Here is a 55,036-nt window from a genome sequence, read left to right as displayed (position 1 = left end):
ACCAACGGCGCGATCACGAACAGCCGCTTCGGCATCTACGGCACGGAAGACCTCGGCGGCGGCCTGAAGGCCGTGTTCAACCTCGAGAGCGGCGTGAACCTGCAGAACGGCGCGTTCGCCGACAGCGGCCGCCTGTTCAACCGCGCAGCGTACGTCGGCCTGCAGAGCCCGTACGGCACGGTGACCCTCGGCCGCCAGAAGACGCCGCTGTTCGACCTGCTGTCGGATACCTACGATCCGCTGACGGTCGGCAACTACCTCGAAAACGCATGGCTGCCGGTCGCACTCGGCGGCGGCCTGTATGCGGACAACCAGATCAAGTACACGGGCAAGTTCGACGGCCTGACCGCGAAGGCGATGTACTCGACCGGCACCAACTACGAATCGACCGGCGCGGGCGGCTTCTCGGGCCAGATCCCGGGTTCGCTCGGCAAGGGCAATGCGTGGGGCGTGTCGCTGTCGTACGTGATGGGCCCGCTCAGCATCGCGGCCGGCGCGCAGCAGAACAGCGACAACTCGGCGCGCAAGCAGACGATCTACCACGCGAACGTCGTGTATGCGTTCAGCAAGGCGAAGATCTACGCGGGCTACCTGCGCTCGAAGGACGACACGGGCTTCGTCGACAGCCTGCTCGCACAGCAGACGATTCCGGTCGCGAAGGGCACCGGCCGGATCGACGACGGCCCGTTCGCGGGCGTGAGCTGGCAGGTCAGCGCGCCGCTGACGCTGACGGGCGCGTTCTACTACGACCACATGCGCAACGCGATGACCACCAATGGCACGCTCGCGAGCGGCAACCGCTACGCGATCGTCGGCATCGCCGAGTACGCGCTCAGCAAGCGCACGGAAGTCTACGGCACCGTCGACTTCAACAAGACGAACGGCGCGGCGAACGTCGAGCTGCCGGGTCGCAGCAACCAGACCGGCATCGCGATCGGCCTGCGCAATATCTTCTGACGAACGTCGGAACGCATCGGCCGGCAGTGGTCCGGCCTGCATCGAAGGGGCGCCGCGAGGCGCCTCTTTTTTTCGTCATGCGAGCTTCATACGCGCGCACGACTATTCGGCGAATGCTTCATCACGAGACCCCCGCGCCGTAAGGGTTTCGTCGGCAATCCAGAACATACTTTTACAGTGCGCGCGCAGGCTTTCCGCTACGCTGCGTGCATCGCCCGTTGCGTGCCGCCTGGCGCGCGCGTGCGTCGTTCCGGTTGCGCTCGGCGAGTGCGGCCGGCCTGGTGCGTAACTTGTGTATCCGGTGATGACAATCGCGGTCCGCCGGTTTTTTTCGTGGGACGATGCGCTCACGATTTTCTTGAAAGGGGATGACGATGGGTATCCTGAACACCGTGGGTGAAATCGCTGGCGCGGTCGCGGCTGTCGAAGGCGCGGAAAAGCTGGATCCGGATGCGGGCCTGCTGACCAAGGCGGCCGCCGCCGTCGCCGGCTTCAAGGGTGCGGAAGCGATCGAAGGCATGCTCGAGAAGAAAAAGGAAGACCAGCCCGAACAGGCTGCAGACGACACGCAGGCGACGGACGGCAGCGACACGTCGCAGGCATGAGCATGGCGGCTGGTCCGTCCGTGGGCGCGCCCTTCGCGCGCCCGGGCGGACCGGTGCCGCGCAGCCGGCAGGTCGGGCATGCGGTCGATCGGTGACGCATGACACACCCGGCAGCTGGTTTGACCGGCGAGAGGCAACGTCTCTCGCCGTTTTTTATGGGGCGCGCGCCGGACTGCACCGTGCGCCGCAAGCATCCCGGATTCTTGCTATCGTGCCGTCATCCGAACTGCGATGAGGGAATGCGATGGATTTCGACTACGACCTGTTCGTCATCGGCGCCGGCTCGGGCGGCGTGCGGCTCGCACGCATGTCCGCGTCATACGGCGCGCGTGTCGGCATAGCGGAAGAAGAGCAGATCGGCGGCACCTGCGTGCTGCGCGGCTGCATTCCGAAGAAGCTGCTCGTCTACGCATCGCACTACCCGCATGAAGTCGAGGACGCGAAGGGCTTCGGCTGGCGCTTCGGCGCCGGCACGCTCGACTGGCCGGCGCTGATCGCCGCGAAGGATCGCGAGATCAACCGGCTCAGCGACATCTACATCAACCTGCTGCGGCAATCGGGCGTCGAGATGCACGTGGGGCGCGCGACGCTCGTCGATGCGCATACGGTCGCGATCGGCGAACGCACGATCCGCGCGCGCCACATCGCGATCGCGACCGGCTCGCGCCCGTCGATGCCGGCGCGGCCCGGCATCGAGCATGCGATCACGTCGCGCGAGGCGCTGTCGCTTGCCGCGTGCCCCAGGCGCATCGCGGTGGTCGGCGGCGGCTATATCGCGGTCGAGTTCGCGGGCATCTTCAACGGCTTCGGCAGCCACGTCGACCTGTTCTATCGCGGCGAGAAGATCCTGCGCGGCTTCGACGACGACGTGCGCCAGTTCCTGACCGACGAGATGACGAAACAGGGCGTCACGATCCATGCACGCTCGGTGATCGAGTCGATCGAGCGCGCGGACGACGGCACGTTGAGCGTGCGCGTCGGCGCTGCGCGGCACGGGCCGTACGACCAGGTGTTGTATGCGACCGGCCGCGTGCCGAACGTCGACGGCCTCGGGCTCGAGGAAGCGGGCGTAATGCTCGACGCGCGTGGCGCGATCGCCGTCGATGCGTATTCGGCGACGTCGGTGCCGTCGATCCACGCGATCGGCGACGTCACGTCGCGGCCGCAGCTCACGCCGGTCGCGACGCGCGACGGCGGGTTGCTCGCCCGCACGCTGTTCGGCGGGGCGCGCGTCGCGGCCGATCACGAATGGGTGCCGTCGGCGGTGTTCAGCCAGCCCGAGGTCGCGACGGTCGGGCTCACCGAGTCGACCGCGCGCGACCTGTACGACGGCGACGTCGATATCTACCGCACGTCGTTCAAGGCGCTGCGCCATACGCTGTCGGGCCGCGACGAGCGCACGCTGATGAAGCTGGTCGTCGCGCGCGACAGCCAGCGCGTGGTCGGCGCGCACATGGTCGGCCGCGATGCGGGCGAGATCATCCAGGGCATCGCGATCGCGATTCGCGCGGGTGCGACGAAGGCGCAGTTCGACGACACGATCGGCATTCACCCGACCGCGGCCGAGGAGTTCGTGACGATGCGGCAGAAGGTGGCGGATTAGCGGGGGCGCGTCGGCGCACGGCGACAACGGAACGGCTGCGCTTCGACGCGGCCGTTTCTCGTTGATGTGATTCGGTCAATGCACGCCGAACGCGTCGAGCAGCCGGTACCAGCTCATCGCGAGCACCAGCGCCGGCGTGCGCAATGCCTCGCCGCCGGGGAAGTCGCGATGGCGGATCTTGTCGAACAGGTCGAAGCGGCTCGCCTGTCCGTTGATCGCCTCGGCGATCAGCTTGCCCGCGAGCGCGGTCGTGTTCACGCCGTGCCCCGAGAACCCCTGCGCGAAATACATCGTCGGCGCGATGCGGCCGAAGTGCGGCGCGCGGTTCATCGTGATGTCGACGAAGCCGCCCCACGCGTAGTCGACCTTCACGTCCGCCAACTGCGGGAACGTCTTCAGCATGTCCGCCCGCATCGCCGCCGCGAGATCGCGCGGCTCCCGCGTCGAATAGCTGACCTTGCCGCCCCACACGAGCCGCGTGTCGGGCGCCGGCCGGAAATAGTCGAGCACGAAGCGGCTGTCGCAGATCGCCGCGCGCGCGGGCATCAGCGCGGCGGCGCGCGCGTCGCCGAGCGGCTCGGTCGCGATCACGTAGGTGCCGACCGGCATGATCTTCTTCGACAGCGCGGGCGCGAGCGTGCCGACGAAGGTATTGCACGCGAGCACGACGAAGCGCGCGCGCACGTTGCCGCCGCTCGTCTCGACGACATGCCTGCCCGCGACGTCGCGCACGCGCGTCACGCAGCTGTCCTCGTGGATCCGCACGCCCGCGTCGGTCGCCGCGCGGGCGAGGCCGAGCGTGTAGTTCAGCGGATGGAGGTGGCCGCTGTCCGGGTCGTACAGGCCGCCGCAATAGCGCTCGGACTGCACGTAGTCGCCGAGTTCGTCGGCTTCGACGAAGTGGAAGCGGTCGTAGCCGAAGCGCTTCGCGGCTTCGTCGCGCCAGCGCTTCAGGCCGTCGGCGTCGCGCTCGGTGTTCGCGGCGGTGAGATAGCCGGGCACCAGCGCGCAGTCGATGTCGTGCTGCGCGATGCGCGACTTTACGAGCGACAGCGTTTCGAGCCCCATGTCCCAGATGCGCTTCACGTCGCCTTCCGGCATGAATTGCCCGAACGTGTCGATGTCGCACGCGAACCCGCCGATCAGCTGGCCGCCGTTGCGGCCGCTCGCCGCCCATCCGACCCGCGACGCTTCGAGCACGGCTACCGAATGGCCGTGCTCGGCGAGGTTGAGCGCGGCGGACAGGCCCGTGAGGCCCGCGCCGATCACGCACACGTCGGCATCGATCGTGCCGGCGAGCGGCGCGTGGCGGGTCGTATCGTTGGCGGTCGCCGCGTAGTAGGACGCGACGTGCGGCTGGTTGGCGAATGTCTGCATGGTCAGGATAACGGAGGAGTTTGACTCAGAATAGCTCGCGCACGCGGTGGTACAGCATCCCGAGCTCGAGTGCGGGTTGCCGCCACGCGTCGCCGCCGGGGAAGCGCCGGTGACGCATGCGCGCGAACAGGTCGAACGCACGCGTGTCGCCGGCGATCGCGCCGGCGACCGCGCGCCCGGCGATGCCGGTGAGCGCGACGCCGTGGCCGCTGAAGCCCTGGACGTAGAAGAAGTTCGGATCGAGCGCGCCGAAATCCGGCGCGCGGTTGCGCGTGACGTCGACGAAGCCGCCCCACGCATGGTCGACGCGCACGTCGCCGAGCTGCGGGAACACGCCGACCATGCGGCGCCGGATCGTTTCGGCGAGCGTGGCGGGCGACGCGCCGGCCGAATTCGCGCGGCCGCCGAACAGCATCCGGTGGTCGGCCGACAGCCGGAAATAGTCGAGGAAGAAGTTGTTGTCGCACACGGCTTCGCGCTGCGCGATCAGTGCGTCGGCGCGCGCGTGGCCGAGCGGCTCGGTCGCGATGATGTACGACGCGATCGGTGCGATGCGCGCGGCCGTCGCGGCCGGCAGCACGCCGCCGGGGCCGGCGTTGCAGCACGACACGACGAAGCGGCAGCGCACGTCGCCCGACGGCGTGCGCACGACGGGCCGCTCGCCGCGCACGACGTCGAGCGCGGGCGTATGCGCGTACAGCGCGACGCCTTCGCGGCGCGCGGCATCGGCCAGGCCGAGGCAGTACTTGAGCGGATGCAGGTGGCCCGACAGCGGATCGTAGACGCCCGCGAGATAGCGCGTCGACGCGATGCGCGCACGAATCTCGCCGGTGTCGAGCCACGACAGCGACGGATGGCCCCAGCGCTGTGTTGCGGCGTCCATCCATGCGTGCAGGTCGTCGATGCGGCGCGGTTTCGTCGCGACCGTCAGGTAGCCGCGCGTGAAGTCGCAGTCGATCCCGTAGCGCGCGATCCGCTCGGCGATCAGCGCGACACCGTCGAGCGACAGCGACCACGCGGCGCGCGCGCCGTCGGCGCCGAGCTGCCGCTCGATCTCCTCGTCCTTCGCGAAGCCGGTGATCGCCTGGCCGCCGTTGCGGCCCGATGCACCCCAGCCGGGCCGGTGCGCGTCGATCACCGCGACGGACAGCCCGCGCGCGCGGCAGTCGAGCGCCGTCGACAGGCCCGCGAAGCCGGCGCCGATCACGCAGACGTCGACGTCGATCGTCCCGTCGAGCACGGGGTCGTCCACGGCGGGGCGCACGGCCGTCGCTTCGTAGTACGAGTCGCGCGCGAGCGCATCGGCGCGGCGGGTGAAAGACTGCGTCATGAATCCGGCTCCTTCGTTGCAGCCGGCGGCGGCGCGTCGCGCACCGTCATCCGGCCGGTAAAAACGGCGCGGGACGCCGTGCGTGCGGCACGGCGTCCCGCGCGGGCTGCGTCAGAACGAATAGATGAACTGCGTCGCGAGCAGGTCGTTGGACTTGCCGTACGACCCGTCGTTGCGCAGGAACACCTTGTTGTTCGCCCAGTCGTGGCGGTATTCGACCTTCACGGTGATCTGCTGGGTCGGATAGAACAGCAGGTCGAGCGCGACATCCTGGCGCACCGCGCCCTTGCACTCGAAGCCCAGGCCGCCGCCGGCCTTCGACTGCGCGAGGCAGTCCGCATCGACGCCGAATCCGTTGCTCGGGTCCATCCCGTTGCCGTTCAGCGCGATACCGCCGCCACCGCCGCCGTTCTTCGAGTTCGCGAGCAGGTCGTAGCGCAGCGTCACGCCCATGCGGCCGACCACCGGCGCGTTGAACTTGCGGTGCGCGAGCAGCGACAGGCCGTACCACTGCGCGAGGCCGCCGTTGAACGCCGCATGCTGCTGACGGCCGTAGTCGACTTCCGCGTTGTACTGAATATCGGCGAGCGTGTAGGTTGCGTCGAGTTCACCGAAGAAGAACGAACCGTAGCCGCTCGGTGCCGCTCCGCCCGGGCCGTAGTGGACGACACCGTTCGAATCGATCGCGCTCGCGAGCGTCTGGCGGCCGATGTTGAACGAACCGCCGAGATCGAGCGCGCTCGACCACGTGTAGTCCGCGCGTGCGGTGAAGGTCGGCACCTTGTTGCTGGTGGTGATCGGATCGCCGAGCGCGTTGGTGCCCGTCGTCGTGACCGAACCGTACGTGCGGTACTGCTCGTTGCCGAGGAAGAACTTCCACGCCCAGTTGCCCTTCGTGTAGTTCGCGCCGATCCCGACGTAGCTGCCCGGATCCGAGAAATCGTACAGCAGGTTGTGCGTGAGCGTGAGCATCTGGTTCGACTGCTGCACCTCGTAGCCGCCGAAGCTCGGGATCAGGCCGGCGACCAGCGTCGTTTCGGCGGTGATCGGCACGTTGATGACCGCGGTGTTCAGCAGGTTGTCGGTGATCGAGCCACGCGAATTCTGCAGCAGCGTGATGCCGTTGCCGCGGTTCGGCATCAGCGTGATTTCCGCCGACGGCGCCATCGGGCCGACGCCGAACGTCTTCTTGATGTCGAGGTAGAGATCGCCGAACGTGCTGTTGAAGTAGTTGTACGCGTTCTCGTGGTTCGCGAACAGGAACGACGACGTGCCGGCCGCGCGGTTGTAGATGTAGGTCGGATCGATGTAGCCGGTGACCGACAGGCCTGCGAGCGGGCCCGTGTTGGCCGCGTCCGTCAGCGAGTCGACCTTCAGCTGCTGGTTCGCGATCTGCTGCTTCATTTCGCCGACCTCGTCGTTGGTCAGCGTCGCCTGCGCCTTGCCGTAGTCCGGCGAGCCCGGGTCGATGGCCACGGCGGCCGGCGCGGCGCCGGCCCCTGCCTTCGTGCCGGCCTGCGCGGTCGCGGGGCCGCCCTTCGCCGACAGTTGCGCCTGCATCGCCTTCATCTGTTTCTGCAGCGCCGCGACCTGCGCCTGCAGCGCCTTGATCTCGGCGGATGTCGAGTCGGCCAGCGCGATGCCCGGTAACGCGCCGGCCACCAGCAGGCAGATCAGTTTCTTCTTCATTGCGGATTCTCCTTGTCGTGCGCCTGTCAAATCGGAATCGAATCGCGCGCCCCCCCTGGGGCAGCGCGGGTTGCTTGTCTGCAGTGCTTGTTATCTTTGAAGCCGGAAGCGGGGCGTCACGCCACCGCGAACGCCGCCTTCATGTCGGCGATACGGCGCCGTTCGCGCGCGATCATCATCCGGTTCACGACGATCACGCCGATCGTCACCGCCGTGATGAACAGCGTCGCCAGCGCGTTCATCTCCGGGTTCAGCCCCAGCCGCACGCGCGAGAACACCACCAGCGGCAGCGTCGTCGAGCCCGGCCCGGACAGGAACGCCGACAGCACCAGGTCGTCGATCGACAGCGTGAACGACAGCAGCCAACCCGACAGCAGCGCCTGCGAGATCAGCGGCAGCGTCACCACGAAGAACACCTTCAGCGGCGTCGCGCCGAGATCCAGCGCGGCCTCTTCCAGCGACTTGTTCATCTCCTTCACGCGCGACTGCACGATGATCGCCACGTACGACACGCACAGCATCACGTGACCGATCCAGATCGTCACCATCCCGCGCCCCTTCGGCCAGCCGAACATCTGCTCCAGCGCAACGAACAGCAACAGCAGCGAGATGCCCTGGATCACTTCCGGGATCACCAGCGGCGCGTTGATCATCCCCGTATAGAGCGTGAAGCCCTTGAAGCGGCCGAAGCGCGCGAGCACGAAGCCCGCCCACGTGCCGATCACGACCGATGCGGTGGCCGTCAGCAAGCCGATCTTCAGCGACAGCCACGCGGCGCTCAGCAGCTCGTCGTCGTCCAGCAGCGCCGAGTACCACTTCAGCGAGAAGCCCGACCACACCGTCACCAGCTTCGACTCGTTGAACGAGTACACGACCAGGCTGATGATCGGGATGTACAGGAACAGGAAGCCGAAGGCGAGGACGCCCGTCGACAGCGGTTTGCTCGGCTTGATCATTTCGCGTCCTCCAGTTCCTTGACCTGGTAGTACTGGAACAGCGCCATCGGCACCAGCAGCAGCAACACCATCGCGACCGTCACCGCGGACGCCATCGGCCAGTCCATGTTGTTGAAGAATTCATCCCACATCACGCGGCCGATCATCAGCGTGTCGGCGCCGCCGAGCAGCTCCGGAATCACGTACTCGCCCACCGCCGGGATGAACACCAGCAGGCTGCCGGCGATGATCCCGTTCTTCGACAGCGGCAGCGTGATGCGCGTGAACGCGACCCACGGCTTGGCGCCGAGGTCGTACGCGGCTTCGAGCAACGTGAGGTCCATCTTCACGAGGTGCGCGTACAGCGGCATCACCATGAACGGCAGGTACGAATAGACCATCCCGATGTAGACGCCCGCGTCGCTGTGATAGAGCCGCAGCGGCGTGTGGATGATGCCGAGCGCGATCAGCGTGTGGTTCAGGAGGCCGTCGTCCTTCAGGATGCCGATCCATGCGTACACGCGGATCAGGAACGACGTCCAGAACGGCAGCATCACGGCCATCATCAGCACGTTGCGGCGGTTCGGTTCCGAGCGCGCGATGTAGTACGCCATCGGGTAACCGATCAGCAGGCACAGCACCGTCGAGACAGCGGCCATCTTCAGCGAGCTGAGGTAGGTCGCGATATACAGGTCGTCCTGCAGCAGGAACGCGTAGTGCGACAGCTGCAGCGCGAAGTGCACGATGCCGTCCTTGATCTCGACGAGCGACGTGTACGGCGGAATGCCCATCACCTGGTCGGCGAAGCTGATCTTCAGCACCAGCACGAACGGCAGCGCGAAGAACACGGCCAGCCACACGAACGGCACGCCGATCGCGACGCTGCGGCCCGACGGCAGGAAGCGCGACAGCGCGGCAAGGCGGCCCGGGCGGGCGCGGGCGGCACCAGTGCTCGCGGCGCCGGTCGGCACCGGCGCGGACGGATTGGAGGCGGAGGTTCTCATCGTGGCGTCCTCACTGCGTCAGCACGACGCCGCTGGCCGGCGACCACGACACGAACACGTCGTCGTTCCACGCCGGTGCGTTGTCGTTCATCAGGTGCGAGCTCGACAGGTTCGACACCACCGTCTTGCCGCTCGGCAGGCGCACGTGGTACAGCGAGTAGCTGCCCATGTACGCGATGTCGGTCACGACGCCGCGCGCCCAGTTGTGTTTCGAGCCCGGCTTCTCGCGCGACACGTGAATGCGTTCCGGGCGCACCGAGATGCCGACCGGCATCCCGAGCGGGCCGGTGATGCCGTGGCTCACGTACATGCGGGCTTCGAGGTCGTCGCTTTCAACGAAGATGTGATCGGGCTCGTCCTCGACCACGCGCCCTTCGAACAGGTTGGTCGAGCCGATGAATTCGGCCGAGAAGCGGCTGTTCGGAAACTCGTACACTTCGCCCGGCGCGCCGATCTGCACGATCTTGCCTTCGCTCATCACCGCGAGGCGGCTGGCCATCGTCATCGCCTCTTCCTGGTCGTGCGTGACCATCACGCAGGTCACGTCGACCTTCTCGATGATGTTCACGAGTTCGAGCTGGGTCTTCTGGCGGATCTTCTTGTCGAGCGCGGACATCGGCTCGTCGAGCAGCAACAGCTTCGGGCGCTTGACCAGCGAGCGGGCCAGCGCGACGCGTTGCTGCTGGCCGCCGGAGAGCTGGTGCGGCTTGCGCTGCGCGTACTTGCTCATCTGCACGAGCGCGAGCGCATCGGCCACGCGCTCCTTGATCTCGTGCTTCGGCGTGCCTTCCTGCTTCAGGCCGAACGCGACGTTCGATTCGACCGTCATGTGCGGGAACAGCGCGTACGACTGGAACATCATGTTCACCGGGCGACGGTACGGCGGCAGCGACGCGAGGTCCTCGCCGTCGACGAAGATCTTGCCGGAGGTGGCCGTCTCGAGCCCGGCGAGCATGCGCAGCAACGTCGACTTGCCGCAGCCCGAGCTGCCGAGCAGCGCGAACAGCTCGTTCTTCGCGATCGTCAGGTTCACGTTGTCGACGGCGGTGCTGTCGCCGAATTTCTTCACGACGTTTTCGATGCGCACGAAGGCGTCGTTTTGCGTACGGGCCGCGGGGGCCGGTTGGGTCTGTCGTGCGGCAGCGGAAGAGGGTATCGATTGCATGGGATTCACCATTCGTTCTTCACGGATTGCAGGCGTGAGCGCCCCCGCGCGAGGCGCAAAACGCGACTCACGGGCGACGGCTCGTGCCGGATGGAACAGTGCGCGCGGCGCGCGCGGGCGGACGGAGGTCCGCGGATCTCAGGCGGGCAGGCTTGAAGCGCCGCCTGCGCCGCCGGAATTCAGGTCGATCAGTGGCCGGTCTTCAATTGGGCCCACAGGCGGTTCTCGAGGCGCAGGATGTCGGCCGGCATCGGCTTCATCAGCACCATCTTCTTCAGTACGTCTTCAGGCGGGTAGACGGTCGGGTCCTGTGCGACGGCCGGCGTGACGAACTGGTGCGCGGCCTTGTTCGCGGTCGGGTAGAACACCGTGTTGGTGATCGCCGCGTTGACCTTCGGATCGGACACGTAGTTGATCCACTTCAGCGCGCTCTCGGGGTGCGGCGCATCCTTCGGGATCACCATCACGTCGAACCACAGCAGGCCGCCTTCCTTCGGGTTCGAGAACTTGATGTCGTACGAACGCTTCGCTTCGGCCGAGCGGCGATGCGCGATGCCGACGTCGCCCGACCAGCCGAGCACGACGCACACGTCGTTGTTCGCGAGGTCGTTGATGTAGCCGGACGAGTTGAACTGGGTGATGTACGGGCGGACTTTCTTCAGGACTTCGAACGCAGCCTGGTAGTCGCCGGGATTCTTGCTGTTCGGGTCCTTGCCCATGTATTGCAGCGTGGCGGCGAACACGTCGACGGCCTGGTCGAGGAACGACACGCCGCAGCTCTTCAGCTTTTCCATGTTGGCCGGGTCGAACACCAGCGCCCAGCTGTCGACCGGCGCCTTGTCGCCGAGCGCCTTCTTCACCGCCTGCGCGTTGTAACCGATGCCGTCCGTGCCGTAGGCCCAGGGCACGCCGTACTGGTTGCCCGGATCGGCATCCGAGATCATCTTCATCAGCAGCGGGTCGAGGTTCGCGAGGTTCGGCAGCTTCGACTTGTCGAGCTTCTGGTACACGCCGGCCTGGATCTGCTTGGCCATGTAGTTCGACGTCGGCACGACGATGTCGTAGCCCGAACTGCCGGCCAGCAGCTTCGCCTGAAGCGTGTCGTCGCTGTCGTAGTTGTCGTACTTGACGTGGATGCCCGTCTGCTTCTGGAAGTTCGGGATCGTGTCGGGTGCGATGTAGTCGGACCAGTTGTAGACGTTCAGCTCGTCGGCCGCGTGTGCCGTCGGGCTGGCGACCGACGTGAACGCGGCCGCGGCGGCAAGGGCGGCAACGGAACAGGCTTGGCGAAGAAAGCAGGCACGCATGGTGGAATTCCCTTGGGTTATGGCGGCGTGCGGCGCCCGCCGCACGCCTGTAGGCAAAAACCGTTACGAAATACCCAGTTGCTGGGCGGTTGCATCGACTGCTTTTTTCGCCTTCGATACGAGTTCATCGATTTCCGGACGCGAGATCACGAGCGGCGGCGACAGCAGCATCCGGTCGCCGGTCGCGCGCATGATCAGGTTGCCGTTGAAGCAGAAGTCGCGGCAGATCGTGCCGACGTCGCCGCCGTTCGCGAAGCGGCGGCGTTCGGCCGGCGCCTCGGCGAGCTGCAGGCTCGCGACGAGGCCGTGGCCATGCACTTCGCCGACGATCGGGTGACGCGCGAATGTTTCGCGCATCAGCGCCTGGAAGTACGGGCCCGTGTCGTTCTTCACGCGCTCGACGATCCCTTCGTCGCGCAGCAGCTTCAGGTTCGCGACCGCGACGGCCGCCGCGACCGGATGGCCCGAGTACGTGAGGCCGTGGTTGAATTCGCCGTTGTCGATGATCGGCCGCGCCACGCGTTCGTGAATGCCGACGGCCCCCATCGGCACGTAGCCCGACGTGAGGCCCTTGGCCATCGTGATGAGATCGGGTTCGAAACCGAAGTGTTGGTGTGCGAACCATTCGCCGGTGCGGCCGAAGCCGCCGATCACTTCGTCGGCCACCAGCAGGATGTCGTACTTGCGGCAGATCCGCTGGATTTCCGGCCAGTACGTCGACGGCGGGAAGATCACGCCGCCCGCGCCCTGGAACGGCTCGCCGATGAACGCCGCGACGTTCTCCGCGCCGAGTTCGAGGATCTTCGCTTCGAGCTGCTGCGCGCGCGCCAGGCCGAATGCTTCCGGCGTTTCGCCGGCCGCTGCTTCGCCGAAGAAATACGGCTGGTCGATGTGCACGATGTGCTCGACCTTCGACGGCATCTGCTCGTGCATGTAGCCCATCCCGCCGAGCGTGCCGCCGGCGATCGTCGAGCCGTGATAGCCGTTCTTACGCGAGATCACATACTTCTTCTGCGGCTGACCCTGCACGCGCCAGTACTGGTGCACGAGGCGCAGCACGGTGTCGTTGCCTTCCGAACCGCTGTTGCAATAGAAGAAGTGGTTGAAGCCGGCCGGCGTGACTTCCGCGAGCATCGCGGAGAGCTCGATCACCGGCGGATGCGTGGTCTTGAAGAACGTGTTGTAGAACGGCAGTTCCTGGATCTGGCGATACGCGGCGTCGGCGAGTTCCTTGCGGCCGTAGCCGACGTTCACGCACCAGAGGCCGGCCATCCCGTCGATCACCTTGTTGCCGTCCGAGTCCCACAGGTAGACGCCGTCGGCCTTCACGATCACGCGGCTGCCGGCGCGGTTCAGCGCGCCCATGTCGGAGAACGGGTGGATGTGGTGCGCGGCGTCGAGCGCACGGTATTCGGCGGTGGTGCGCGCCTGCGTCGCGCGCGGTGCGGCGGCCGTGGCGCTCGGTGCGGCCGGCTGGACCCAGGCTGATTCGTTGCGATACGTCATGTTTCCTCCGTGATTCCGTATTCGGTCGGGTGCACGCTCAGACGTGCAGCAGCAGATGGCGGCGTTCCCACGAGCTGATCACGCGGAAGAACGCTTCGTATTCGGTTTCCTTCAGCGCGAAATACGCCTTCAGGAACTTGTGGCCGAGGATCTCGCCGAGCGGCTCGCAGGCCGCCATCAGCGTCAACCCTTCCTCGAGGTTGCGCGGCAGCTGGTACGGCAGCTCGTAGCCGTCGCTGACGAGCGGCTCGGTCGGCTCCAGGCGCTGCGTCATGCCGAGATAGCCGGCCGCGAGCGTCGCGGCGAGCGCGAGGTACGGATTGCAGTCGACGCCCGGGATGCGGTTCTCGATACGGCGTGCCGACGGGCCCGAGTGCGGAATGCGGAAGCCGACCGTGCGGTTGTCGTAGCCCCACTGCACGTTGATCGGCGCGGCCATGAAGCGCGACAGGCGGCGGTACGAGTTGATGTACGGCGCGAAGATCGGCATCAGCGCCGGCGTGTACTTCTGCAGCCCGGCGAGGTAGTTGTAGAACATCGACGTCGCGCCGCCGGTTTCCGGCGACGTGAACAGGTTCTGGCCGGTTTCCTCGTCGACGATGCTCTGATGCACGTGCATCGCCGAGCCCGGTTCGTCTTCCATCGGCTTGGCCATGAACGTCGCGTACATGTTGTGACGCAGCGCGGCCTCGCGCACCGTGCGCTTGAACAGGAACACCTGGTCGGCCAGCGACAGCGCGTCGCCGTGCATGAAGTTGATCTCCATCTGCGCGGCGCCGACTTCGTGGATCAGCGTGTCGATGTCGAGGTTCTGCGCTTCGCAGTACTCGTAGATGTCCTCGAACAGCGGGTCGAACTCGTTCACGGCCTCGATCGAATACGACTGGCGACCCGTTTCGGGGCGGCCCGTGCGGCCGACCGGCGGGCGCAGCGGCAGGTCGGGGTCCTTGTTCATGTCGACCAGGTAGAACTCGAGTTCCGGCGCGACGACGGGCTTCCAGCCCTTCGCCTTGTACAGGTCGAGCACGCGGCGCAGCACGTAGCGCGGCGAGATCTCGACCGGCGAGCCGTCGAAGTGCACGCAGTCGTGGATCACCTGCGCGGTCGGGTCGACGGCCCACGGAATCAGGCGGATCGTCGACGTGTCGGGCACGCACACCATGTCGGGGTCGGTCACGCCGGTCAGCGAGCCGTCTTCCGGATATTCGCCGGTGACGGTCTGCACCATCACGGCTTGCGGCAGGCGCATCGATTCGCCGGACGTGAACTTGTTGCGCGGCGTGATCTTGCCGCGCGCGATGCCGGCCATGTCGGGGATGATCGCTTCGACTTCAGTGATCCGGTGCTGCTTCAGAAAGTCTTCGATGTCTTGCATGTCTGTTCTCGTTGGTTGGGTCGGCGCGCTCAGGCGAGCGCGGCGGCGGCCATGGCGCGCGTGCGGGCAGCGCGGCGGGCGCGGCAGGCATCGCCGAAGGCGCGGAAGATCGCGCTCGACAGCGGGTCCTGCGCATGGCGCCATTCCGGATGCCACTGCACGGCGAGGGCGAAAGCCGGCGCATCGACGACGCTCACGGCTTCGATCAGCCCGTCCGGCGCGACGGCTTCGACGGCGAGGCCGGAGCCGAGCTGGGCGATGCCCTGCTTGTGCAGCGAATTCACGTGTACCTCGTCGCGGCCGCCGGCGAGCGCGTGCAGCGTGCCGCCGGGCGTCAGGCGCACGACGTGCGCGGGGCCGTACTGCGTCTCCATCGGCGCGTCGTCGTCCTCGCGGTGATCGGCGAGGCCCGGCACTTCGTGCACGCGCTGGTGCAGCGTGCCGCCGCAGACGACGTTCAGCTCCTGGAAGCCGCGGCAGACGGCCAGCACGGGCACGCCCGCGGCGATCGCCGCGCGCAGCAGCGGCAGCGTGGTCGCGTCGCGGGCCGGGTCGTGCTTCGTGCCCGGCGCGCTCGGTTCGCCGCCGTACCGATGCGGCTCGACGTTCGAGTAGCTGCCGGTAAACAGCAGGCCGTCGACCGTGTCGAGTACGTCGTCGACCGACTGGCGCTCGCCGAGCGCGGGCAGCACCATCGCGAACGCTTGCGCGCCGTCGACGATCGCGGCGACGTATTTGTCGCCGACCGTATGCGACGCATGCGCGCCGATTTGCGTGTGGTCGGCGGTGATGCCGACGAGAGGTTTCCTTCTATCCATGACGTCAATCAGTTATCCGGAGGGTTGTTGCGTCTTGCTTGCCGGATGTGGCGAAACGCCGGCGTGCAACAGCCCCGCAGCCTTGCGTGAGACGCAAGGCCGCTGGTGAATGGGCGCAACGGGATGGCGTGGCGATCCGCGCTGCGCGCGACGATCAGGCCGTCGTTCGTTTCATTGCGACACGCGACGCGGCAATGCATGCGCGAACGCGTTCCGTCACCGCACGGACGATGCGGTTGGCGAATCGGCAGATGAAACGAACGACGTAAAGAAAGGAGAGGCGCTACGGCAGCAGCGACGCCACTTCGTCGGTATCGACGGCGACGAATGCGCGTGCGGAAACGGCGTTGTGACGCCGAACGGAACGACGGGACAGGATGGTGTAGATCGACAGGTGAAGCAGGCGAGGACTATGCCAGCCGCAACTGCCGTCGTCGGAAGCGGACGCCGCGCTGCGCAAACTTCGCACATCGCCTCGATCCCACCTCACCAGAGGGCCACGGACTCTCACGATTACACTCGACTGGGTTGTTGAAAGTATTGAACACCTGACCGTTTCGACGCGCGGGGCGTTTAAAATAATCAAGGCGCCGGTTACGCGTTATTTACATTGATGGGCATCAATTTTTGCGTTGCAATAACGTTTTTTGCTGCCGATGAATGCTTGATGACGCTAACGTGAGAGCCAGCATATACGAGCCAAAAACGGCGTCAAATGTTTTTTAACGGTGTTGCATCAGGGCTTTCCCGAGCAGTGCGAACAAAAGATTCGTAAAAGGAATAATCGGCACGGCGTTCATTATTTCGAACGCCTTTCAGGGTTTTCCCCGCTGATGCGCGGCATAAAGTGATTAGAATATTCAACGGCTGTCCACCGCGTCGTTTCACTTTGTCATCGCACTTATCGTGTCCGAAACCGAATCGATGTCCACCGAAGTCGCCGAGCGCCTGCGTTTCGTGCGCAACAAGCAGGGCCTGTCGCAGCGCGAACTCGCGAAGCGAGCCGGCGTGACCAACGGCACGATCTCGCTGATCGAACAGGGCCGTGTGAGCCCGTCGGTCGGCTCGTTGAAGAAGCTGCTCGAATGCATCCCGATGAGTCTCGCGGAGTTCTTCACGTTCGAGCTCGTCGAATCGCGCTCGGTCGTGTCGCGTCGCGACGAGATGCCGAACCTCGGCAACGACACGCTCGCGTTTCATCTGGTCGGCGCGAGCATGAAGGATCGCAACATGTGCATCCTGCGCGAGATCTACCAGCCGCAGGCCGATACGGGGCCCGAGATGCTCGTGCACGCGGGGCACGAGGGCGGTGTCGTCGTGTCGGGCCGGCTCGAGCTGACCGTCGACGGCGCGACGTGGCTGCTCGACCCCGGAGACGGCTACTACTTCGAAAGCCGTTTGCCGCACCGTTTTCGCAATCCCAGCGCGGACCTGATCTGCGAGGTCGTCTCGGCCAATTCGCCGGCGACCTTCTGACCTTCCCCCGCGCGTCACTGCATTCGCTGCCGGCCGGCTGCGCGTCACGCGCAGCGGCGTGTCGCATCGCGAATGCCAAAAAACTGAGGCATCCTGATGAACAAGTTGACTTTGGCTGACTGGCAGGACAAGGCGGCGTCGCTCGAGATCGAAGGGCGCGCATTCATCGACGGCGCGTCGCGCGACGCGCACGGCGGCAAGACGTTCGACTGCGTGAGCCCGATCGACGGCCGCGTGCTGGCGAAGGTAGCCGATTGCGGCGAAGCCGACGTGAACGCGGCTGTGGCCGCCGCGCGCCGCGCGTTCGACGCGGGCGTGTGGGCCGGGCTGAACCCGCGTGCGCGCAAGGCCGTGCTGCTGCGCTGGGCCGCGCTGATGCGCGAGCATCTCGACGAGCTGTCGCTGCTCGAAACGCTCGACGCCGGCAAGCCGATCGGCGACACGACGACGGTCGACGTGCCGGGCGCCGCATACTGCGTCGAATGGTTTGCGGAGGCGATCGACAAGGTGGGCGGCGAAGTCGCGCCGGCCGATCATCATCTCGTCGGTCTCGTCACGCGCGAGCCGGTCGGCGTGGTGGCCGCCGTCGTGCCGTGGAACTTCCCGATCCTGATGGCCGCGTGGAAATTCGGCCCGGCGCTCGCGGCCGGCAACAGCGTCGTGCTGAAACCGTCGGAGAAATCGCCGCTGACCGCGATCCGTGTCGCGCAGCTCGCGTATGAGGCCGGCATTCCGGCCGGCGTGTTCAACGTCGTGCCGGGCGCGGGCGAGCCGGGCAAGCTGCTCGCGCTGCATCGCGACGTCGACTGCATCGCGTTCACGGGCTCGACGGCGGTCGGCAAACTGATCATGCAGTACGCCGCGCAGTCGAACCTGAAGCGCGCGTGGCTCGAACTCGGCGGCAAGTCGCCGAACATCGTGCTGCCCGATTGTCCCGATCTCGACCGCGCGGCACAGGCGGCTGCCGGTGCGATCTTCTACAACATGGGCGAGATGTGCACGGCAGGCTCGCGCCTCCTCGTGCATCGCGACATCAAGGACACATTCATCGAGAAGCTCGTCGCGGCGGCGCGCGCGTACGTGCCCGGCAATCCGCTCGATCCGGCGGTGTCGATGGGCGCGATCGTCGACGGCATCCAGCTCGAGCGCGTGCTCGGCTATATCGAGGCCGGGCGCAGCGAAGGCCGGCTCGTCACGGGTGGTGCGCGCGTGAAGGCGGAAACGGGCGGCTTCTACGTGGAGCCGACGGTGTTCGAGGTGAAGCCCGACGCGAAGATCGCGCGCGAGGAGATCTTCGGGCCCGTGCTGTCGGTGATCGTGTTCGACGACGTCGACGAAGCGGTGCGAATCGCGAACGACACCGAATACGGGCTGGCGGCGGCCGTGTGGACGTCGAACCTGACGACCGCGCACGACGTGTCGCGCCGGCTGCGTGCGGGCACCGTCTGGGTGAACTGCTACGACGAGGGCGGCGACATGAACTTCCCGTTCGGCGGCTACAAGCAGTCGGGCAACGGCCGCGACAAGTCGCTGCATGCGCTCGAGAAATACACCGAGCTGAAGTCGACGCTGATCCGGCTGCGCTGACGCGCAATCGGGCGCGGGCGCAGCGCCGCTCGGCGATGTGCCCGCGGGTCGCGGCGCGCGGGCGTTATGCGGCGCGCAGCGCGGGGTGGAAGCCGGCGGCTTCGATGATCGACTGCACGCGCTCGGCGCCTTGCGCCGATTCGACCTTGACGATCTTCGCCGCGACGTCGATGTCGAGCTTCGCGGCGGGATCGGCGGCCGTCACCGCGCGCGTGATGGCGTTGGCGCAGCCGCCGCAGGTCATGTCCTGGACTTCGAATTCCATCGTGTTCTCCTGAGTTGACGATTGACAAGCATCGACAGCATGAAGCTTGCCACGGTGGGAAGGTCAAGCGTACGCGGGTTGCCGGAAATCCGTGTCGCAGCCTTGCTGCAGCGACAGGCTGTTGTAAACGTGAAGTCTGATGAATTGCGATTGCGCCGTCGACGTCATTCGGAATTTATCCCGATTGACGGCGGCGCGTTCCGGGTGCCGCGGGGCGGATGCCTTGTCGGGCCTTGCGCGACGGCGATCCGTGAAGCGTGATCACCATGACGCCAGTAAGGGTACGCGAGTTGAAAATGCGAATCGATCTTAGTATCGGTTCCCTTCGATATTTCAATTCGTTACCGTCATGAACCGTTTTGCTTTCGGCTTCGCGCTGGCCCTGCTGGGCGCATCGGCCACGTCCGCATTCGCGGCCGACGATGTCGTCAACCTGACCCTGAAGGACCACAAGTTTTCGCCCGATGGCGTGACGATCCCGGCCGGCAAGAAGGTGAAGTTCGTCGTGAAGAACCTCGACGCGACGCCCGCCGAATTCGAGAGCGACGACTTCAAGGCGGAGAAGGTCGTGCCTGCAGGCAAGTCGGTGGAAATCATGGTCGGGCCGCTGAAGGCCGGCACGTACGAATTCCACGACGAGTATCACGAAGCGCAGTCGAAGACGCACCTGACCGTCAAATAAGCCCCTATCGCCATGTTGTCTACTGCCCTGATCGTCTTTCGTGAAGTGCTCGAGGCCGCGCTGGTGGTGTCGATCGTGATGGCCGCCACCAAGGGCGTGCCGCGGCGCGGCTGGTGGGTCGGCGGCGGGCTGGTGGGCGGCGTGATCGGCGCGGGCCTGATCGCCGCGTTCGCCGACGTGATTTCGCAGTGGGCGTCCGGCATGGGGCAGGAGGTCTTCAACGCGGGCGTGATGTTCGTCGCGACGCTGATGCTCGCGTGGCACAGTATCTGGATGAGCCGGCACGGCCGCGAGATGGCGATGCAGATGACCGAGGTCGGGCGCGCCGTCGCGGACGGCAGCAAGCCGCTGACGGGGCTGGCGATCGTGGTCGGCGTCGCGGTGCTGCGCGAAGGCTCCGAGGCCGTGCTGTTCCTGTACGGCATCGCGGCGGGCGACCCGGGGCAGACGCCGCAGATGATCGTCGGCGGGCTGCTCGGCGTGCTGGGCGGCGCCGGGCTCGGCTACGGGATGTATGCGGGCCTGCTGCAGATTCCGCTGAAGCGCCTGTTCTCCGTCACCAACTGGCTGATCGTGCTGCTCGCGGCGGGGATGGCCAGCCAGTGCGTCGGCTTCCTGCTCTCGGCGGGCCTCGTGCCGTCGTGGGGCGACGTGATCTGGGATACGTCGTGGCTGCTCAAGGATTCGAGCCTCGTCGGCAAAGCGCTGCATACGCTGATCGGCTATACCGCGCGCCCGGCGGGCATCCAGATCGTCGCGTACCTCGCGACACTGGCCACGATCGTCGGGCTGGCACGGCTCGTCGGCCGGCCGCAGACGGCCATGCGGCCGCCACGGCCTGCAGCCTGAATTGTTCGGGTTCGAATAGGAAAGGGGCGTCCATGACGCCCCTTTTTCATGTACGGTGTGCGGCCGGCCGATGCGCGGCGTCGGCGGCAGCGTGCCGGTTGCGCACGCCGCGCCGGCTCAGCGGTGGCTGTCGATCCAGGCGCGAGCCCATTCGAGCCCCGCGTCGCGCGCGTCGTCCTCGGTGTCGAACACGCCGAGCACGCCGGACGCCTCGACCAGCTTGTTGTTCTGCGTGATCGTGCCGCTCGCCGCGAAGCGCTCGGGTTGCAGGATCTCGTCCTGCTGCAGGATCGCGTGGCCCCAGATCTGGTAGCCGTGGTAGGTTTGCGCTTCCATTATCGAGTCACCTCCGCGGAGCGGCCGTGCGTGCCGACCTGCAGCACGTTGCCGTCCGGCGTGTATTGACGCGGGATGTTGGAGTAATTCAGTGCGTGCGGCGCATCGGGCGCAGCCGGCTGCATCACCGTCAGCCGTCCCGGTGCGGGCTGCGCAACGGGGCGCGGAGCGGCCGGCGCCCCGGCCGCGGGCGGACGATGCGAATCGGCTTTCACGGCCTGCGCGACGCGGCGCTTGTGCGGCTTCGCCGCGGCTTTCGGAGTGACGTTCGCGTGCTTCTCCGCGCTCTTGCCGGCGCGCGCGTCGGCGCCCGTGTGCGTGGCCGGGTTACGGGAATCCGGCGTACGGGCTTCCGGCGTACGGGCTTCCGGCGTACGGGCTTCCGGCGCATGGGCTGCCGGCTTCCGCGCCTCGGGCGGGTTCCAGACCTCGACGTAATGCTCGGCGGCCCAGCCCGTCGACGCGAACGTCAGCGCCAGCACACCGCATCCAATCAGTCTTACCATTGTCTCTCCGTCTGTCTCGGCGGCGCACACGTCGCTGGTGCGCCGACCGGTGCCCTGCCTTACTCCACCGTCACCGACTTCGCGAGGTTCCGCGGCTTGTCGACGTCGGTGCCGCGTGCGCACGCGGTGTGATACGCGAGCAATTGCAGCGGCACGACGTGCAGGATCGGCGACAGTTGCCCGTAGTGCTCCGGCATCCGGATCACGTGCAGGCCGTCGTCGTTGACGATCTGCGTGTCGGCATCGGCGAACACGTACAGCTCGCCGCCGCGCGCACGCACTTCCTGCATGTTCGACTTCAGCTTCTCGAGCAGCGTGTCGTTCGGCGCGACCGTGACGACCGGCATCGCTTCCGTGACGAGCGCGAGCGGCCCGTGCTTCAGTTCGCCGGCCGGATAGGCTTCGGCGTGGATGTACGAGATTTCCTTCAGCTTCAGCGCGCCTTCGAGCGCGATCGGGTAGTGCAGCCCGCGGCCGAGGAACAGCGCGTTTTCCTTGCGCGCGAATTCCTCCGACCACGCGATGATCTGCGGCTCCAGCGCGAGCACGCTGTTCAGCGCGGCCGGCAGGTGGCGCAGCTGCTTCAGGAATTCGGCTTCCTGCGCGGCATCGACGTGCCCGCGCAGCTTGCCGAGCGTGGCCGCCAGCACGAACAGCGCGACGAGCTGCGTCGTGAACGCCTTCGTCGACGCGACGCCGATCTCGGTGCCCGCGTGCGTCAGGAACTGCATTTCGGTGAGGCGCACCATCGCGCTCGTCGCGACATTGCAGACGGCGAGCGTATGCGTGTGGCCGAGCGACTGCGCATGCTTGAGCGCGGCGAGCGTGTCGGCCGTCTCGCCCGACTGCGAGATCACCAGCACGAGCTGGCGCGGGTTCGGCACCGATTCGCGGTAGCGGTATTCGCTCGCGATCTCGACCTGGGTCGGGATCTTCGCGATCGATTCGAGCCAGTACTTCGCGGTCAGGCCCGAGTAGTAGCTCGTGCCGCACGCGAGGATCAGCAGGCTGTCGATGTCCGCGAACGCGGCGGGCGCGGCGTCGCCGAACAGCGTCGCGTCGAACGCGTCCGTCTGCGGCACGGTATCGCTGATCGCGCGCGGCTGCTCGAAGATTTCCTTCTGCATGAAGTGGCGATACGGTCCGAGTTCGACCGCGCCGCCGTAGGCGCTGACCACGCGGATCTCGCGCTGCGCGGTGGCGCCGTTGCGGTCGACGATCTTCACGCCGTCGAGCGACAGCTCGCACACGTCGCCTTCCTCGAGGAACGTGAAGTGGTCGGTGCTGCCCGCGAGGGCGAGCGCGTCGGACGCGAGGAAGTTCTCGCCGTCGCCGTGGCCGACCACGAGCGGCGAACCCTGGCGTGCGCCGACGACGGTGTGCGGCTGGTCCTTGTGGATCACGGCGATCGCATACGCGCCGTGCAGCTGGCCCACCGCCTCGCGCACCGCGTCGAACAGGTTGCCGCGATACAGGCTGTGCACGAGGTGGGCGATCACTTCGGTGTCGGTCTGCGACACGAATTCGTAGCCCTTCGCGCGCAGCGCTTCACGCAGCGATTCGAAGTTCTCGATGATGCCGTTGTGGACGAGCGCGAGCGCGTTCGACGAGAAGATCGGGTGCGCGTTGTGCGTGACGGGCGCGCCATGCGTCGCCCAGCGGGTGTGCGCGACGCCGGTGGTGCCTTCGAGGTTTGACTCGCGCACCTGCGCGTCGAGATCGGCGACGCGTGCGACGCTGCGCGCGCGCTTCGGTGCGTCCGGCTCGAGCACGGCGACGCCGCACGAGTCGTAGCCACGGTATTCGAGGCGCCGCAAACCTTCGATCAGCACCGGAACGATATTACGCTGCGCAACTGCGCCGACAATGCCGCACATGAAATCTACCTTCCATAGGGAAGCGGGCGCCGTCCGGCACCCGCGTGATGTTAACTTTTCTTCTTGACCGGGCGGACGTAGCCGCTCTTCGCGGTCTGGGTCTTCTCGTTCAACGCGAGCAGGCCGTCGGCCACGTCCTTCCAGATCGTCGTGCCGGCGGCGATCGTCACGCCGCGGCCGACGCGCACGGGCGCGACGAGCTGCGTATCGGAGCCGACGAACACGTCGTCCTCGATCACGGTGCGGAACTTGTTCGCGCCGTCGTAGTTGCAGGTGATCGTGCCCGCGCCGATGTTCACGCGCGCGCCGATGTCGGCGTCGCCGATGTACGTGAGGTGGTTCGCTTTCGAGCCGTGGCCGATCACCGCATTCTTCACCTCGACGAAGTTGCCGACGTGCGCTTCGTCCGCGAGTTGCGCGCCGGGGCGCAGCCGCGCGTACGGGCCGATCACGGTGTGCGCGCCGAGCTCGGCGCCGTCGATGTGCGTGAATGCGTCGATGCGCGTGCCCGCGCCGACCGATGCGTTGCGGATCACGCAGTTCGCGCCGATCGTCACGTTGTCGGCGAGCGTCACGTTGCCTTCGAACACGCAGTTCACGTCGATCGACACGTCGCGGCCGCAGCGCAGCGTGCCGCGCACGTCGACGCGCGCCGGATCGGCGAGCGTGACGCCCGCGACGAGCAGCGCGTCGGCGATGGTGCGCTGGTGGATCCGCTCGAGTTCGGCGAGCTGCGCCTTGCTGTTCACGCCGAGCGTTTCCCATTCCTCGTCGGGCTGCGCGGTGACGACCTCGAAACCGGCCTCGATCGCGAGTTCGACGACGTCGGTCAGGTAGTACTCGCCCTGCGCGTTCTCGTTCTTCAGCGCGCCGAGCCACATCGACAGCTGGGCCGTGGGCGTGACGATGATGCCGGTGTTGATCTCGGCGATCTTCAGCTGTTCGGGCGATGCGTCCTTCTGTTCGACGATGCGCGTGACGAAGCCGGCCGCGTCGCGCACGATGCGGCCGTAGCCGGTCGGATCGTCGAGCGTGACCGTCAGAATCCCGTAGCGACCCTCGCGCGCGGCATCGACGAGGCGCTGCAAGGTCGACGCGCGCGTGAGCGGCACGTCGCCGTACAGCACGAGCGTCGGTTGCGCGGGATCGAGGAGCGGCAGCGCCTGGCGCACCGCGTGGCCGGTGCCGAGCTGTTCGGCCTGCACCGCGAACTGGACGTCGGGTGCGGCGACGGCCGCCTGCACCTGCTCGGCGCCATGACCGACGACGACGACGAGCCGGGACGGCTGCAGCGTGCGCGCGGTGTCGATGACGTGGGAGAGGAGCGGCCTGCCGGCCAGGGGATGAAGCACTTTCGGCAGCGCGGAACGCATGCGCTTGCCGGTGCCTGCCGCCAAAATCACGATATTCATGGCGTCAGCTTGTCAGAGGAGTTCGAAGCCGACCATTTTAGCATGCGGCCTCCGCCGTCCCGGGGCTGTCGCGGCGGGGCGACAGCCCCGGAAAGCGGCCTTGCGGCCCCGTTCCGGCGGGTGTTCCGGCCCTGCTTACAGGTCGTCGAACTGGACGATCGAGATCGGTTGGGCGCCGCCCGGTGCCGCGCTGTCGTCGCCCGACGCGCACGGTTCCTCGTCGAACGCGATGTCGCCCTGCGGATCGGCCTCGCCCGTCGCGCGCAGCGACTGGAACGGGTACAGCGTCGTGTCCATCAGGTGCGACGGCACGACCTTCGCGAGCGCGTTGAACATGTTCTCGACGCGACCCGGGAAGCGCTTGTCCCATTCGCGGATCAGCGCCTTCATTTCCGCGCGCTTCAGGTTCGGCTGGCTGCCGCACAGGTTGCACGGGATGATCGGGAATTCGCGCAGCTCCGCATATTTCTCCAGATCGGTTTCCTTCACGTACGCGAGCGGGCGGATCACGATGTTCTTGCCGTCGTCCGACTGAAGCTTCGGCGGCATCCCCTTCAGCTTGCCGCCGTAGAACATGTTGAGCAGCAGCGTCTGCACGATGTCGTCGCGGTGGTGGCCGAGCGCGATCTTGGTTGCGCCGAGTTCGCCGGCCACGCGGTACAGGATCCCGCGGCGCAGCCGCGAGCACAGCGAGCAGGTCGTCTTGCCTTCGGGCACGAGCCGCTTGACGATGCTGTAGGTGTCCTGGTTCTCGATGTGGAACGGCACGCCGACCTGCTTCAGGTATTCCGGCAGCACGTGCTCCGGGAAGCCCGGCTGCTTCTGGTCGAGGTTCACCGCGACGATGTCGAAATCGATCGGCGCGCGTTCGCGCAGGCGCAGCAGCACGTCGAGCATCGCATAGCTGTCCTTGCCGCCCGACAGGCACACCATCACCTTGTCGCCTTGCTCGATCATGTTGAAGTCGCCGATCGCCTGGCCGACCTGGCGCACGATCCGCTTGAACAGCTTGTTGTTCTCGTACGCGTCCTTCTGCTCGCGGCGCGTCAGCGCCGGGCGGCCGGCCGGGGCGGCGGGCGTGTCGAGGGTGGCGGCATCGGCCGCCGTGTCATTCATGTGGGGGGCGTTCATGCTCGCTTCTCGTCCTTGATGCGGAAGACTTCGACGCCGACGGCGTCGCAGTCCGGATAAGCGTCCGGTTTCTCGGTACGGACGCGTACCGCGCGCACGGCATCGTGCGCCAGCAGGCGCGCGGCGATCGCGTCGCACAGCGTTTCCTGCAGGTGGATGTGGCCGCGCGCCAGGCATTGCGTGACGCTCTGCTTCATCAGATCGTAGTCGACGATTTCATGCAGCCGGTCGTCGACGGGGGTGGACAGCGCGAGCGGCACGAACAGGTCGATATTGATGACGACGCGCTGCTCGCCGCGCTTCTCGTGTTCGAAGGCACCGATGTTGATGTGCACTTCGTAGTCGCGCAGGTAGAGCCTGCGGCAGTCCGCGAGGCGGGGGTGCAGGAGAGCGGAAAACATGGTCGTCCCAGTCAAATTGGCGTGCGCGCACGCAAAGCGGCGCGGGCGGCGGCGCTCAGGCCGCGCGTTTCCGCGCAGTTCATTCATTCGGGCCGGCGGCGGGCGGCACGAGGTGCTCGCCGCCGTCGACGGTCAGCGTCGCGCCGGTGACGCCCGGCGCGCTCGCGAGATAGCAGGCGGCCGCCGCGATGTCGTCCGCGTGCGGCGCGTGGCCGCGCACGAGCGCCGCGACCCGCACCTTCGGCGCGAGCGCCAGTGCGAGCGCCGACGTCGCGCGATTCAGCGCGGCCTGCATCAGCGCGTGCGACATCTGCGCCGGTGCCGGGTGAAACAGGGCCTGATCCAGCACGTGGATCGCGCAGGCGCGCAGCGCCTCGTGCTCGCGCGCGGCGTCGGGCGTCGCCTCGGCGAGCGCGCGGGCCAGCGCGAGCGGCGCCGTCACGTTGCGGGCGAGGGCGCCGGCGAGCGACGCGCCGTCCACCGTGTGCGCGTCGTCGGCGCCGGCGCTGGCACTCACGAACACCGCGCACGCGGGCCGGCCGAGCGCCGCGCCGCACGCGGCGACGAGTCCGGCGGCGTCGGCTTCCAGGGCCAGATCGGCGTCGAGCACGACCGCGCGGCGGCCGAGCGCCGCGACTTCGGCGACGAGTGCGTCGGCTGCCGCATGCGGCGCGCCGTGGCTGCGCTGCAGCGCGACGTCCCAGCCGCGCCGGGCGAATCCGGTCGCGAGCGCACGACCGATCGACGCGGCGTCGGCTGCGCTGCCCAGGGCACCCGTGATGAGCGCCACGCGCTGGGTCGACGTATCGGCTGAAACGGTCATTTACAATGCCGGGATGAACCCGAAAGCTCACGAACCCGCTAGTTTACCTGCTCCCGGCCCTGACGCGCTCGCGCAGTCCGAAACCCTCGCCGCGCAACTGCGCGACGAGATCGCGGCGGCCGGCGGCTGGCTGCCGTTCGACCGCTTCATGGAGCGGGCGCTGTATGCGCCCGGCCTCGGTTATTACAGCGGCGGCGCGCGCAAGTTCGGGCGCCGCGCCGACGACGGCAGCGACTTCGTCACCGCGCCCGAGCTGTCGCCGCTGTTCGCGCAGACGCTCGCGCAGCCGGTCGCGGAAGCGCTCGCGGCGAGCGGCACGCGCAGCGTGATGGAATTCGGCGCCGGCACGGGCAAGCTCGCGGCCGGGCTGCTCGCGGCGCTCGACGCGCTGGGCGTCGAACTCGACGCCTACCTGATCGTCGATCTCTCGGGCGAGCTGCGCGAGCGGCAGCGCGACACGATCACGGCCGCCGCCCCGGCGCTCGCCGCCAAGGTGCGCTGGCTCGACGCGCTGCCCGAGCGGTTCGACGGCGTCATGGTCGGCAACGAGGTGCTCGATGCGATGCCGGTGCGCCTGTTCGCGAAGGCGGGCGGCGCATGGCACGAGCGCGGTGTTGCGCTCGACGCGCGGCAGGCGTTCGTGTTCGAGGACCGTCCGGCCGCACCGGCCGGCCTGCCGCCGGTGCTCGCGGGCCTTGACGATGCGGCGGACGGTTACGTGACCGAGACGCACGAGGCCGCGCTGGCGTTCACGCGCACCGTCTGCACGATGCTCGGGCGCGGCGCGGTGCTGCTGGTCGACTACGGCTTTCCCGCGCACGAGTACTACCACCCGCAGCGCGACCGCGGCACGCTGATGTGCCACTACCGTCACCATGCGCACGACGATCCGTTCCTGTACCCGGGGCTGCAGGACATCACCGCGCACGTCGAATTCACCGGCATCTACGACGCGGCCGTCGCGACCGGCGCCGATTTGCTCGGCTACACGTCGCAGGCGCGCTTCCTGCTGAACGCGGGCATCACCGACGCGTTGTCGGCGATCGATCCGTCGGACATCCACGCGTTCCTGCCGGCCGCGAACGCGGTGCAGAAGCTGATTTCCGAAGCCGAGATGGGCGAGCTGTTCAAGGTGATCGCGTTCTCGCGCGGCATCGACGGCACGCTCGACGCGTTCGCGCGCGGCGACCGCTCGCACGCACTCTGACGGGAGCCGCCATGCTGCGCTGGCTGATGACGTCGTTCGTCGCGGTGATGATCCTGACGCGCTGCTGGCCGTGGCTCGGCAAGCTCGGCATCGGGCGGATGCCGGGCGACGTCACGCTGACGCTCGGCGGGCGGCGCTACCCGTTCCCGTTCATGTCGACGCTGGTGCTGACGATGCTGCTGTCGATGGCGGCGCGGCTGCTCTGAGCCGCGCCGAAAAGAGCGGCGGCGCGCTACAGCTCGATTTCGCCGAGGATCCGGTGCGCGAGCGCCTTCGCCTCGTCGAATGCTTCCTCCTCGCTGGGGCTCGTCGAGTGGACGTCGTAGCGCGTGTTCTCGGTGTCGTCCCCGTCGTCCCGCGCGAGGATCACGTAACCCTGGAACTGCCCGTTGCCCGCATGCTGGGTATGCGCCTTGGCCGTGTAGATGCCCTTCGTGAACGTGTTGGTGTCCATGGTGCTCTCCCGCAAAAGGACACTTCATCGTAGCACTGCGGCGCAGCATGTACAGCGCGGCTTATCGGTGACCGAACGGGATCCGGCCGCCATCCTCCCGTCATCGTTCGATCAGTGCGACGACCTCGTCGAGCGTCGGCGCGTGCGCGCCCGTATGCCGGCAGGCCGCGGCGCCCGCCGCCAGCGCGAACACGAGGTGCTCGCGCCAGGTTCGCTGCGGCGCGGCCATCAGGCTGAACAGCATGCCGCCGATCGACGCGTCGCCCGCGCCGACGGTGTCGGCCACCTCGACGCGCGGCGGGCTCGCTTCATGCACGTCGCCGTCCGCGTAGAGCGTCGCCGCCTGCGCGCCGCGCGTGACGAGCACCGCCGCGCGCGGGTTCAGCGCGCGCACCGCGCCAACCGCGTCGGGGCCGTCGCCGCCGAACAGGTGCCGCAGATCCTCGTCGGACACCTTGATCAGGTCGGCGAGCGCGGCCATCTTCTCGAGCGTCGGCCGGAATGCGGCCGTCATCAGGTTGCGGACGTTCGGGTCGAAGCTGATCTTCACGCCGCGCGCGTGCAGGTCGGCCGCGAGCGCGGCCAGCGTGCCGGCGAGCGGTTCGCGCACGAGGCTGATGCAGCCGAAGTGCGCCCATTTCACGTGATCGGTCCAGCCGGCCGGCAGCCGCGCCGGATCGAACGCGAGGTCGGCGCTCGCTTCGCCGATGAAGAAGTACGCGGGCGGGCGCGTCTCGTGGACGATCGCGAGCAGCGGCGGCCGCGCGACGCGCTGCAGGAAGCGCAGGTCGAGCCCGGCCGCTTCGCTCGTGCGCCACAGCACGTCGGAGAAGCAGTCTTCTCCGATCGAGCCCGCGAGCGCGCTCGGCACGCCGAGCCGCGCAACCGCGCGCGCGACGTTCCAGCCGGCGCCGCCCGGCACCGAGGTCCATTGCGCGTCGCCCGCGCGCACCATGTCGGTCAGGATGTCGCCCGCCGACACGAAAGCCGGAAACGTGCCGCCGCTCATTGCGTCGGCTCGCTGCGCTGCGCACGCGCGAGGGTCGCGAGCACGTCGTAGCACGCGCCCATCGTGTGATAGTCGGTCTTGCCGGCCGGGCTCTTCTCGTCGCTGTACTTGCGGTTGTCGCAGGTGAGGATGCGGTACCACGCGCCGTAGCGGTGATCGACGAAGTGGGCCCAGCTGTAGCGCCAGATCTCGTCGTACCAGTCCCAGAAGCGCTCGCTGCCGGTGCGCGCGCCGAGCATCGCGGCGGCCGCGAAGGTTTCCGCCTGCACCCAGAAATACTTGTTGTGGTCGCAGATCGTGAAGTCGGGGCCGAAGCCGTAGCACAGGCCGCCGTGATCGGCGTCCCACGCGTGCGTGAGCGCCGCGTCGAACAGCTCGGCCGCGCGCGGCACGAGCCAGTCGAGCGGGCGGTGCCGCTCGAGGATCAGCAGCAGCTTCGCCCATTCGGTCTGGTGCCCGGGCTGGAAGCCCCACGGGCGGAAGATGTTCGAGCTGTCTTCCTTGTTGTAATCCCAGTCGACCGACCAGTCCGCATGGTAGTGCTCCCACACGAGCCCGCCCGACAGCGCGGCCTGGCGCTGCGTGATGTGGGACGCGAGCTTTTCCGCGCGATCGAGGTACGTGAGGTGGCCGGTCGCCTCGTACGCCGCGAGCAGCGCCTCCGTCATGTGCATGTTCGCATTCTGGCCGCGGTACGACGACACGATCCAGTTCGGCGTCGCGTCGTCCGCATAGAGGCCCGCGGCCGCGTCCCAGAAACGGTGCTCGGCGAGCTCGAAGGTGGCCGCGATCAGCGGGCGGGCCTCGTCGAGGCCGGCCATCGTCGCGTGCGCGGCCGCGAGCAGCACGAACGCGAGCCCGTAGCAGTGGCGCGTGCCGTCGAGCGTCGCGCGCTTCGCGCCGTCGCGCCAGTCGAGTTCCCAGTCGTAGCCCTGCAGTGCGTCGTCCCAGTGCGCGTCGCGTAGGAACCGCAGCCCATGGCGCGCATATTCCAGGTGGCGCGGATCGCCGAAATGCCGGTACGCCATCGCGTAGTTGAAGACGAACCGGCAACTGCTGACGAGGTGGCGCGACGTGCGGTTGTAGATGCTGCCGTCGTCGCGGAAGTAGTGGTAGAAGCCGCCCGTCGGGTCGAACGCGTTCGTCGCGTAGAAACGCAGCGTGTCCTCGACGTGCGACAGCAGGAACGACGGATCGCGGAAACTCGCGACGAACGGCGCGGCTTGCGTGTGGGCGGCCGGCGCGGCCGTGCAGGGTTGGACCGGGGGCATGTTCATGATGATTCGGTGGCCGTGGCGGTATCGAGTGCCGGGGAGCCGGCGGGCTGGCTGCTGGCCCGTACGATCAGCTCGACGGGCAGGGAAATCTCGGTGCGCTCGGGCGCTTCCGCGAGCAGCAGCTCGACGCCGCGGCGGCCGAGCGCCTCCTTGTCGACCGCGAGCGTCGTGAGCGGCGGGCTTGCGTGCGCGGCGGCCGGGATGTTGTCGAAGCCGACGATCGCGATGTCGTCGGGGATGCGCAGCCCGCGCGCGGTGCAGACGCGCTGCGCGGCGAGCGCGGCCGCGTCGTTGTACGCGAACACGGCTTCCGGGCGCGGGCCCGGCGCGTCGAGCAGCTGCTCCATCGCCCGCGCGGCGCCGGTGTCGGGATCGAGCCCCGCATCGATCGTCACTTCGTACGCGGGATCGAACAGCCGCCCGGCCTCGAAGAACGCGCGCCGGTAGCCGATCGCGCGCTGCGCGATGCTGTAGTGCGCGGGCGAGCCGCCGATGAATGCGATCCGCGTGCGGCCGGTGGCGAGCAGGTGGCGCATCGCGAGCGCCGCGCCCGTTGCGTTGTCGATGTTCACCGAGCGCAGCCCGGGCGCCCACAGGTCGATCAGCACGAGCGGGCGGCCGGTCGCGGCGAGCGCCTCGATCGTCTCCGGCTCGATGAAGCCGGCCACCGCGATCGCGTCGGGCGCGTGCGGGCGCATCTGGCGCAGCACGTCATCGTTCGGCCCGACCGTGAGCAGCGTCGGCACGATGCCGCGCTCGCGGCACGCATCCTCGACGCCGTGCAGCACGTGCGAGAAGAACGGGCTGGCCGGAAAGCGGTTGTGCTGGCGATGCAGCAGGAAGGTGAGCCGGCGGATGCGCGGCCGCAGTTGCGCGGGATCGTAGCCGAGCCGCTGCGCGATCTCGACGATGCGCGCACGCGTCGCTTCGGACAAGCCCGGCTGGTTTTTCAGCGCGCGGGAGACGGTGCCGATCGAGACCTCTGCCGCCCGTGCCACATCGCGAATGGTCGTACCCATCGTTCGGGGTCCGGTTTGTTTAGGGTGAAAGGGATTGTATAGTAAAACGTATTGCGGAATTCGGGCCGGATAGCCGGGGAATACCCGCAAATTCCCGTGTTTTAGGCGCTAATCTGCGAAAACGCCGTTACTAAAAATACTAAACAAAACGCGAAAAAGGCAAGGTGAACGTGCGGGTGCATGGCGAGCGGGAAACGGGCGGCAAGCGGGCTGGCTTCACGCATTCGCGCGAGTCGTGCGCGGTTGCCTCCGCGGGCCGCTGGACAGGCGCAGTGCAACTAACGGTCTGGCTGCATGGCGGGTGGACGTGCGCCATCACCGCACCGGGCGCCGCCGTGTCTGCAAGCGGCGGTCACCCGCCGTTCAGCGGATTGCCACGGCCGGCGGTTCGCCACGATGGCGCAGCGCGGCGCGCCCCGCATCGAGGTCGACGACCGCGAGCCCATCCGGCTGCTGTTTCGCGCGCCGCTTCGCGAGTGCGGCGACCGACGCGATCTCGTCGCTGCCGTAGCGTTTCGCGCCGTGCGCGCCGGCCGCCACGCCGACTGCGCCGATCGCCATCGTCACGAAGCCGAAGAACGCCGGGTTGCCGTGGCGGTCCTCGCCGTGCAGCCCGCCCGCCTGCCGGTCGGCCTGCGTGTAGAAGAGCTGCGCGCCTGCGTTGAAGCGGGCGATCGCGTCGGCGGCGCGTTCGCGCCAGTCGGCGCGCTGAAACAGCACGAGGAAATCGTCGCCGCCGACATGCCCGAGAAAGTCGCGCTGCGGGTCGCACACGCCGGCCAGCACCGTCGCCGCGAACTTCAGCACCTCGTCGCCCTGCCAGTAGCCGTACTGGTCGTTGAACGGCTTGAACTGGTTCAGGTCGACGTAGCACGCATGAAAGCCGGCGTCGCGCTGGAGCAGGCGGTCGATGTGCGCGCTGATCGGGATGTTGCCGGGCAGGAACGTCAGCGGATTCGCGTAGCGCGCGGCCTCGATGCGCATCTCGGTCACCGCGCGCACCAGGCTCTCGCCGGTGCCGAGCCCGACGTAGCGGCCGTGTTCGGTGATCACGAAGCCGTCCGCGAGATAGCGCTGGTCGTGGCTCGCGAGCAGCATCGCGAGTTGCTCGAAGGTCGTCGCGTTGTCGATCATCAGCGGCGCGTCGTTCGCGAACTGCAGGCACGGCTTCTTCCCGAACACCTCGCGGTGATACGGCAGCGCGAAGCGGTCGATGAAGCCGCGGCGATTCACGAGCGCGACGGGCCGCCCGCGTTCGACGAGCGCGACCGCATGCAGGTCGGGCATCCGGTTGAACAGTTCGAGCACGTCGTTGCTGGTCGCGTCGCGCGGCAGCGCCGGCGCAGGCACCAGCATCTTCCCGGCGATCGTGCCGGCCGGCCGCACCGAGCGCGTCGCGCCGGGAAACACCGCGATGTGCGGCGCGCGGATCGCATCGCGCGCGGCCGGCGCGACGACCCGCGACGGCTGCGCGTTCGGCCGGCCGAGCAGGAAACCCTGCACGCAGCAGATGCCCATGTCGCGCACGACGATCAGGTCGCTTTCGTTCTCGATGCCTTCCGCGATCAGTTTCGCGCCGCTCGCCTGCGCGAAGTGCTGCATCGCCTTCACGGCCTCGAACTTCAGCGGGTCGCGGGCGATGTCGTGGATGAAGAAGCGGTCGATCTTCACGACGTCGGGATGCAGGCGCAGCCACAGGTTCATGCTCGCGTTCGCGGTGCCGTAGTCGTCCAGCGCGAACTGGATGCCGGCGTCGCGCAGCGACGCGACCGCCGGGCCGATCTGGGCGACATCGGGAATCGCGTTCTGCTCGGTCAGCTCGATCACGATGCGCTCGGCGCCGATCCGCGCGCGGACGAGGAGCTGGCGTGCCCGCTCGCGTTCGCTGGCGAGCTTCAGGATCGTTCCGGCACTGAAGTTGAGGAACAGCTTGCCGTCGCAGCCGAGCGCCGCGAATGCATCGAGGCAGGTGCGCGCGGCGGCCTGTTCGAGCGCGATCGTCTCGCCTTCGCGCGCGGCCTGCGCGAACAGCGCGGCGGGCGGTTCGAGGTCGGTGCCGCGCGGGCCGCGTATCAGGCCCTCGTAGCCGACGACCGTTCCCGACCCGAGATCGACGATCGGCTGGAAGACGGCGGCGAGCGCGCGATCCGCGATCAGGCGCGGGATGCTGGCGGCAGCGGAGTCGGAGTGGGGCGCGGGCATGGGCGAGGGCAGCCGAATCGACAGGACGCCCGGCATAACGGCATCGCCCGCGGAGAATTGAATGAAGATTTCGTGACGCGATGAGCGGTGGTGGTGCATTGCGCCTGGGGCGCATCGGGAAGGGCGGTGCGGCGGGAAGCGCGGTGCGGCGGTGCGGCGGTGCGGCGGGAAGGCGGAAGGCGGAAGGCGGAAGGCGGAAGGCGGAAGGCGGAAGGCGGAAGGCGGAAGGCGGAAGGCGGAAGGCGGAAGGCGGAAAGGCGGAAGGCGGAAAGGCGGAAAGGCGGAAAGCGAGAACGTCGGGACGGCACCCCTCGAGGGCCGTCCCGCCTGCTCGTCAGCGCTTGCCCGCGCTGAGCGCCCCGGACGCCGATGCCGCGTCGCCCTCGTCGTGCTCGCCGCTCATGTCGCGCGCGCCCCAGCGCTGCGCAAGCGCCGCACACGCCATCAGCTGGATCTGGTGGAACAGCATCAACGGCAGCACGATCGCGCCGACCGCGTTCGCCGAGAAGATCACCTTCGCCATCGGGACGCCGGCCGCGAGGCTCTTCTTCGACCCGCAGAAGATGATCGTGATCTGGTCGGCGCGGTTGAAGCCGAGCCGCTTGCTGACGAACGCGGTCAGCAGCAGCGCGATCGCGAGCAGCACGAGGTTGACGACGAGCAGGCCGCCGAGCGCGCGCGGCGGGATCTGGTGCCACAGGCCTTCGTTGACGGCCTCGCTGAAGGCGACGTAGACGACCAGCAGGATCGAGCCCTGGTCGACGAAGCGCAGCACGCCGCGGTTGCGGTCGATCCAGCCGCCGATCACGGGCCGCAGCAACTGGCCGGCGATGAACGGCACGAGCAGCTGCATCACGATGCTGCCGACGGTGCTCCAAGGCGACGCGGCGGCCGCCGACTGCGACGTGATCATCAGCCCGACGAGCGCCGGCGTGACGAAGATCCCGAGCAGGCTCGACGCGGATGCCGCGCACACGGCGGCCGGCACGTTGCCCTTCGCGATCGACGTGAACGCGATCGACGACTGGACCGTCGACGGCAACGTGCACAGGAACAGCACGCCCGCATACAGCGTCGGCGTGACGAGCGGCTGCAGCACGGGCTTCAGCGCGAGGCCGAGCAGCGGGAACAGCGCGAACGTGCTGAGCAGCACGACCGCGTGCAGCCGCCAGTGGGTCGCACCCGCGACGACGGCCTCGCGCGACAGCTTCGCGCCGTGCAGGAAGAACAGCAGGCCGACGGCGATGTTGGTCGCCCAGTTGAACGCATGGGCGGCCGGGCCGCGGCACGGCAGGAGGCTCGCGAGCACGACGGTGCCGACGAGCGCGAGCGTGAAGTTGTCGGGGAGAAAACGGGGACGGACCATCGGGAACTCGATTCGGAAACGACCAGGGCGCGCGTCGCGCGCGCGGATGGCGCCATTGTCCCGGTCGGCGATTCACTACACAAATGCATTGTGGGAATCGATTGATGAGCCAATCTCATGCACCAGCGCCCGCGGCGCCGGCCCGGCCGTGCGCAAAACGGCAGAAGAATGTTCTGTCGCGGTCGCGCCCGGAAGTGAAAAAACCTAGCAGTAACATGGTGTTACACCGATGCCGGCGACATAACACTTTTTGGCTCGACACGCTTTCGGCCCGCTCATAAATTACTGCTGAAAGCCTTGGGTCGGCCGAAAGGAGCCGGCGGCGGGCGTGGACAGGCACTGAACGATGACGGAACGGGTGAAACGGAAGATCGGACGATGGGTGGCAGGCGTGCTCGGCGCGCTGCTGTTGCCGCTCGCGCTCGCGCAGCCGCCCCACGGCGGTCATGCGTTCGGCGGCCAGGGCTTCGGCGGCCACGGCTTCGGTGGCGGCGACATGCGCGCGTACGGTCAGCCGGCTGGTGGCGGGCCCGTCTGGCGCCGCGTGGCGCCTTCGCCCGGTGCACGCGCCGGCGGTGTGAACGGCTACGGCTCCCGCTGGGGGCTGCGGCCGACGCCGTCGTATGGCCATTACGCCGCGCAAAGCCCGTATCGTCCGATCAGCGCCGACGTGCGCCAGGTGCCGCGCCCGCCGGGCGGCGGCAACGTGCCGCTGCGTGCCGGTTCGATCCGCGCCGACGTCGCGCGCTACAACGAGGAGCGCGGCGGACGTCCGATGCCGCCGCCCCGCTCGCAGGAAGAGCCTGCGCACTCGCCGTCTTTCTCCCCGTTCTACCGAAACTGAGCGCCCGCGCGCTCGGCCCTCCGCCGGCTGATGCGAATTCGCCACAGTCGCGCACAGATTTCCGCTGATTTTCCCGTCGCATTGCGCTATCTTTCGCGCCCGGCTCGCGTGTGCCCCGCTGCCGTCCCGCCGCGCGCCCGCGTTCGTGCGGGGCCGCCGGCAGGTGCCCGGCCATGTATCCATTCCGCGAAGTTAATGCTGGCGCTATACCAGCAATAAGTGTGCGCAATTTTGGCCGGACGAATGATCCGTAAAGATGGCTGCGCCCCATACGACGCAAGCACTCGGCTCCAAAAAACAACGCTCGCGCCACTTATCGACCATTCGACAAAATCTGGAGATCCAATGAAAGCATTCGCTCGCCGTGCGTCGCGCACGTCCGTCAAGCTGATCGCCGCGGCCGCCTGCGTGGCGGCTGCCGCACCCGTCCATGCACAGTCGAGCGTGTCGCTCTACGGTCAGGTCGACGAATGGGTCGGCGCAACCAAGTTCCCGGGCGGCAACCGTGCGTGGAACGTGAGCGGCGGCGGGATGTCGACGTCGTACTGGGGCCTGCACGGCGCCGAGGATCTCGGTAACGGCTACAAGGCGATCTTCACGCTGGAAAGTTTCTTCCGCGCACAGAACGGCCAGTTCGGCCGCTTCCAGGGCGACACGTTCTTCGCGCGCAACGCCTACGTCGGCATCGATTCGCCGTACGGCACGGTCACGGCCGGCCGCCTGACCACGCACCTGTTCCTGTCGACGATCCTGTTCAACCCGTTCTACGACTCGTACACCTTCTCGCCGATGGTGTACCACGTGTTCCTCGGCCTCGGCACGTTCCCGACCTACCCGAGCGACCAGGGTGCCGTCGGCGATTCGGGCTGGAACAACGCACTTTCGTACACGTCGCCTTCGTTCGGTGGCCTGAATTTCGGCGCGATGTACGCACTCGGCAACCAGGCCGGCGACAACGGCTCGAAGAAGTGGAGCGCGCAGTTCAACTATGCGAACGGCCCGTTCGCGGCGACCGCGGTCTACCAGTACGTGAACTTCAACAACGGCCCGCGTGACCTGAGCGCGCTGGTGGCCGGCATGAAGAGCCAGGGCATCGCGCAAGTCGGCGCGACCTACGACCTCAAGTACGTGAAGCTGTTCGGCCAGTACATGTATACGAAGAACGACCAGGTCGCGGGCAGCTGGCACGTGAACACCGCGCAGGGCGGCGTGTCGGTGCCGCTCGGCGTGGGCAACGCGATGGCGTCGTACGCGTACTCGCGCGATTCGGGCGGCCTCGACCAGACGCGCCAGACCTGGGCCGTCGGCTACGACTATCCGCTGTCCAAGCGCACGGACGTCTACGCCGCGTACATGAACGACCACATCAGCGGCCTGTCGACCGGCAACACGTTCGGCGCCGGCATTCGCGCGAAGTTCTGACGCGCACGCGCGGCCGGTGCGCCGGACGCGTGTGAAAAACGCGTCCGGACTGCATGTTTTCCCGCCAAAACGGCGCTGCGACCCCGCGGCGCCGTTTTGCCTTTCTTGACCTTTCTGTTTCCCCGCCTTTGTTACCCTATCTCGTAATTGGACCATTCCCCGTCATTACGAGCTAGTTCGATGGATACCCTCGTCAGCATGAATGTGTTTCGCTACGTCGTCGAAGTGGGCAGCTTCGTCGGCGCGGCCGAGCGCATGCAGATGTCGGCTGCGATGGCGAGCAAGCACGTGATGCATCTCGAGCAGCAGCTCGGCGCACGGCTGCTGCATCGCACGACACGACGCGTCGCCCCTACCGAGGCGGGACGCGAATACTATGAGCGCCTCGTGCAGGCGCTGTCCGAACTCGACGAAGCCGGGCAGGCCGTCGGCGCCGCGAGCGTGGTGCCGCAAGGCCGGCTGCGCGTCACGTCGCTATCGGCGTTCGGGCTGCGGCACGTGATGCAGGCCGTCACCGACTATGCGGGCCGGTTCCCGGACGTGACCGTCGACATGACGCTGTCCGATCGCGTGGTCGACCTGATCGAGGAAGGCTACGACGTCGCGGTGCGCGCGGCGCCGAACGGATTGAAATCGTCGTCGCTGGTCGCGCGGCAGATCGCGACCGCGCACATCCTGCTGGTCGCGTCGCCCGAGTATCTCGAGAAGCACGGCACGCCCGCGACGATCGGCGATCTCGCGCACCACAACTACCTGCGGCGCGACTCGAATTCGACGATGCTCGACTCGCTGGTGATCGACGCGGCCGCCGCGTCGCGCGTGAACCTCAACGGCAACCTGATCGTGAACCATCTCGAAGGGCTGCGTGCGGCCGTGCTCGCGGGCGCGGGCATCGCGCTGCTCGGCACGGAGGTGGTCGGCGACGACATCGAGTCCGGCCGGCTCGTGCCGGTGCTGCTCGATGCGGTGCCGCCGCACGAGGCGCCGATCTACGCGGTCTACGCGAGCCGTCGTCACGTATCCGCGAAGGTGCGTTCGTTCGTCGACTTCCTGGCGGCGCGTTTCGAAGGGCAGTCGCTGTGCCCGTCGATCGAATCGCGCCTGCGCGTGCTGCCGATCACGCGGATGAAGCGCGCGGTCTGAACCGCCGTGTGTCCCGCTACAGCGGGGCAATGAAAAAGCGCGAACCGCTGCGGTTCGCGCTTTTTGTTTTGTCCGACGGCATGCGCGCCGGCGGCGGCCGCGAGGGCCGCCGCCTTCGTCAGCGCGGAATGCCGAGTCGCGCCTTCGCGTCGTCGTATTCGCGCTTCAGGCGCTCGACGAGCGCACCCACGCTCGGCAGGTCGTCCATCAGGCCGACGCCCTGGCCGGCGCCCCAGATGTCCTTCCACGCCTTCGTCTTGTCGCTGCCGAAATTCATCTTGGTCTTGTCGGATTCCGGCAGCGCCTCCGGATCGAGGCCGGCCTTCTCGATGCTCTCCCGAATGTAGTTGCCGTGCACGCCCGTGAAGAGGTTCGTGTAGATGATGTCCGACGATTTCGCGTTCACGATCGCGTGCTTGTAGTCGTCGATCGCGTGCGCTTCCTGCGTCGCGATGAAACGCGTGCCCATGTACGCGAAGTCGGCGCCCATCGCCTGCGCCGCAAGGATCGAGCCGCCGTTCGCGATCGCGCCGGACAGCACGATCGGGCCGTCGAAGATCTTGCGGACTTCGCCGACGAGCGCGAACGGCGACGTCGTGCCCGCATGGCCGCCTGCGCCGGCCGCGACGAGGATCAGCCCGTCGACACCGGCTTCGAGCGCCTTCTGCGCGTGGCGCAGGTTGATCACGTCGTGCAGCACGATGCCGCCGTAGCTATGCACCGCGTCGACGATCTCGCGCGCCGGTGCGCGCAGGCTCGTGATGAAGATCGGCACCTTGTGCTCGACGCACACGCGTACGTCGTGCTCGAGCCGCGCATTCGACTGGTGGACGATCTGGTTGACCGCGATCGGGCCGATCACCGCACCGGGATTCCTCGCCTGGTGGTCGGCGAGCTCGGACTGGATCTGCGTGAGCCATTCGTCGAGCAGTTCGGCCGGACGGGCGTTGAGCGCGGGGAACGAACCGACGATGCCCGCCTTGCATTGCGCGAGCACGAGTTCGGGGTAGCTGACGATGAACATCGGCGACGCGATGACGGGCAGCGTCAGGTTCTGCAGGACGGTGGGCAATGCCATGTGATGTCTCCAGTCTCCAGGGGCGCCCGCGCGGTCGCGCCGGCGCCATGCTTTGCGGTCGAACGGTGATTCGAGTGTAGCGGTAAAACGAGGTCGTCCTTATTAATACGAACGATCGTGCGATTCTACGCGAGCTTAACAAAATGCGTGGCGTGCCGCCAATCGAGGGAGTGTTCTCTTTCTACGGATTCTGGCTGTTGCCCCGCTGTGCAGAGGCGCAAGCGCTCCTAAAATAGCGGCCATAACAAACCAACGAGAAATAAACCATGTCGTTTGAGGCGTTTGCACCGTTTCGCGTGACGGTGCAGGACACCGACATCTTCGGTGTCAAAGGAGGCGCGGGTCCGCCGCTCCTGTTGCTGCACGGACATCCGCAAACCCACATGATCTGGCATCGCGTTGCGGCGACGCTCGCGAATCATTTCACGGTGATCGCCACCGACCTGCGCGGCTACGGCGCGTCGGGCAAGCCGCCGAGCGACGCGCAGCACGTGCCGTATTCGAAACGGGCGATGGCGGCCGACCAGGTCGCCGTGATGCGGCATTTCGGCTTCGAGCACTTCCATGTGTGCGCGCACGATCGCGGTGCGCGGGTCGCGCACCGGCTCGCGCTCGATCATCCGGACGCCGTCGAACGGATGATGCTGCTCGACATCGCACCGACGCTCGCGATGTACGAGAAAACCGATCGCGCGTTCGCGACCGCGTATTTCCACTGGTTCTTCCTGATCCAGCCGGAGCCGCTGCCCGAGACGCTGGTCGGCGCGCATACCGATGCGTATATCGAGCGCGTGATGGGCAACCGGTCCGCCGGGCTGGCGCCGTTCGCACCCGAGGCGCTCGCCGCGTACCGCGCCGCGCTCGCGCAGCCGGGCGCCGTGCATGCGATGTGCGAGGACTACCGCGCGTCCGCGACGATCGATCTCGAGCACGACCGTGCGGATCTCGAGCGCGGCAGCAAGGTTGCGTGCCCGCTGCGCGTGCTGTGGGGAGAGAACGGAATCGTCGGCCGCTGCTTCGATCCGCTCGACGAATGGCGCCGTGTTGCGCGCGACGTCAGCGGCCGCGCGCTCGAGTGCGGGCACTACATTCCGGAGGAGGCGCCCGTCGCGCTGATCGACGAACTGCTGGCGTTCTTCGAGGCGCGCGACGCGGCTGCCTGACGGTACACGCGCGGGCACGTCGGCGGCGCGGCGCGCGTGCCGGCTCGTTCAGCGGTGCGCGGCGTCGTCCTCGACGAGCGGCGGCAGCCGGCGCGGCACCGGTGTCGACTTCACGATCGCGGTGCTCGTCTCGGCGCGCTCGGTCACTTTCGACAGGATGTCGTCGAGGTGCGCGATCGTGCGCAGGTAGAGCCGGCAGATGAAGCAGTCGTCGCCGGTCACCTTGTCGCACTCCACGAACTCGGGAATCCGCCGCAGCATCTCTTCGACGAGATGCAGCTGGCCGGGCAGCGGCTTCACGCGGACGATCGCCTGCAGCGTGTAGCCGAGCGCGCGCGGGTCGAGCTCGACGGTGAACGCGGCGATCACGCCCTGCGCCTCGAGCCGCCGCACGCGGTCGGCGGTCGCGGGCGCCGACAGCCCGATCTGCCGGGCGAGTTCGCTGGTGGCGATGCGCGCGTCGTCGGCCAGCGCCGCGAGAATCGCGCGGTCGGTCGCGTCGAGCGACGCGACGGCGGGCGGGGAAAGGCGTTTCGGCATGATCGCTTTGCTTTCGAAGGTGAATCGGTCGATTCACTTCAGTTTAGCCGTGGTTGCCGCGAAAGCAAGTTTCTAGAATCGAAGTCATCCACTCTTCCGAACGGAGTTCACGATGGCTTCGAATGAAATTCGCCGCGGCGCCGCCGAGATGGTCGTCGCGATGATGATGTCCGGCACGATCGGCTGGCTCGTGATGTCGTCGCAGCAGCCGCTGACGAACGTCGTGTTCTTCCGCTGCCTGTTCGGCGCCGCGACGCTCGCGATCGTCTGCGCGGCGTTCGGGTTCCTGCGCCGTGCACTGTTCTCGCCGCGGATGCTCGCGCTGGCGACGCTCGGCAGCGTCGCGATCGTCGCGAACTGGCTGCTGCTGTTCGCCGCCTATTCGCGCGCGTCGATCTCGATGGCGACCGCCGTCTACAACACGCAGCCGTTCATGCTCGTCGCGCTCGGCGCGATCGTGTTCCGCGAGCGGATCACCGCGTCGACGCTCGCGTGGCTCGCGCTCGCCTTCGTCGGGCTCGTCGCCGTGGTGCGCGTCGAGCCGGCCGTGCTCGCGGTGCCGGGCGAATATCTGGAAGGTGTTGCGCTGTCGCTCGGCGCGGCGTTCCTGTATGCGATCTCGTCGATCGTCACGAAGCACCTGAAGGGCACGCCGCCGCATCTGCTCGCGTTGCTGCAGGCCGGCCTCGGGGTCCTGCTGCTCGCGCCGTTCGCGCACTTCGGCACGTTGCCGGCGACCGCCGGACAGTGGCTCGACCTCGTCGTGCTCGGCGTCGTGAACACAGGTCTGATGTATGTGCTGCTGTACGGCGCGATCCAGAAGCTGCCGACCGCGATGACCGGCGCGCTGTCGTTCGTCTATCCGGTCGTCGCGATCGTCGTCGATCGCGTCGCGTTCGGGCAGACGCTCGCGTGGACGCAGGTGGTCGGCGCGCTGCTGATCCTGCTCGCGGCGGCCGGCGTGAATCTCGGCTGGCGCATCGTGCCGGCCCGTCGTGCGGCCGTCGGCCACTGAAACGGTCGTGCGATTCGGCGAGCCGCTACGGGGCAGCGCAGCTGCTCGTCGAATGCGTATTTCAGGCGCGCCTATTGCGGGCAGCGGGTGCGTACATGGCGAGCAAAAGTCGTGCGCGCACACGCGTGGAAGACGCTGTAAGAAGTTGTAGGGAAACACCCGATGCGATGCGGCCGCGTCGCTCGTATGATGCGGGCTGTGACGTTGATCACGTTCACAGGATTCCGATCTCGATGCCGTTCGCCTGTCAGGCTGAACGGCTTTTTTTTATGCGCCGCTTCTCGCTAGCAGACGCCGCCGCGCATCGAGCCGCGCGAGCAACGCGCGCCGCGCGTCGTCGTCCGACGCACGCCATCCCTTGATCTCGTCGCGCGTGCGCAGGCAACCCGCGCACCAGTCGGTGCGCGGATCGATCCGGCATACGTCGGTGCACGGCGACGCGACCGTGCCGACTGGCACCGTCACCGGCACGTCGCTCATGCGGGCTCCCGCAACGCGACGTCCGCGACCGGCGCGCCCGTCAGCGACACGAGTTCGTTCGGCGACAGGTTGAACACCGCGTGCGGATGGCCGGCGGCCGCCCACAGGCTGTCGAGCTCGAGCAGGTCGGCGTCGATCAGCGTGACGGGTTCGACGAGATGACCGATCGGGCACACGCCGCCGATCGCATAGCCGGTGTTGTCGCGCACGAACTTCGCGTCCGCGCGGCCGACCGCGCCGACTTGCGCGGCGACCTTCTTCTCGTCGACGCGATTCACGCCGCTCGCGACCACGAGCACCGGCGCGCCGTCCGACTGGCGGCGAAACAGGATCGACTTCGCGATCTGCGCGACCGAGCAGCCGAGCCCGGCCGCGGCTTCGGCCGACGTCTTGCCGGTTTCGGCGAGCATCACGATGCCTTTCGCATGGCCGCGCTCGCGCAGCAGCAGCGCGACGCGTCGCGCGGAATCGGGGAGGGAATCGAATGAAGCAGGTGTCGTCATGTTGAGGAATCCATCGAATACCGGGGTCATACGCAGTTCGCGGCGTCGGCCGCGCTCTGCGCCTTGGCGAGCAGGGCGCGACCGGCGCGCGACACGTTCGCGCGGCCGATCGCGTTCGAGATGAAGTCGCCGGCGGCGACGACCTGCGCGAGGTCGATGCCGGTGTCGATGCCGAGGCCCTGCATCAGGTACAGCACGTCCTCGGTCGCGACGTTGCCGGTCGCGCCCTTCGCGTACGGGCAGCCGCCGAGGCCCGCGACCGACGCGTGGAAGATCTCGATCCCTTCGAACAGCGCCGCGTAGATGTTCGCGAGCGCCTGGCCGTAGGTGTCGTGGAAGTGGCCCGACAGGCGTTCGCGCGGGAATACGCGCGTGACGGCCGCGAGCACTTCGCGCGTGCGCTTCGGCGTGCCGACGCCGATCGTGTCGGCGATGTCGATCTCGTCGCAGCCGAGCGCCGCGAAGCGCTCGACGACGTCGACGACCGATGCGACCGGCACGTCGCCCTGGTATGGGCAGCCGAGCGTGCACGACACGCTGCCGCGCAGCCGCAGGCCCGCATCCTTCGCCGCCTTCGCGACCGGCTCGAAGCGCGCGATGCTCTCGGCGATGCTGCAGTTGATGTTCCGCTGCGAAAACGCCTCGCTCGCCGCGCCGAAGATCACGACTTCGTCCGCGCGCGCCGCGACCGCATTCTCGAAGCCCTTCAGGTTCGGCGTGAGCACCGAGTACACGGTGCCCGCGCGGCGCTCGATGCCGGCCATCACGTCGGCGCCGTCGGCCATCTGCGGCACCCATTTCGGCGACACGAACGACGCGGCCTCGACGTTGCGGAAGCCGGCGTGCGACAGGCGGTCGACGAGCGCGATCTTTACGTCGGTCGGCACGAAGGTCTTCTCGTTCTGCAGCCCGTCGCGCGGGCCGACTTCGACGATCTTGACGGCGGTGGGGAACGTCATGGTTGTCTCCTGGTGTGCTTGTAGGTTCAGTAGCCGCGTGCGTAATCGACGATGCCGCCGACGCGCTCGCCGCGCTCCAGTGCACGGATCTTGCCGGCGATCTGGGCGATGGCTTCGTCGCGCAGCGTCTCGGCCGAGCTGTGCGGCGTGATCGTGATGCGCGGCGCGTGCCAGAACGGATGGTCTTCCGGCAGCGGCTCACGGTGGAACACGTCGAGCGTCGCGGCGGCGATCTGGCCGCTCGCGAGCGCGTCGAGCAGGTCGGCTTCGACGAGATGCGCGCCGCGCGCGACGTTGACGACATACGCGCCGGGCGCGAGCCGTGCGAACGTGCGCGACGCCAGGATGCCGTCGGTGTCGGGCGTGCTCGGCAGCAGGTTGACGAGCACCTTCGCGCCGTCGATGCATGCATCGAATGCGCCGTCGCCGGCGAAGGTCGTCACGCCTTCGAGCTGCTTCGCGCTGCGGCTGTAGCCGCGCACGGGCAGGCCGAGCGCGGCGAGCGCGCGCGCGACCTGCGCGCCGAGCACGCCGAGGCCGAGCACGGCGACGGTGAAGCTGGCGCGCGCATGCGGTTCGAGCGGTTGCCAGCGGCGCTCGCGCTGCAGCACTTCGTATTCGTCGAAGCGGCGCAGGTAGCGCAGCACCGCGTGCGTCACGTATTCGACCATCTGCTGCGCCATGCCCGAATCCTCGAGCCGCACGAGCGGCACGTGGCGCGGCAGCGTGCCCGGATGCGCGTGCTCGAGCGCGAGGAGCGCGTCGACGCCGGCACCGAGGTTGAAGATCGCGCGCAGGCCGTCGCGCGGGGCGAAGAATTCGCGCGGCGCGCGCCAGACGAGCGCGTAGTCGGCGGCGGCCGTGTCGCCTGGCTGCCACGCGCGCAGTTCGGCTTCCGGCAGCGCATGCGCGATCTGGTCGCGCCACGCGGCCGCTTCCTGGTGCGGGGAATGGAACAGGATCTTCATTGGATGACGGCGCGCGCGCCGGCGAGGCGCGTCACGGGAACGGCGAGCGGGGCCGGGCGCGGCGCGCCGGCGAGCGTAGCGGACATCGGGCGTCTCCTGACGACCGGGCGCCCGGCGCGTCGGCGCCCGGCCCCGGTTCCGTGTGAAGCTGACGGGAAGCCCACATTCTACGGTTTCGCGGCGCATCGCGCGCCGGTGCGCGGAGCAGGCGGACGCCCCTGCTGGCCCGCCCAATTAAAAGCAAAGCACAAAATATTGGTTCGGCCGCCGCGGACGCCGCGCCACAATCGAATCCCGTCTTCAAGCAAGCGAGGGCAATCATGCGCGCATGCAGCAAATCGGCGTGGCCGCCGCGGCTCGTCACCGTTCCGGGCCTGCACGGCAGCGAAGGCGCTCACTGGCAGACCTGGCTCGAACGGCAGTTCCCGCGCTCGCTGCGCGTCGAACAGGACGACTGGGACGCGCCCGATCTCGCGCGCTGGGCGCAATCGGTGCGCGCGTTGCTCGACCGCGAACGCGGCCCGTTCGTGCTGGCCGCGCACAGCTTCGGCTGCCTCGCGGCCGCGCATGCGCTCGCGCAGTGGCCGCATACGGGCGACGTCGCGGGCGTGCTGCTCGTCGCGCCCGCCAGTCCGAAGAAGTTCACGTTTGCCGGGCCGTTCGACGCGCGCCGGCTCGCCGTGCCGTCGATCGTGATCGGCAGCGAAACCGATCCGTGGATGCCGCTCGGCGACGCGCGCACGCTCGCGCAGCATCTGGGCAGCGCGTTCGTGAACCTCGGCGACGCGGGGCACATCAACACCGCGGCCGGCTTCGGGCCGTGGCCGCGCGCGAAGTACTTCATCGACACGCTCGTCCATTGCGCGGCACCGCTGCGCTTTCGCGACGCGGACGACGGCTTCGAAACCGCGCTCGTCGACCGCGCGCTCGCGCACGCGGTCTGACGGGCGGGCGGCGCGGCGCGTGCCGCGCGCCGGCGCGCTTACGCCGCGGCGACGGGCCGCACCGCCGCCGGATCCGAATCGCTCGGCCGGCCGGGCTCGGCGTGGCCCGCGAGGTGGCGCGACGTCATGCCGTTTGCGCCACCGCCGACCGTGACGTCATGTCAGCGACGCCTCCCAACGAATGCCCACCGCTCTCCCCGAGCGGGTCCGACTCCTATCGCGTGGTGACGGGATCAGCCCGGCGACGACGCGGCCGCGCTGGAGGCGGCTGCATTCGCGGCGGGCTTCGCATCGTCGTCGTCATCGGGCGGGTAGTGCACGACGGGCGGCGCGAGCGGCGCGGCATCGGATGCGGCGGTATTCGCGCTTGCGTCGCTGTTGAACGCGCTGGCGGCGCCGCTCGATGCGCCGCCGGCCTGCTGCGTGGCGTCGGTCGCGTTGGCGTCGTGCGGCGCGTCGTCGCTGCACGCGGCGACGAAAACGGCGGCACACAGAACGACGGCGACGAAAACGCGACGCATGACTTCTCTCCTGGCAGGCTGATCGGGAAACGTTTTCGAGTATGCCGCCGCGATGCGACGTTTCGGTGAATCGTTTGCAATTCTGGCCTGATCGCGAAGCGTTTTCGTCAGGCTGACCGAATGCTGTCGCGGCGATCCACCGGCACGCATGGCGGAATTTTCCAGCAGAGGCGGATGCTGCGCGCATTTACACGGCGCGCGATGCCGCGACCCGGCCACGGCGACGCGGGCACCCTGCGCGGCATCGTAAATACGACCGGCAATTTGCGACCGATGCGCGGCCGGCCACGCCGAAAAACCGGGCGTTATTGCCACTTCGTCAGCGAACGGCCAGCCGCGCGCCAGCGTGGCGTCATGGCGGCGCGATCACCGCCGACCCGGCCCGTCTGCCGCCCGGTGCGCGCCGCGCACGGTAGCCCGCGCTGCACCTGCATGCGGCCTCCGCAGTGTCGCGGCACCCGAATTGCTCCTTGCCGATGCGTGCGCCGACCGCGCTGCCATCCGGGCACGCGGCGCACCGCCGCGTCCATCAACCATGGAGCTCGCAGAAGTCATGTCCAGCGATCGATCCGATTCTCCGTCTGCCGAACCGCCGCGCGACGCCCCGTCGCCGCTCGGGCCCGGCCATTCAGCGGCGCTGCCGCCGTTGCCGCACGAATTGCCGTCCAGTGCCGCGCGGCGCCACTTCCTGCAATCCGCGGCGGCGGCCGCGACCGTCAGCGCCGCATCGCACGTTCATCCGCAGCCGTCGTACGCGGCATCCACGCCGGCCGCGCCCCGCCGCGATACGGTGCCGGCGCAGCCCGTGCGTTTCGACATCAACGGGCGCGCGTACACGCTGCAGCTCGAACCGCGCGTCACGCTGCTCGACGCACTGCGCGAATACGCCGGGCTCACGGGCACGAAGAAGGGCTGCGATCGCGGGCAGTGCGGCGCGTGCACGGTGCTCGTCGACGGGCGGCGCATCAACGCATGCCTGACGCTCGCGGTGATGCACGAAGGCGCGCGGATCACGACCGTCGAAGGGCTCGCGCGCGGCGGGGTGCTGAGCCCGGTGCAGCGCGCGTTCGTCGAATGCGATGCGTTCCAGTGCGGCTACTGCACGTCCGGCCAGCTCTGCTCGGCGACCGCGCTGCTCGACGAGTTCGCGGCGGGGGCCGGGAGCGCCGCCACCGACGACGTGCGGCGCCGTCCCACGCAGCTGTCGGACGACGAGATCCGCGAGCGCATGAGCGGCAACCTGTGCCGCTGCGGCGCGTACCCGAACATCGTCGCCGCCGTGCGCGCCGCGTACGCGGCGCGCGGCTAGCCGACGGAGAGCACCGCAATGGAAGCGATCTCCTACGAACGCGCGACCGACGTCGCCGGCGCCGTGCGCGCGGCGCAGCGGTCCGGCGCCGCATTCATCGGCGGCGGCACGAACCTGCTGGACCTGATGAAGGGCGGCGTCGCGCGGCCCGTCACGCTCATCGACATCACGCGGATCGCGGGCCTGGATACGGTCGATGCGCTGCCCGGCGGCGGCCTGCGCATCGGCGCGCTCGTGCGCAACAGCGATGCGGCCGATCATCCGCGCGTGCGCGCCGACTATCCGCTGCTGTCGCAGGCGCTGCTCGCCGGCGCGTCCGCGCAATTGCGCAACATGGCGACCGTCGGCGGCAACCTGATGCAGCGCACGCGCTGCCCGTATTTCTACGATCCCGCGTTCGCGCAATGCAACAAGCGCGAGCCGGGCAGCGGCTGCGCGGCGATCGGCGGCCACAACCGGATGCACGCGATCCTCGGCGCCAGCCCCCAGTGCGTGGCGGTGAACCCGTCGGACATGAGCGTCGCGCTCGCCGCGCTCGACGCCGTCGTGCAGGTGAGCGGCCCGCGCGGCGCGCGGCAGATTCCGATCGCATCGTTTCACCGCTTGCCGGGCGATCGTCCCGACCTTGACACGACGCTCGAACCGGGCGAGCTGATCACCGCGGTGGACTTGCCGCCGCCGCGCTTCGCCGACCATGCGCACTATCTGAAAGTGCGCGATCGCGCGAGCTACGCGTTCGCGCTGGTGTCGGTCGCGGCTGCGCTGCGGATGGATGGCCCGCGTGTCGCCGACGCACGGATCGCGCTCGGCGGCGTCGCGCACAAGCCGTGGCGGGCGATGGAGGCGGAAGCGCATCTCGCGGGCCGCACACCGACCGACGCGACGTTGCGCGAGGCGGCCGCGCTGGCGTTGCGCGACGCGCGGCCGCTCGACGGTAATGGCTTCAAGGTCGCGCTCGCGCAGCGGGCGATCGTCCGTGCGGTCGAAGCGGCAGCCGCCATGCCGGGAGGTGCAGCATGAACACGATGACGGGACAACCGCTGGACCGTGTCGACGGCGTGCTCAAGGTGACGGGCGGCGCGCACTACGCGGCCGAATTCTCCGATGCGCGGCTCGCGCACGCGGTGCTCGTGACGAGCACGATCGCATCCGGCCGCATCGAATCGATCGATGCGGCGCGCGCTCGTGCGATGCCGGGCGTGCTGAGCGTGATCACGCATGAGAACGCGATGCGGCTGCCCAACGGCGGCCGGCCGCCGTTGTCGCCGCCGGCCGGGCGCCGGCTCACGTTGCTGCAGGACGACACGGTGCGCTACAGCAACGAACCCGTCGCGGTCGTCGTCGCCGAAACGCTGGAGCAGGCGACCGACGCCGCACATGCCGTGCAGGTGCGCTATCGCGCGACCGATGCCGTGGTGGATTTCGCGCTGGCGAAGCGCTGCGCGCGCGTGCCGCCGAAGCAGCAGGGCCGCCCGATGGATACGCAGCGCGGCGACCTCGATGCGGGCCTGCGCGAAGGCGCGGTGCGCGTCGACGCAACCTATACGACGCCGATGCAGCACCACAACCCGATCGAGCCGCACGCGACGATGGCGCGCTGGGACGGCCCGACGCTCACGCTGCACGATGCGACGCAGGGCGTGTCGGGCGCGAGCACGGCGGTGGCCGCGGTCTTCGGCATCACGCCGGACCACGTGCGCGTGATTTCACAGTTCCTCGGCGGCGGCTTCGGCTGCAAGGGTTCGTCGTGGTCGCACGTGTCGTTGTGCGCGATGGCCGCGAAGCAGGTCGGGCGCCCGGTTCGTCTCGCGCTGACGCGGCCGCAGATGTTCGGCCCGGTCGGCGGTCGGCCGTTCACCGAACAGCGCATCGTGCTGGCCGCGCGCCAGGACGGCACGTTGACGGCGATGCGCCACGACACGATCGCCACCACGTCGACGTTCGAGGACTGGATGGAGATGTGCGGGATGCCGTCGCGGATCATGTACGCGGTGCCGAACCACGCGACCACGCACCGGATCGTGTCGCTGAACGTCGGCACGCCGACGTTCATGCGTGCGCCGGGCGAGGCGTCGGGCTCGTTCGCGCTGGAATCGGCGATGGACGAACTCGCGTGGCGGCTCGGCATGGACCCGGTCGCGCTGCGGCTCGCGAATTACGCGGCGGTCGATCCGCAGGACGGCAAGCCGTGGTCGAGCAACAAGCTGCGCGAATGCTACGAGGTCGGCGCGCGGCGCTTCGGCTGGTCGCGCCGCACCGGCACGCCGCGCACGATGCGCGACGGCGACACGCTGATCGGCCTCGGGATGGCGGCCGCCACGTATCCGGCGAACCGCAGCGAAGCGTCGGCGCGGGCGCGCATCTTGCCGGACGGCACGGCCGAAGTCGCGTCGGGCACGCAGGACATCGGCACCGGAACCTACACGGTGATGACGCAGGTCGCGGCCGATGCGCTCGGTTTCTCGCCGCAGAACGTGCGCTTCGTGCTCGGCGATTCCAGCCTGCCGCGTGCGCCGGTTTCGGGCGGCTCGCAGTCAGCGGCGAGCGTGGCGCCGGCCGTGCGCGAGGCCGCGCTGCAGGCGCGCGCGAAGCTGATCGCGCTGGCGGTCGCCGACCCCGGGTCGCCGCTGCACGGCACCGCGGCCGGCGACGTGACGGTCGACAACGGCTGGGTCGTGCATCGCGGCGAGCCGTCGCGGCGCGATCCGGCCGCGGCGGTGATCGCGCGTGCGGGCGGCCGGCCGATCGACGCGCAGGCGACGACCAAGCCGGGCGACGAGAAGTCACGCTATGCGTCCCATTCGTTCGGCGCGGTGTTTGCCGAAGTGCACGTCGACGCCGAGCTCGGCACGATTCGCGTACCGCGCATCGTCGGCGTCTACAGCGTCGGCAGCCTGCTCAACGCGAAAACGGCACGCAGCCAGTTGATCGGCGGGATGGTGTGGGGGCTCGGCACCGCGCTCGAGGAAGGCTCGCATCTCGACGTGCGGCACGGCCGCTTCACGAACGCGAATCTCGCTGAATATCACGTGCCCGTGAACGCGGACATCGGCGAGCTGGATGTGAGTTTCGTCGACGAGCGCGACACGCATTTCAATCCGCTCGGCATTCGCGGCATCGGCGAGATCGGCATCACCGGCGTGCCGGCCGCGATCGCCAATGCGGTCTTTCACGCGACCGGCGTGCGGGTGCGCGATCTGCCGATCACACTCGACAAGGTGGCGATGCCGATGCGGGCGTGAGCGCCGGCGTCAGCGCTGCGGCGTCCTGCGCCGCACCTCGCTGCGCAGCCAGTCGAGCCACGTGCGGATCGCCGCTTCGTGCGGATGGCCCGGGCGCCACACGACGTAGTGTGCGTACACGTCGGCAATGCGCACCGTCGATACGCGCACGAGCGTTCCGTTCGCGAGTTCGGGCTCGATCAGCGAGCGGCGCGCGAGTGCGACGCCGCGCCCCTTCAGCGTCGCGTCGATCAGCGCGTTCGGATCGGTGAAACGCGGCGCGCGTGCGGATTCGGTGAGGTCGAGCCGCGCGGCCTGGAGCCACGGTTCCCACGGTTGCGCGGGATGGCGCAGCAGCGTCGCGCGCACGAGATCGGCCGGCACGCGCGGTGCGATGCCGTCGCGATTGCGATACGCGGGGCTCGCGACCGGAAAGATCGTCTCGTTCATCAGCTTCTCGACGACGACGCCCGGCCACGTGCCGGGCCCGTAGCGCAGCGCGACGTCGATGCGGTCGCGCTTGCGCAGCGGTGCGAGCGCCACGTCCGGGTGCAACACGATCGCGATGTGCGGATGCGCGTCCGCGAAGCGCGGCAGGCGCGGCGCGAGCCAGCGCTCGGCGACGCTCGGCAGCACGCTGACGTTCAGCGTGACGTCGCAGGTGCGCGGGCGACTGCGCACGGCGAGCGCCGGCTCGAACGCACGCTCGAGCACGCTGAGGCCCTGGCGTACCTGCAGGGCGAGCGCGTGCGCGGCGTGCGTCGGCGTCGCGCCGTTGCGCTCGCGCGTGAAGAGCGGATAGCCGAGCTGCGCCTCGAGCGCGCGGATGTGCTGGCTGACGGCGCCTTGCGTGAGCGCGAGTTCGTCGGCCGCGCGCGTGAAGCTCTGCAGCCGCACGGCGGTCTCGAACGCGCGCAGCGTCTGCAGCGGAGGAAGGTGGATGCGTCGCATGCGGGTATTAGTAACACTAATGTCCGAGCACGACAATTCATCGTTTGCGGCGGGCAGGCACGCGTTCCTACACTCGGTTCCGTCTTCCACAGCCTCGTCGGGCCCCCCACCATGAACGCCTATCGTCTCTATCTTTCGCCGGGCGCCTGCTCGCTTGCCGCCCACATCGCCCTGGAGGAAACCGGCGCGCCGTTCGACGTCGAGATCGTCTCCGTGCAGAAGCAGCAGAATCTCGAGGCGCGCTATCTCGCGATCAACGCGAAGGCGCGCGTGCCGGTGCTCGCGATTCCAGGCGAGCCGCACGTGCTGACCGAAACGCCGGCGATCCTCACGTATCTCGCGCGCCGTTATCCCGATGCGCAATTGCTGCCGCTCGGCGATCCGCTGCGCGAGGCACGGTGCCACGAATGGCTCGCCTGGCTGGTCGGCTGGGTGCATGGCGTCGGCTATGGCGCGCTGTGGCGGCCGGGCCGCTTCATCGGCGATCCGGCCCTGCATGGCGAGGTCAGCGCGCACGGGCGACGCACCATCGAAGCCGCGAACGAAACGATCGAAGCCGCGCTCGCCGACGGCCGCACATGGGCCGAGCCGGGTGCGCATTCGATCGTCGATCCGTTCCTGTTCGTGCTGTATCGCTGGGGCGTCGCGATCGGGCTCGACATGACGCGGCATGCGGCTTGGACTGCCCACGCGCAGCGCGAGGCCGAGCGGCCGGCGTCGCGGCGTGCGCTGGCGCGCGAGGCGGTCTGACGGATTGCGCGGGCGTCGTGGCGTGCGCGGCGACGCCGGCCTGAGACGTGCGGCTGCTATTTCGCGGCGAACAGCGGATAGGTCGCGCCGGCGACCAGCGCGGCCGCGAGCCACACGACACTCCACGAACTGACCGCGAGCAGCGGTGGAATCGCGAGTGGCGTCGCGAACAGCCCGAGGTAGACGATGGTATTGGCCATTCCGAGTGCGGTGCCCGCCTGATTCGCGCCCGCGAGCGTCGCGAGCTCCGTGTACGCGACGCCGTGCCACGCGGACACGCAGATGCCGGCGAACACGAGAATCGCGACGATCGCGGCGAGCGGCACGTGCGCATGGCCAGCCGTTGCGGCTGCGAGCAGCGCGAACGAGCCGGCCGCGACGAATACCGATCCGCGCAGATACGCGCGCCGGTTGCCGTGCCGATCGGTATGACGGCCGCTCCACACGCGCATCACCATCGCGCCCAGCTGCAGCGTGACCATCGCCGCGCTGATGCCGGCGAGGCCGAGCCGGCCGAAGTCGTGCAGGAACACCGTCGCGAACGTGAGCACCGCGAACTGCGGCGCGCACAGCAGGCCGATGCCGAGCACGATGCGCCACACGGGGCCGCTCGCGAGCGGGTTGCGCCCCTGATGCGCGGACGGCTGCCGCTCGACGGGGCGATGCGTGGCCGGGTGCATCACGGCCGGTTCGGCCGGCGGCTCATGCAGCCAGCGCCAGGTGAGCGCGGCCGATCCCGCGCACAGCAGCATCAGCGCGCCGAATACCGCGGCAAAGCCGATATGCGACGCGAGCGACGGCAGCAGCGCCGCGCCGATGCCGCCGCCGAGCGGCACGGCCGTCTGGCGGATGCTCATCGCGAGCCCGCGTTCGCGCTCGCCGAACCAGCGCATCACCGCGCGCCCGCTCGACCCGTTCACGCTGCCGCCGAGCAGGCCGACGCAGCACATCGCCGCGACGACGCGCATCAGCGGCGGCACGCCGTGCGTGGTCGGGACGATCGTGCCCACCATCAGCGCGAACATCGCGGCCGTCGCGACGAGCCCGGCGAGCAGCACGCGGCGGTCGCCGAAGCGGTCGGCGGCCATCCCCCAAGGCAGCTCGGACAGCGCGACGCCGAAGCCGAGCGCGCCGAGCACGAGGCCGAGCGCGCCGTTGTCGAGGTGATAGGCCGTGCGCATCCACACAGCCGTGGTCGGAATGCCGGCCGCCGCGGCCGAAAAGCTCATGTTCGCGGCGACGCCGGCCGCCAGCACGCGCCAGCGATGAGCCGCGCCGCGCACGTCGCGGGCGGGCGAGGAGGGGGAAGCGATGCACGAGGTATCCATGACGGCAGGCCCGGGTGGAAATTGACATCCACAGTCTGGCAACCTACATTAATCCTGAAAATCGGAAAGTTCTTGATGAATCGTTCGATAAAACAGGATGATTGAGATGTCCGGACAAGACATTCCACACGACGACGGCGCGTCGCTCGCGCCGGCCGATGCCACGCTGGCCCGGCCCAACTTCGACGTGGCGGCGCTGCGCAGCCTCGTCGCCGGGGTGGATCTCGGCAGTTTTGCGAAAGCGGCCGACCGCGTCGCGCGCTCGTCGTCGGCGGTGAGCGCGCAGATTCGCAAGCTCGAGGAGCAGGCCGGCACGCCGCTGTTCGTGAAGGCGGGGCGCGGGCTGG

Annotated in this window: 54 protein-coding genes (2 of these 54 only partly in view); 20 read left to right on the top strand and 34 right to left on the bottom strand. The window is 68.4% G+C overall.

The window, feature by feature from the left end; genetic code table 11:
• The 3 genes from CFB43_RS16560 to gor all read left to right on the top strand — a co-directional run.
• On the top strand, positions 1-957 hold the 3' portion of the coding sequence (locus tag CFB43_RS16560; RefSeq protein WP_034190325.1) for a porin. It extends 165 nt beyond the left edge of the window; the window shows 957 of its 1,122 coding nt (coding positions 166-1,122); its start codon lies off the left edge, out of view; it ends in the stop codon at positions 955-957.
• Between the two features lie 374 nt (positions 958-1,331).
• Positions 1,332-1,562 (top strand): hypothetical protein, encoded by a 231-nt coding sequence (locus tag CFB43_RS16555; protein WP_069249385.1) that lies wholly within the window; start codon positions 1,332-1,334, stop codon positions 1,560-1,562.
• A gap of 244 nt (positions 1,563-1,806) precedes the next feature.
• A complete protein-coding gene (gor, locus tag CFB43_RS16550; RefSeq protein ID WP_089495782.1) occupies positions 1,807-3,165 on the top strand; it encodes a glutathione-disulfide reductase in 1,359 nt (452 codons plus the stop codon).
• A gap of 75 nt (positions 3,166-3,240) precedes the next feature.
• Here the strand turns inward: gor and CFB43_RS16545 are convergent, their stop codons facing one another.
• The 11 genes from CFB43_RS16545 to CFB43_RS38840 form a co-directional block, all read right to left on the bottom strand.
• Positions 3,241-4,542 carry an NAD(P)/FAD-dependent oxidoreductase gene (locus CFB43_RS16545; protein WP_089495781.1) on the bottom strand — a complete coding sequence of 434 codons (1,302 nt, stop codon included), beginning with the start codon at positions 4,540-4,542 and terminating at the stop codon, positions 3,241-3,243.
• A gap of 25 nt (positions 4,543-4,567) precedes the next feature.
• Positions 4,568-5,872: an NAD(P)/FAD-dependent oxidoreductase gene (locus tag CFB43_RS16540; protein ID WP_089495780.1), complete on the bottom strand. Its 1,305-nt coding sequence runs from the start codon at positions 5,870-5,872 to the stop codon at positions 4,568-4,570.
• A gap of 111 nt (positions 5,873-5,983) precedes the next feature.
• Positions 5,984-7,561 (bottom strand): DUF3138 family protein, encoded by a 1,578-nt coding sequence (locus CFB43_RS16535; RefSeq protein WP_089495779.1) that lies wholly within the window; start codon positions 7,559-7,561, stop codon positions 5,984-5,986.
• Positions 7,562-7,677: 116 nt separating this feature from the next.
• Positions 7,678-8,517, bottom strand: coding sequence for an ABC transporter permease subunit (locus CFB43_RS16530; RefSeq protein ID WP_089473679.1), 840 nt, complete (start codon positions 8,515-8,517; stop codon positions 7,678-7,680).
• The gene (locus CFB43_RS16525; protein WP_089495778.1) at positions 8,514-9,500 is read right to left on the bottom strand and encodes an ABC transporter permease subunit; all 987 of its coding nucleotides are present in this window, start codon (positions 9,498-9,500) and stop codon (positions 8,514-8,516) included. The genes CFB43_RS16530 and CFB43_RS16525 overlap by 4 nt, the downstream gene beginning before the upstream one ends.
• Positions 9,501-9,510: 10 nt before the next feature.
• The gene (locus tag CFB43_RS16520; RefSeq protein WP_089495777.1) at positions 9,511-10,665 is read right to left on the bottom strand and encodes an ABC transporter ATP-binding protein; all 1,155 of its coding nucleotides are present in this window, start codon (positions 10,663-10,665) and stop codon (positions 9,511-9,513) included.
• 188 nt (positions 10,666-10,853) lie between these two features.
• Positions 10,854-11,972: a polyamine ABC transporter substrate-binding protein gene (locus tag CFB43_RS16515; protein WP_089495776.1), complete on the bottom strand. Its 1,119-nt coding sequence runs from the start codon at positions 11,970-11,972 to the stop codon at positions 10,854-10,856.
• Between the two features lie 63 nt (positions 11,973-12,035).
• Positions 12,036-13,478, bottom strand: a complete 1,443-nt coding sequence (locus CFB43_RS16510) for an aspartate aminotransferase family protein (protein WP_089457055.1) — start codon at positions 13,476-13,478, stop codon at positions 12,036-12,038.
• A gap of 37 nt (positions 13,479-13,515) precedes the next feature.
• Positions 13,516-14,853: a glutamine synthetase family protein gene (locus CFB43_RS16505; RefSeq protein WP_089441191.1), complete on the bottom strand. Its 1,338-nt coding sequence runs from the start codon at positions 14,851-14,853 to the stop codon at positions 13,516-13,518.
• Between the two features lie 29 nt (positions 14,854-14,882).
• Positions 14,883-15,671 (bottom strand): gamma-glutamyl-gamma-aminobutyrate hydrolase family protein, encoded by a 789-nt coding sequence (locus CFB43_RS16500; RefSeq protein ID WP_089495775.1) that lies wholly within the window; start codon positions 15,669-15,671, stop codon positions 14,883-14,885.
• Between the two features lie 283 nt (positions 15,672-15,954).
• Positions 15,955-16,140 (bottom strand): hypothetical protein, encoded by a 186-nt coding sequence (locus tag CFB43_RS38840; protein WP_043184603.1) that lies wholly within the window; start codon positions 16,138-16,140, stop codon positions 15,955-15,957.
• Between the two features lie 455 nt (positions 16,141-16,595).
• On the opposite strand from CFB43_RS38840, the gene CFB43_RS16490 reads away from it, so the two are divergent.
• Positions 16,596-17,147: a cupin domain-containing protein gene (locus CFB43_RS16490; RefSeq protein WP_069249383.1), complete on the top strand. Its 552-nt coding sequence runs from the start codon at positions 16,596-16,598 to the stop codon at positions 17,145-17,147.
• 96 nt (positions 17,148-17,243) lie between these two features.
• Positions 17,244-18,734 (top strand): aldehyde dehydrogenase, encoded by a 1,491-nt coding sequence (locus CFB43_RS16485; protein WP_089495774.1) that lies wholly within the window; start codon positions 17,244-17,246, stop codon positions 18,732-18,734.
• A 64-nt stretch (positions 18,735-18,798) separates the two neighbouring features.
• On the opposite strand, the gene CFB43_RS16480 is transcribed toward CFB43_RS16485, so the two are convergent.
• On the bottom strand, positions 18,799-18,999 hold the full coding sequence (locus CFB43_RS16480) for a heavy-metal-associated domain-containing protein (RefSeq protein ID WP_011353438.1): 201 nt from the start codon (positions 18,997-18,999) through the stop codon (positions 18,799-18,801).
• A gap of 349 nt (positions 19,000-19,348) precedes the next feature.
• Here CFB43_RS16480 and CFB43_RS16475 point away from each other — a divergent pair, with 349 nt between their 5' ends.
• Both CFB43_RS16475 and CFB43_RS16470 read left to right on the top strand, forming a co-directional pair.
• The gene (locus CFB43_RS16475) at positions 19,349-19,681 is read left to right on the top strand and encodes a cupredoxin domain-containing protein (RefSeq protein WP_039355343.1); all 333 of its coding nucleotides are present in this window, start codon (positions 19,349-19,351) and stop codon (positions 19,679-19,681) included.
• Positions 19,682-19,693: 12 nt separating this feature from the next.
• Complete coding sequence (locus CFB43_RS16470) at positions 19,694-20,530, top strand: FTR1 family iron permease (RefSeq protein WP_089495773.1); 837 nt, start codon at positions 19,694-19,696, stop codon at positions 20,528-20,530.
• 117 nt (positions 20,531-20,647) lie between these two features.
• Here the strand turns inward: CFB43_RS16470 and CFB43_RS16465 are convergent, their stop codons facing one another.
• From CFB43_RS16465 to CFB43_RS16435, 7 genes are all read right to left on the bottom strand, one after another.
• Positions 20,648-20,866: a hypothetical protein gene (locus CFB43_RS16465; RefSeq protein ID WP_011353435.1), complete on the bottom strand. Its 219-nt coding sequence runs from the start codon at positions 20,864-20,866 to the stop codon at positions 20,648-20,650.
• Positions 20,866-21,372 (bottom strand): hypothetical protein, encoded by a 507-nt coding sequence (locus CFB43_RS16460; RefSeq protein ID WP_089495772.1) that lies wholly within the window; start codon positions 21,370-21,372, stop codon positions 20,866-20,868. Before CFB43_RS16460 ends, CFB43_RS16465 begins: the two co-directional genes overlap by 1 nt.
• Positions 21,373-21,431: 59 nt before the next feature.
• Complete coding sequence (gene glmS / locus CFB43_RS16455) at positions 21,432-23,249, bottom strand: glutamine--fructose-6-phosphate transaminase (isomerizing) (protein WP_089495771.1); 1,818 nt, start codon at positions 23,247-23,249, stop codon at positions 21,432-21,434.
• Positions 23,250-23,299: 50 nt separating this feature from the next.
• Complete coding sequence (gene glmU / locus CFB43_RS16450; protein WP_089461736.1) at positions 23,300-24,661, bottom strand: bifunctional UDP-N-acetylglucosamine diphosphorylase/glucosamine-1-phosphate N-acetyltransferase GlmU; 1,362 nt, start codon at positions 24,659-24,661, stop codon at positions 23,300-23,302.
• Positions 24,662-24,796: 135 nt separating this feature from the next.
• Positions 24,797-25,792, bottom strand: coding sequence for a tRNA 2-thiocytidine(32) synthetase TtcA (gene ttcA, locus CFB43_RS16445; RefSeq protein WP_046544270.1), 996 nt, complete (start codon positions 25,790-25,792; stop codon positions 24,797-24,799).
• Positions 25,789-26,193, bottom strand: coding sequence for a dihydroneopterin aldolase (locus CFB43_RS16440; protein ID WP_089495770.1), 405 nt, complete (start codon positions 26,191-26,193; stop codon positions 25,789-25,791). Before CFB43_RS16440 ends, ttcA begins: the two co-directional genes overlap by 4 nt.
• 79 nt (positions 26,194-26,272) lie before the next feature.
• Positions 26,273-27,016 carry an SDR family oxidoreductase gene (locus tag CFB43_RS16435; protein WP_089495769.1) on the bottom strand — a complete coding sequence of 248 codons (744 nt, stop codon included), beginning with the start codon at positions 27,014-27,016 and terminating at the stop codon, positions 26,273-26,275.
• Between the two features lie 13 nt (positions 27,017-27,029).
• On the opposite strand from CFB43_RS16435, the gene CFB43_RS16430 reads away from it, so the two are divergent.
• Positions 27,030-28,223, top strand: coding sequence for a class I SAM-dependent methyltransferase (locus CFB43_RS16430; RefSeq protein ID WP_089495902.1), 1,194 nt, complete (start codon positions 27,030-27,032; stop codon positions 28,221-28,223).
• A gap of 11 nt (positions 28,224-28,234) precedes the next feature.
• On the top strand, positions 28,235-28,429 hold the full coding sequence (locus tag CFB43_RS16425; protein WP_089495768.1) for a DUF2905 domain-containing protein: 195 nt from the start codon (positions 28,235-28,237) through the stop codon (positions 28,427-28,429).
• Between the two features lie 26 nt (positions 28,430-28,455).
• On the opposite strand, the gene CFB43_RS16420 is transcribed toward CFB43_RS16425, so the two are convergent.
• The 6 genes from CFB43_RS16420 to CFB43_RS16395 all read right to left on the bottom strand — a co-directional run bounded on the left by CFB43_RS16420 (position 28,456) and on the right by CFB43_RS16395 (position 35,550).
• Positions 28,456-28,677, bottom strand: coding sequence for a hypothetical protein (locus tag CFB43_RS16420; protein WP_011353424.1), 222 nt, complete (start codon positions 28,675-28,677; stop codon positions 28,456-28,458).
• Positions 28,678-28,777: 100 nt separating this feature from the next.
• Positions 28,778-29,686: a carbohydrate kinase family protein gene (locus tag CFB43_RS16415; protein WP_089495767.1), complete on the bottom strand. Its 909-nt coding sequence runs from the start codon at positions 29,684-29,686 to the stop codon at positions 28,778-28,780.
• On the bottom strand, positions 29,683-30,963 hold the full coding sequence (locus CFB43_RS16410; protein WP_089461733.1) for an AGE family epimerase/isomerase: 1,281 nt from the start codon (positions 30,961-30,963) through the stop codon (positions 29,683-29,685). The genes CFB43_RS16415 and CFB43_RS16410 overlap by 4 nt, the downstream gene beginning before the upstream one ends.
• Positions 30,960-31,982 carry a LacI family DNA-binding transcriptional regulator gene (locus tag CFB43_RS16405; RefSeq protein WP_089441179.1) on the bottom strand — a complete coding sequence of 341 codons (1,023 nt, stop codon included), beginning with the start codon at positions 31,980-31,982 and terminating at the stop codon, positions 30,960-30,962. Before CFB43_RS16405 ends, CFB43_RS16410 begins: the two co-directional genes overlap by 4 nt.
• A gap of 363 nt (positions 31,983-32,345) precedes the next feature.
• Positions 32,346-34,184 carry an EAL domain-containing protein gene (locus tag CFB43_RS16400; RefSeq protein WP_089495901.1) on the bottom strand — a complete coding sequence of 613 codons (1,839 nt, stop codon included), beginning with the start codon at positions 34,182-34,184 and terminating at the stop codon, positions 32,346-32,348.
• Between the two features lie 334 nt (positions 34,185-34,518).
• Positions 34,519-35,550 carry a bile acid:sodium symporter family protein gene (locus CFB43_RS16395; protein WP_089495766.1) on the bottom strand — a complete coding sequence of 344 codons (1,032 nt, stop codon included), beginning with the start codon at positions 35,548-35,550 and terminating at the stop codon, positions 34,519-34,521.
• Positions 35,551-35,896: 346 nt separating this feature from the next.
• On the opposite strand from CFB43_RS16395, the gene CFB43_RS16390 reads away from it, so the two are divergent.
• From CFB43_RS16390 to CFB43_RS16380, 3 genes are all read left to right on the top strand, one after another.
• Positions 35,897-36,394, top strand: coding sequence for a peptide-binding protein (locus CFB43_RS16390; RefSeq protein WP_089495765.1), 498 nt, complete (start codon positions 35,897-35,899; stop codon positions 36,392-36,394).
• A gap of 345 nt (positions 36,395-36,739) precedes the next feature.
• A complete protein-coding gene (locus tag CFB43_RS16385) occupies positions 36,740-37,816 on the top strand; it encodes a porin (protein ID WP_089495764.1) in 1,077 nt (358 codons plus the stop codon).
• A gap of 180 nt (positions 37,817-37,996) precedes the next feature.
• Entirely contained in the window at positions 37,997-38,959 is a 963-nt protein-coding gene (locus CFB43_RS16380) for a LysR family transcriptional regulator (protein ID WP_039346485.1), read from the top strand.
• A gap of 118 nt (positions 38,960-39,077) precedes the next feature.
• On the opposite strand, the gene CFB43_RS16375 is transcribed toward CFB43_RS16380, so the two are convergent.
• The gene (locus CFB43_RS16375) at positions 39,078-40,037 is read right to left on the bottom strand and encodes an NAD(P)H-dependent flavin oxidoreductase (protein ID WP_089495763.1); all 960 of its coding nucleotides are present in this window, start codon (positions 40,035-40,037) and stop codon (positions 39,078-39,080) included.
• A gap of 266 nt (positions 40,038-40,303) precedes the next feature.
• Here CFB43_RS16375 and CFB43_RS16370 point away from each other — a divergent pair, with 266 nt between their 5' ends.
• Positions 40,304-41,200, top strand: a complete 897-nt coding sequence (locus CFB43_RS16370; RefSeq protein ID WP_089495762.1) for an alpha/beta fold hydrolase — start codon at positions 40,304-40,306, stop codon at positions 41,198-41,200.
• Between the two features lie 48 nt (positions 41,201-41,248).
• Here CFB43_RS16370 and CFB43_RS16365 read toward each other — a convergent pair whose 3' ends face one another.
• Positions 41,249-41,740 (bottom strand): Lrp/AsnC family transcriptional regulator, encoded by a 492-nt coding sequence (locus CFB43_RS16365; protein WP_089495761.1) that lies wholly within the window; start codon positions 41,738-41,740, stop codon positions 41,249-41,251.
• A gap of 112 nt (positions 41,741-41,852) precedes the next feature.
• On the opposite strand from CFB43_RS16365, the gene CFB43_RS16360 reads away from it, so the two are divergent.
• A complete protein-coding gene (locus CFB43_RS16360; protein WP_089495760.1) occupies positions 41,853-42,755 on the top strand; it encodes a DMT family transporter in 903 nt (300 codons plus the stop codon).
• 267 nt (positions 42,756-43,022) lie between these two features.
• On the opposite strand, the gene CFB43_RS16355 is transcribed toward CFB43_RS16360, so the two are convergent.
• Genes CFB43_RS16355 through CFB43_RS16340 form a run of 4 tightly spaced genes read right to left on the bottom strand, consistent with a single transcriptional unit; the run spans position 43,023 to position 45,665 of the window.
• Positions 43,023-43,235: a DUF1289 domain-containing protein gene (locus CFB43_RS16355; protein ID WP_011353411.1), complete on the bottom strand. Its 213-nt coding sequence runs from the start codon at positions 43,233-43,235 to the stop codon at positions 43,023-43,025.
• Positions 43,232-43,738 carry a YbaK/EbsC family protein gene (locus tag CFB43_RS16350; RefSeq protein ID WP_039346541.1) on the bottom strand — a complete coding sequence of 169 codons (507 nt, stop codon included), beginning with the start codon at positions 43,736-43,738 and terminating at the stop codon, positions 43,232-43,234. Before CFB43_RS16350 ends, CFB43_RS16355 begins: the two co-directional genes overlap by 4 nt.
• 26 nt (positions 43,739-43,764) lie before the next feature.
• A complete protein-coding gene (locus CFB43_RS16345) occupies positions 43,765-44,697 on the bottom strand; it encodes a hydroxymethylglutaryl-CoA lyase (RefSeq protein WP_089426474.1) in 933 nt (310 codons plus the stop codon).
• 26 nt (positions 44,698-44,723) lie between these two features.
• Positions 44,724-45,665, bottom strand: coding sequence for a 2-hydroxyacid dehydrogenase (locus CFB43_RS16340; protein WP_089495759.1), 942 nt, complete (start codon positions 45,663-45,665; stop codon positions 44,724-44,726).
• Positions 45,666-45,985: 320 nt separating this feature from the next.
• Between CFB43_RS16340 and CFB43_RS16335 the strand changes: the two genes are divergently transcribed.
• Positions 45,986-46,609 carry an RBBP9/YdeN family alpha/beta hydrolase gene (locus CFB43_RS16335; protein ID WP_089441169.1) on the top strand — a complete coding sequence of 208 codons (624 nt, stop codon included), beginning with the start codon at positions 45,986-45,988 and terminating at the stop codon, positions 46,607-46,609.
• A 233-nt stretch (positions 46,610-46,842) separates the two neighbouring features.
• On the opposite strand, the gene CFB43_RS16330 is transcribed toward CFB43_RS16335, so the two are convergent.
• Complete coding sequence (locus tag CFB43_RS16330) at positions 46,843-47,130, bottom strand: hypothetical protein (RefSeq protein ID WP_089495758.1); 288 nt, start codon at positions 47,128-47,130, stop codon at positions 46,843-46,845.
• A gap of 553 nt (positions 47,131-47,683) precedes the next feature.
• On the opposite strand from CFB43_RS16330, the gene CFB43_RS16325 reads away from it, so the two are divergent.
• The 3 genes from CFB43_RS16325 to CFB43_RS16315 are packed head-to-tail and all read left to right on the top strand — an operon-like array spanning position 47,684 to position 51,681.
• Positions 47,684-48,439: a (2Fe-2S)-binding protein gene (locus tag CFB43_RS16325; RefSeq protein ID WP_089495757.1), complete on the top strand. Its 756-nt coding sequence runs from the start codon at positions 47,684-47,686 to the stop codon at positions 48,437-48,439.
• 18 nt (positions 48,440-48,457) lie between these two features.
• The gene (locus CFB43_RS16320) at positions 48,458-49,459 is read left to right on the top strand and encodes an FAD binding domain-containing protein (RefSeq protein ID WP_089495756.1); all 1,002 of its coding nucleotides are present in this window, start codon (positions 48,458-48,460) and stop codon (positions 49,457-49,459) included.
• Positions 49,456-51,681 (top strand): xanthine dehydrogenase family protein molybdopterin-binding subunit, encoded by a 2,226-nt coding sequence (locus CFB43_RS16315; protein WP_089495755.1) that lies wholly within the window; start codon positions 49,456-49,458, stop codon positions 51,679-51,681. Before CFB43_RS16320 ends, CFB43_RS16315 begins: the two co-directional genes overlap by 4 nt.
• 9 nt (positions 51,682-51,690) lie before the next feature.
• Here CFB43_RS16315 and CFB43_RS16310 read toward each other — a convergent pair whose 3' ends face one another.
• Entirely contained in the window at positions 51,691-52,611 is a 921-nt protein-coding gene (locus tag CFB43_RS16310; protein WP_089495754.1) for a LysR substrate-binding domain-containing protein, read from the bottom strand.
• 111 nt (positions 52,612-52,722) lie between these two features.
• Between CFB43_RS16310 and CFB43_RS16305 the strand changes: the two genes are divergently transcribed.
• A complete protein-coding gene (locus tag CFB43_RS16305) occupies positions 52,723-53,361 on the top strand; it encodes a glutathione S-transferase family protein (protein WP_089495753.1) in 639 nt (212 codons plus the stop codon).
• A gap of 56 nt (positions 53,362-53,417) precedes the next feature.
• Here CFB43_RS16305 and CFB43_RS16300 read toward each other — a convergent pair whose 3' ends face one another.
• On the bottom strand, positions 53,418-54,689 hold the full coding sequence (locus CFB43_RS16300) for an MFS transporter (RefSeq protein ID WP_089495752.1): 1,272 nt from the start codon (positions 54,687-54,689) through the stop codon (positions 53,418-53,420).
• Positions 54,690-54,795: 106 nt separating this feature from the next.
• Between CFB43_RS16300 and CFB43_RS16295 the strand changes: the two genes are divergently transcribed.
• Positions 54,796-55,036 carry the start of a LysR substrate-binding domain-containing protein gene (locus tag CFB43_RS16295; RefSeq protein WP_089495751.1) on the top strand. 800 nt of this gene lie beyond the right edge of the window, so the window shows 241 of its 1,041 coding nt (coding positions 1-241); the start codon lies at positions 54,796-54,798; its stop codon lies beyond the right edge, outside the window.

It is taken from the genome of Burkholderia sp. AU15512 (assembly GCF_002223325.1).
Lineage (GTDB): Bacteria > Pseudomonadota > Gammaproteobacteria > Burkholderiales > Burkholderiaceae > Burkholderia.
Note: the sequence above shows the minus strand (reverse complement) of the source record. Positions and strands in the feature narration are given on the sequence as shown.

Bases quoted from the DNA above. Each gene is read 5' to 3' on its own strand.
- CFB43_RS16555 (WP_069249385.1), top strand. From the start codon at position 1,332: ATGGGTATCCTGAACACCGTGGGTGAAATCGCTGGCGCGGTCGCGGCT.
- gor (WP_089495782.1), top strand. From the start codon at position 1,807: ATGGATTTCGACTACGACCTGTTCGTCATCGGCGCCGGCTCGGGCGGC.
- CFB43_RS16545 (WP_089495781.1), bottom strand. From the start codon at position 4,542: ATGCAGACATTCGCCAACCAGCCGCACGTCGCGTCCTACTACGCGGCG.
- CFB43_RS16540 (WP_089495780.1), bottom strand. From the start codon at position 5,872: ATGACGCAGTCTTTCACCCGCCGCGCCGATGCGCTCGCGCGCGACTCG.
- CFB43_RS16535 (WP_089495779.1), bottom strand. From the start codon at position 7,561: ATGAAGAAGAAACTGATCTGCCTGCTGGTGGCCGGCGCGTTACCGGGC.
- CFB43_RS16530 (WP_089473679.1), bottom strand. From the start codon at position 8,517: ATGATCAAGCCGAGCAAACCGCTGTCGACGGGCGTCCTCGCCTTCGGC.
- CFB43_RS16525 (WP_089495778.1), bottom strand. From the start codon at position 9,500: ATGAGAACCTCCGCCTCCAATCCGTCCGCGCCGGTGCCGACCGGCGCC.
- CFB43_RS16520 (WP_089495777.1), bottom strand. From the start codon at position 10,665: ATGCAATCGATACCCTCTTCCGCTGCCGCACGACAGACCCAACCGGCC.
- CFB43_RS16515 (WP_089495776.1), bottom strand. From the start codon at position 11,972: ATGCGTGCCTGCTTTCTTCGCCAAGCCTGTTCCGTTGCCGCCCTTGCC.
- CFB43_RS16510 (WP_089457055.1), bottom strand. From the start codon at position 13,478: ATGACGTATCGCAACGAATCAGCCTGGGTCCAGCCGGCCGCACCGAGC.
- CFB43_RS16505 (WP_089441191.1), bottom strand. From the start codon at position 14,853: ATGCAAGACATCGAAGACTTTCTGAAGCAGCACCGGATCACTGAAGTC.
- CFB43_RS16500 (WP_089495775.1), bottom strand. From the start codon at position 15,671: ATGGATAGAAGGAAACCTCTCGTCGGCATCACCGCCGACCACACGCAA.
- CFB43_RS16490 (WP_069249383.1), top strand. From the start codon at position 16,596: ATGTCCACCGAAGTCGCCGAGCGCCTGCGTTTCGTGCGCAACAAGCAG.
- CFB43_RS16485 (WP_089495774.1), top strand. From the start codon at position 17,244: ATGAACAAGTTGACTTTGGCTGACTGGCAGGACAAGGCGGCGTCGCTC.
- CFB43_RS16480 (WP_011353438.1), bottom strand. From the start codon at position 18,999: ATGGAATTCGAAGTCCAGGACATGACCTGCGGCGGCTGCGCCAACGCC.
- CFB43_RS16475 (WP_039355343.1), top strand. From the start codon at position 19,349: ATGAACCGTTTTGCTTTCGGCTTCGCGCTGGCCCTGCTGGGCGCATCG.
- CFB43_RS16470 (WP_089495773.1), top strand. From the start codon at position 19,694: ATGTTGTCTACTGCCCTGATCGTCTTTCGTGAAGTGCTCGAGGCCGCG.
- CFB43_RS16465 (WP_011353435.1), bottom strand. From the start codon at position 20,866: ATGGAAGCGCAAACCTACCACGGCTACCAGATCTGGGGCCACGCGATC.
- CFB43_RS16460 (WP_089495772.1), bottom strand. From the start codon at position 21,372: ATGGTAAGACTGATTGGATGCGGTGTGCTGGCGCTGACGTTCGCGTCG.
- glmS (WP_089495771.1), bottom strand. From the start codon at position 23,249: ATGTGCGGCATTGTCGGCGCAGTTGCGCAGCGTAATATCGTTCCGGTG.
- glmU (WP_089461736.1), bottom strand. From the start codon at position 24,661: ATGAATATCGTGATTTTGGCGGCAGGCACCGGCAAGCGCATGCGTTCC.
- ttcA (WP_046544270.1), bottom strand. From the start codon at position 25,792: ATGAACGCCCCCCACATGAATGACACGGCGGCCGATGCCGCCACCCTC.
- CFB43_RS16440 (WP_089495770.1), bottom strand. From the start codon at position 26,193: ATGTTTTCCGCTCTCCTGCACCCCCGCCTCGCGGACTGCCGCAGGCTC.
- CFB43_RS16435 (WP_089495769.1), bottom strand. From the start codon at position 27,016: ATGACCGTTTCAGCCGATACGTCGACCCAGCGCGTGGCGCTCATCACG.
- CFB43_RS16430 (WP_089495902.1), top strand. From the start codon at position 27,030: ATGAACCCGAAAGCTCACGAACCCGCTAGTTTACCTGCTCCCGGCCCT.
- CFB43_RS16425 (WP_089495768.1), top strand. From the start codon at position 28,235: ATGCTGCGCTGGCTGATGACGTCGTTCGTCGCGGTGATGATCCTGACG.
- CFB43_RS16420 (WP_011353424.1), bottom strand. From the start codon at position 28,677: ATGGACACCAACACGTTCACGAAGGGCATCTACACGGCCAAGGCGCAT.
- CFB43_RS16415 (WP_089495767.1), bottom strand. From the start codon at position 29,686: ATGAGCGGCGGCACGTTTCCGGCTTTCGTGTCGGCGGGCGACATCCTG.
- CFB43_RS16410 (WP_089461733.1), bottom strand. From the start codon at position 30,963: ATGAACATGCCCCCGGTCCAACCCTGCACGGCCGCGCCGGCCGCCCAC.
- CFB43_RS16405 (WP_089441179.1), bottom strand. From the start codon at position 31,982: ATGGGTACGACCATTCGCGATGTGGCACGGGCGGCAGAGGTCTCGATC.
- CFB43_RS16400 (WP_089495901.1), bottom strand. From the start codon at position 34,184: ATGCCCGCGCCCCACTCCGACTCCGCTGCCGCCAGCATCCCGCGCCTG.
- CFB43_RS16395 (WP_089495766.1), bottom strand. From the start codon at position 35,550: ATGGTCCGTCCCCGTTTTCTCCCCGACAACTTCACGCTCGCGCTCGTC.
- CFB43_RS16390 (WP_089495765.1), top strand. From the start codon at position 35,897: ATGACGGAACGGGTGAAACGGAAGATCGGACGATGGGTGGCAGGCGTG.
- CFB43_RS16385 (WP_089495764.1), top strand. From the start codon at position 36,740: ATGAAAGCATTCGCTCGCCGTGCGTCGCGCACGTCCGTCAAGCTGATC.
- CFB43_RS16380 (WP_039346485.1), top strand. From the start codon at position 37,997: ATGGATACCCTCGTCAGCATGAATGTGTTTCGCTACGTCGTCGAAGTG.
- CFB43_RS16375 (WP_089495763.1), bottom strand. From the start codon at position 40,037: ATGGCATTGCCCACCGTCCTGCAGAACCTGACGCTGCCCGTCATCGCG.
- CFB43_RS16370 (WP_089495762.1), top strand. From the start codon at position 40,304: ATGTCGTTTGAGGCGTTTGCACCGTTTCGCGTGACGGTGCAGGACACC.
- CFB43_RS16365 (WP_089495761.1), bottom strand. From the start codon at position 41,740: ATGCCGAAACGCCTTTCCCCGCCCGCCGTCGCGTCGCTCGACGCGACC.
- CFB43_RS16360 (WP_089495760.1), top strand. From the start codon at position 41,853: ATGGCTTCGAATGAAATTCGCCGCGGCGCCGCCGAGATGGTCGTCGCG.
- CFB43_RS16355 (WP_011353411.1), bottom strand. From the start codon at position 43,235: ATGAGCGACGTGCCGGTGACGGTGCCAGTCGGCACGGTCGCGTCGCCG.
- CFB43_RS16350 (WP_039346541.1), bottom strand. From the start codon at position 43,738: ATGACGACACCTGCTTCATTCGATTCCCTCCCCGATTCCGCGCGACGC.
- CFB43_RS16345 (WP_089426474.1), bottom strand. From the start codon at position 44,697: ATGACGTTCCCCACCGCCGTCAAGATCGTCGAAGTCGGCCCGCGCGAC.
- CFB43_RS16340 (WP_089495759.1), bottom strand. From the start codon at position 45,665: ATGAAGATCCTGTTCCATTCCCCGCACCAGGAAGCGGCCGCGTGGCGC.
- CFB43_RS16335 (WP_089441169.1), top strand. From the start codon at position 45,986: ATGCGCGCATGCAGCAAATCGGCGTGGCCGCCGCGGCTCGTCACCGTT.
- CFB43_RS16330 (WP_089495758.1), bottom strand. From the start codon at position 47,130: ATGCGTCGCGTTTTCGTCGCCGTCGTTCTGTGTGCCGCCGTTTTCGTC.
- CFB43_RS16325 (WP_089495757.1), top strand. From the start codon at position 47,684: ATGTCCAGCGATCGATCCGATTCTCCGTCTGCCGAACCGCCGCGCGAC.
- CFB43_RS16320 (WP_089495756.1), top strand. From the start codon at position 48,458: ATGGAAGCGATCTCCTACGAACGCGCGACCGACGTCGCCGGCGCCGTG.
- CFB43_RS16315 (WP_089495755.1), top strand. From the start codon at position 49,456: ATGAACACGATGACGGGACAACCGCTGGACCGTGTCGACGGCGTGCTC.
- CFB43_RS16310 (WP_089495754.1), bottom strand. From the start codon at position 52,611: ATGCGACGCATCCACCTTCCTCCGCTGCAGACGCTGCGCGCGTTCGAG.
- CFB43_RS16305 (WP_089495753.1), top strand. From the start codon at position 52,723: ATGAACGCCTATCGTCTCTATCTTTCGCCGGGCGCCTGCTCGCTTGCC.
- CFB43_RS16300 (WP_089495752.1), bottom strand. From the start codon at position 54,689: ATGGATACCTCGTGCATCGCTTCCCCCTCCTCGCCCGCCCGCGACGTG.